Source organism: Microcoleus sp. Pol7_A1 (assembly GCF_036701085.1).
GTDB lineage: Bacteria > Cyanobacteriota > Cyanobacteriia > Cyanobacteriales > Microcoleaceae > Microcoleus > Microcoleus asticus.
In genome coordinates, this window is record NZ_JAUBQD010000060.1 from 1 (window position 1) to 42527 (window position 42527).

39 protein-coding genes and 2 tRNA genes are annotated in these 42527 nt (G+C 45.7%); 27 read left to right on the plus strand and 14 right to left on the minus strand.

Features of this window, described 5'->3' with window-relative positions; translation table 11 throughout:
• Positions 1 to 62: 62 nt before the first annotated feature.
• The 3 genes from QUA20_RS25390 to QUA20_RS25400 are packed head-to-tail and all read right to left on the minus strand — an operon-like array spanning position 63 to position 1854.
• Complete coding sequence (locus QUA20_RS25390) at positions 63 to 857, minus strand: BTAD domain-containing putative transcriptional regulator (protein WP_333192235.1); 795 nt, start codon at positions 855 to 857, stop codon at positions 63 to 65.
• A 40-nt stretch (positions 858 to 897) separates the two neighbouring features.
• Entirely contained in the window at positions 898 to 1434 is a 537-nt protein-coding gene (locus tag QUA20_RS25395; protein ID WP_333192237.1) for a transposase, read from the minus strand.
• 18 nt (positions 1435 to 1452) lie between these two features.
• Entirely contained in the window at positions 1453 to 1854 is a 402-nt protein-coding gene (locus QUA20_RS25400; protein ID WP_333192239.1) for a winged helix-turn-helix domain-containing protein, read from the minus strand.
• A 406-nt stretch (positions 1855 to 2260) separates the two neighbouring features.
• Between QUA20_RS25400 and QUA20_RS25405 the strand changes: the two genes are divergently transcribed.
• Both QUA20_RS25405 and QUA20_RS25410 read left to right on the plus strand, forming a co-directional pair.
• Positions 2261 to 3286, plus strand: a complete 1026-nt coding sequence (locus QUA20_RS25405) for an SMP-30/gluconolactonase/LRE family protein (RefSeq protein ID WP_333192241.1) — start codon at positions 2261 to 2263, stop codon at positions 3284 to 3286.
• A 252-nt stretch (positions 3287 to 3538) separates the two neighbouring features.
• Entirely contained in the window at positions 3539 to 5284 is a 1746-nt protein-coding gene (locus QUA20_RS25410) for a hypothetical protein (RefSeq protein WP_333192244.1), read from the plus strand.
• On the opposite strand, the gene QUA20_RS32155 is transcribed toward QUA20_RS25410, so the two are convergent.
• Both QUA20_RS32155 and QUA20_RS25415 read right to left on the minus strand, forming a co-directional pair.
• Positions 5237 to 5434 carry a hypothetical protein gene (locus QUA20_RS32155; protein ID WP_445304714.1) on the minus strand — a complete coding sequence of 66 codons (198 nt, stop codon included), beginning with the start codon at positions 5432 to 5434 and terminating at the stop codon, positions 5237 to 5239. The two genes, QUA20_RS25410 and QUA20_RS32155, sit on opposite strands and share 48 nt — an antisense overlap.
• A 6-nt stretch (positions 5435 to 5440) precedes the next feature.
• On the minus strand, positions 5441 to 5677 hold the full coding sequence (locus QUA20_RS25415; protein ID WP_333192246.1) for a hypothetical protein: 237 nt from the start codon (positions 5675 to 5677) through the stop codon (positions 5441 to 5443).
• A 39-nt stretch (positions 5678 to 5716) separates the two neighbouring features.
• Here QUA20_RS25415 and QUA20_RS25420 point away from each other — a divergent pair, with 39 nt between their 5' ends.
• From QUA20_RS25420 to QUA20_RS25450, 7 genes are all read left to right on the plus strand, one after another.
• Positions 5717 to 6775, plus strand: coding sequence for a hypothetical protein (locus QUA20_RS25420; protein WP_333192248.1), 1059 nt, complete (start codon positions 5717 to 5719; stop codon positions 6773 to 6775).
• Between the two features lie 294 nt (positions 6776 to 7069).
• Entirely contained in the window at positions 7070 to 7666 is a 597-nt protein-coding gene (locus tag QUA20_RS25425; protein ID WP_333192250.1) for a Uma2 family endonuclease, read from the plus strand.
• Between the two features lie 307 nt (positions 7667 to 7973).
• On the plus strand, positions 7974 to 9434 hold the full coding sequence (locus tag QUA20_RS25430) for a DUF1565 domain-containing protein (protein ID WP_333192252.1): 1461 nt from the start codon (positions 7974 to 7976) through the stop codon (positions 9432 to 9434).
• Between the two features lie 290 nt (positions 9435 to 9724).
• On the plus strand, positions 9725 to 10060 hold the full coding sequence (gene psb28, locus QUA20_RS25435) for a photosystem II reaction center protein Psb28 (RefSeq protein WP_333192253.1): 336 nt from the start codon (positions 9725 to 9727) through the stop codon (positions 10058 to 10060).
• A gap of 83 nt (positions 10061 to 10143) precedes the next feature.
• The gene (locus tag QUA20_RS25440) at positions 10144 to 10650 is read left to right on the plus strand and encodes a MogA/MoaB family molybdenum cofactor biosynthesis protein (protein ID WP_006632696.1); all 507 of its coding nucleotides are present in this window, start codon (positions 10144 to 10146) and stop codon (positions 10648 to 10650) included.
• 351 nt (positions 10651 to 11001) lie between these two features.
• The gene (locus QUA20_RS25445; RefSeq protein ID WP_333192256.1) at positions 11002 to 11871 is read left to right on the plus strand and encodes a methylated-DNA--[protein]-cysteine S-methyltransferase; all 870 of its coding nucleotides are present in this window, start codon (positions 11002 to 11004) and stop codon (positions 11869 to 11871) included.
• A gap of 123 nt (positions 11872 to 11994) precedes the next feature.
• On the plus strand, positions 11995 to 13347 hold the full coding sequence (locus QUA20_RS25450) for a cytochrome P450 (protein ID WP_333192259.1): 1353 nt from the start codon (positions 11995 to 11997) through the stop codon (positions 13345 to 13347).
• Between the two features lie 32 nt (positions 13348 to 13379).
• On the opposite strand, the gene QUA20_RS25455 is transcribed toward QUA20_RS25450, so the two are convergent.
• Entirely contained in the window at positions 13380 to 13703 is a 324-nt protein-coding gene (locus QUA20_RS25455) for a hypothetical protein (RefSeq protein ID WP_333192262.1), read from the minus strand.
• A 318-nt stretch (positions 13704 to 14021) separates the two neighbouring features.
• On the opposite strand from QUA20_RS25455, the gene QUA20_RS25460 reads away from it, so the two are divergent.
• Both QUA20_RS25460 and QUA20_RS25465 read left to right on the plus strand, forming a co-directional pair.
• Entirely contained in the window at positions 14022 to 14321 is a 300-nt protein-coding gene (locus QUA20_RS25460) for a type II toxin-antitoxin system RelE/ParE family toxin (protein WP_333192265.1), read from the plus strand.
• A 49-nt stretch (positions 14322 to 14370) separates the two neighbouring features.
• Positions 14371 to 14682 carry a HigA family addiction module antitoxin gene (locus QUA20_RS25465; protein WP_333026536.1) on the plus strand — a complete coding sequence of 104 codons (312 nt, stop codon included), beginning with the start codon at positions 14371 to 14373 and terminating at the stop codon, positions 14680 to 14682.
• Positions 14683 to 14869: 187 nt separating this feature from the next.
• Here QUA20_RS25465 and QUA20_RS25470 read toward each other — a convergent pair whose 3' ends face one another.
• Both QUA20_RS25470 and QUA20_RS25475 read right to left on the minus strand, forming a co-directional pair.
• Complete coding sequence (locus tag QUA20_RS25470) at positions 14870 to 15700, minus strand: abortive infection family protein (RefSeq protein WP_333192267.1); 831 nt, start codon at positions 15698 to 15700, stop codon at positions 14870 to 14872.
• A 215-nt stretch (positions 15701 to 15915) separates the two neighbouring features.
• A complete protein-coding gene (locus tag QUA20_RS25475) occupies positions 15916 to 16863 on the minus strand; it encodes a class I SAM-dependent methyltransferase (RefSeq protein ID WP_333192269.1) in 948 nt (315 codons plus the stop codon).
• Positions 16864 to 17194: 331 nt separating this feature from the next.
• Here QUA20_RS25475 and QUA20_RS25480 point away from each other — a divergent pair, with 331 nt between their 5' ends.
• The 4 genes from QUA20_RS25480 (at position 17195) to QUA20_RS25495 (ending at position 23187) form a co-directional block, all read left to right on the plus strand.
• Positions 17195 to 18097 carry a hypothetical protein gene (locus tag QUA20_RS25480; RefSeq protein ID WP_333192272.1) on the plus strand — a complete coding sequence of 301 codons (903 nt, stop codon included), beginning with the start codon at positions 17195 to 17197 and terminating at the stop codon, positions 18095 to 18097.
• Between the two features lie 208 nt (positions 18098 to 18305).
• Positions 18306 to 19247 (plus strand): glutathione S-transferase family protein, encoded by a 942-nt coding sequence (locus tag QUA20_RS25485; RefSeq protein ID WP_333192301.1) that lies wholly within the window; start codon positions 18306 to 18308, stop codon positions 19245 to 19247.
• 314 nt (positions 19248 to 19561) lie between these two features.
• The gene (locus QUA20_RS25490; protein ID WP_333192274.1) at positions 19562 to 22510 is read left to right on the plus strand and encodes a COR domain-containing protein; all 2949 of its coding nucleotides are present in this window, start codon (positions 19562 to 19564) and stop codon (positions 22508 to 22510) included.
• A gap of 137 nt (positions 22511 to 22647) precedes the next feature.
• Positions 22648 to 23187 (plus strand): REP-associated tyrosine transposase, encoded by a 540-nt coding sequence (locus QUA20_RS25495; protein WP_333130629.1) that lies wholly within the window; start codon positions 22648 to 22650, stop codon positions 23185 to 23187.
• A gap of 215 nt (positions 23188 to 23402) precedes the next feature.
• On the opposite strand, the gene QUA20_RS25500 is transcribed toward QUA20_RS25495, so the two are convergent.
• Positions 23403 to 23561 carry a hypothetical protein gene (locus QUA20_RS25500; RefSeq protein ID WP_333192276.1) on the minus strand — a complete coding sequence of 53 codons (159 nt, stop codon included), beginning with the start codon at positions 23559 to 23561 and terminating at the stop codon, positions 23403 to 23405.
• A 5-nt stretch (positions 23562 to 23566) separates the two neighbouring features.
• On the opposite strand from QUA20_RS25500, the gene QUA20_RS25505 reads away from it, so the two are divergent.
• Positions 23567 to 24751 carry an MFS transporter gene (locus QUA20_RS25505; RefSeq protein WP_333192278.1) on the plus strand — a complete coding sequence of 395 codons (1185 nt, stop codon included), beginning with the start codon at positions 23567 to 23569 and terminating at the stop codon, positions 24749 to 24751.
• 117 nt (positions 24752 to 24868) lie between these two features.
• Positions 24869 to 25507, plus strand: a complete 639-nt coding sequence (locus tag QUA20_RS25510; protein ID WP_333192279.1) for a PadR family transcriptional regulator — start codon at positions 24869 to 24871, stop codon at positions 25505 to 25507.
• 367 nt (positions 25508 to 25874) lie between these two features.
• Here the strand turns inward: QUA20_RS25510 and QUA20_RS25515 are convergent, their stop codons facing one another.
• Positions 25875 to 26417 carry a nucleotidyl transferase AbiEii/AbiGii toxin family protein gene (locus QUA20_RS25515; RefSeq protein WP_333192302.1) on the minus strand — a complete coding sequence of 181 codons (543 nt, stop codon included), beginning with the start codon at positions 26415 to 26417 and terminating at the stop codon, positions 25875 to 25877.
• Positions 26418 to 26708: 291 nt separating this feature from the next.
• A complete protein-coding gene (gene thyD / locus QUA20_RS25520; protein WP_333192280.1) occupies positions 26709 to 27635 on the minus strand; it encodes a thylakoid membrane protein ThyD in 927 nt (308 codons plus the stop codon).
• A 148-nt stretch (positions 27636 to 27783) separates the two neighbouring features.
• Here thyD and QUA20_RS25525 point away from each other — a divergent pair, with 148 nt between their 5' ends.
• The gene (locus QUA20_RS25525; RefSeq protein ID WP_333192283.1) at positions 27784 to 29415 is read left to right on the plus strand and encodes a DUF3352 domain-containing protein; all 1632 of its coding nucleotides are present in this window, start codon (positions 27784 to 27786) and stop codon (positions 29413 to 29415) included.
• A gap of 171 nt (positions 29416 to 29586) precedes the next feature.
• Here QUA20_RS25525 and QUA20_RS25530 read toward each other — a convergent pair whose 3' ends face one another.
• From QUA20_RS25530 to QUA20_RS25540, 3 genes are all read right to left on the minus strand, one after another.
• Positions 29587 to 29784: a hypothetical protein gene (locus QUA20_RS25530; RefSeq protein ID WP_172187588.1), complete on the minus strand. Its 198-nt coding sequence runs from the start codon at positions 29782 to 29784 to the stop codon at positions 29587 to 29589.
• A 196-nt stretch (positions 29785 to 29980) separates the two neighbouring features.
• Positions 29981 to 30397, minus strand: coding sequence for a hypothetical protein (locus QUA20_RS25535; protein WP_333192284.1), 417 nt, complete (start codon positions 30395 to 30397; stop codon positions 29981 to 29983).
• A 125-nt stretch (positions 30398 to 30522) separates the two neighbouring features.
• Positions 30523 to 30876, minus strand: coding sequence for a HesB/IscA family protein (locus QUA20_RS25540; RefSeq protein ID WP_172187584.1), 354 nt, complete (start codon positions 30874 to 30876; stop codon positions 30523 to 30525).
• A 245-nt stretch (positions 30877 to 31121) separates the two neighbouring features.
• Between QUA20_RS25540 and QUA20_RS25545 the strand changes: the two genes are divergently transcribed.
• The 9 genes from QUA20_RS25545 (at position 31122) to QUA20_RS25585 (ending at position 42284) form a co-directional block, all read left to right on the plus strand.
• Positions 31122 to 32765 (plus strand): DUF6930 domain-containing protein, encoded by a 1644-nt coding sequence (locus QUA20_RS25545; protein WP_333192286.1) that lies wholly within the window; start codon positions 31122 to 31124, stop codon positions 32763 to 32765.
• Positions 32766 to 32880: 115 nt separating this feature from the next.
• Complete coding sequence (locus QUA20_RS25550; RefSeq protein ID WP_333192288.1) at positions 32881 to 33135, plus strand: hypothetical protein; 255 nt, start codon at positions 32881 to 32883, stop codon at positions 33133 to 33135.
• Entirely contained in the window at positions 33125 to 33496 is a 372-nt protein-coding gene (locus QUA20_RS25555; RefSeq protein WP_333192305.1) for a type II toxin-antitoxin system PemK/MazF family toxin, read from the plus strand. Before QUA20_RS25550 ends, QUA20_RS25555 begins: the two co-directional genes overlap by 11 nt.
• Positions 33497 to 33556: 60 nt before the next feature.
• The gene (gene zds, locus QUA20_RS25560) at positions 33557 to 34993 is read left to right on the plus strand and encodes a 9,9'-di-cis-zeta-carotene desaturase (RefSeq protein ID WP_333192290.1); all 1437 of its coding nucleotides are present in this window, start codon (positions 33557 to 33559) and stop codon (positions 34991 to 34993) included.
• A 195-nt stretch (positions 34994 to 35188) separates the two neighbouring features.
• Positions 35189 to 35635 (plus strand): SRPBCC family protein, encoded by a 447-nt coding sequence (locus tag QUA20_RS25565; protein WP_172187574.1) that lies wholly within the window; start codon positions 35189 to 35191, stop codon positions 35633 to 35635.
• A 259-nt stretch (positions 35636 to 35894) separates the two neighbouring features.
• Positions 35895 to 37916 carry a serine/threonine-protein kinase gene (locus QUA20_RS25570; protein WP_333192294.1) on the plus strand — a complete coding sequence of 674 codons (2022 nt, stop codon included), beginning with the start codon at positions 35895 to 35897 and terminating at the stop codon, positions 37914 to 37916.
• Positions 37917 to 38002: 86 nt separating this feature from the next.
• Positions 38003 to 38076, plus strand: a tRNA-Val gene (locus QUA20_RS25575).
• A gap of 464 nt (positions 38077 to 38540) precedes the next feature.
• On the plus strand, positions 38541 to 42116 hold the full coding sequence (locus tag QUA20_RS25580) for a PAS domain S-box protein (protein ID WP_333192298.1): 3576 nt from the start codon (positions 38541 to 38543) through the stop codon (positions 42114 to 42116).
• Between the two features lie 94 nt (positions 42117 to 42210).
• Positions 42211 to 42284 (plus strand) — tRNA-Val (locus QUA20_RS25585).
• The last annotated feature ends 243 nt before the right edge of the window (positions 42285 to 42527 follow it).

Genomic DNA, 42527 nt, shown 5'->3' on the forward strand with positions numbered 1-42527 from the left:
GACATTTTTTCTCCCAATCTTTAACTACTAGCTTACAAAATTGGCCATTACTAAGTGTAGCACTATTTTAGGAAATTGGTATGAGAGGATGTTTGAATGTCGGGTGCTTCGTCTTCCAGCAACAGTTGGTCGTAGAGCTTGCGAGTGCTTGCACTCGGATCTACTCCTAGTTCCTCGCGCAGCAAAGTCATGCAACGATGGTAGACTTGCAGTGCATTGGCGCGATCGCCGTTCAAATGGTGCGATCGCATCAAAGCTGCGTAGCTGGTTTCGTGCAACGGATCGATCTCCAGTAAGCGCTGTGCAGAGCGGATTGCAGCCCGATAATCACCCTGAGCTTCCGACAGGCGAGTCAGAGATTCGAGTGCGTGGAGCAATTTCTGTCGCAGGTGTTCGCGCTCTAGAAAAATCCACTCATCCTCGCAACTCGGCAGCAAATCACCGCCGTAAAGTGCGATCGCTTGCTCCCAGGCTGTTCTGGCACCATTAACATCTGCGGCTCGTTCCGCTGCTTCTGCTGCGGCGAATGCCCGTTCAAACTCAGCCACATCCAGCACGAAAGGCGCATGGGGATTCCATTGCAGGGTTTTGGCATCCGCCAGCAGGTAGCGATCGGCATCCGGGAGTCCCTGACGCAGGTAATGCAATTCCCGGCGCAAGTTGGTGCGAGATTGAGCCTCGGTTGAATCGGCCCAGAATTGAAAGGCAAGCCGCTGACGGGTTTGCGGGATATCGCGGTGCAGTACCAGGTACGCCAACAAAGCTTGCGGGCGCTCTGCGGTGACACCGACAACGGGCTTGTCTGCACAGGAAAGGCAGAATCCGCCTAGTAGTTTGATATCTAAGGTAGAAAGCATATATAGCAATCCTAAATGATTTTCTATATCTAGAGCAATCCTAAATGATTTTCTGTGTGTAAGTATATTGACGTATTTTGGGGAAATCAAATTTATGTTCGTTAGTAAAAAACTCAAATAAAAATTTGACAATCTTAAAAGACCTACATAAATACCAATACTTTCTTAAAAAGTTTTTAGCTTGTAACCAAATATCTTCAACTGGATTCTGTTGGGGAGCATTGGGAGCAAATAAAATACAAGTAATTGACCAATTCTCAGGTTCTTTGTCACCATTTAGTTCTAATAAAAACTCTCTAAATTCTCCATATTTATGATAACTAGCTCCATCCCCAATCAAGATAATCTGGCGATTTTTATATTTATTTTGTAAGTATTTTATGAATTTAACTGTTGATTTTCCATCACCAGATGGATGGCTTTGAATATGGAATTCTTTGCTTTGATAATTGAGGGCGCCAAAATAAGTTTGTCTATCTTTTTCATTGGTAATGGGGACTTCAATTCTGATTTTTGATTGACCCCAAACATAACCAGTTAAATCACCATGAAGTAGATGACATTCATCTAAAAACAAGACTATTATTTCCCCAAATTATATACCTGACTTGTTTTTAAATAAAATATCGTTAATTTCTTCCGTCTTTTTTTTTACCAGTTCTTTATCAAATTTAGGATTGATTTTTTGAGTTTTTTTCCAACTAATTTTCGCCCGGTCGAAAAGTTCATAGTAACTCTGTTTTGATTTATATGTCACACCAAATTCTCGCTCTAAATAAGTAACCAACTCATCTAAATTCCAATATTCTTTATTCTTGAACCACTCGATTACTTCAGTATTTTGTCGAGCTGTTAAATACCCTTTTGACCCTTTATGTCCTAGTTTGATTCCGGCGATGCCTTTGGTTTTAAATTGTTTTTTCCAATAACCAATAAAAAAATTACTTACACGCCATATTTTGCTGATTTCATTGTAGATCTTACCTGAGAGCGCCATCCTTACAGCTATTGCTCGTTTTAGTTCTCACAGCATCGATATCGCTTTTAATGAAAGATTCTAATTGGGCTATTTCTTTTTCTCTATCTTTTTGTTGCATTTGTAAGTTATCCATTTTTAATTGTCACAATCAAGTATTGCATATAATTGTATCACAATCATGATAATGATTTAGGATTGCTATAGCTAGATATTATTTGTGATTTTAATCCATGCTCCGGCGTGTTAACTTCAGGAATGTCAGCAGGTGGCGATCGCTAATTGAAATGACATTGCTATACTATGTTATCCGTGCTGCGCTCTGTTTAAACGAGCCACACTTTTGTATTTTTAATATAAATGTAAGATAGATGCGGTACGATCGATTTTACCACCGCTCTCAATCAATGCAATTAACAAGGCAAACATGACCGCCAAAATTGCTACAATCATCCTCTCGTTTATACTTTTGAGTCTAGCATTCAGCAACACGCTTTCCAAAAATCCTTTCTTAAAACTTTTCCCTGACAGCAACTCGCCCAATAAATCAACATCAAAATTTACAATATTGACCGCCCAAACGGAAAACAAGGAGAAAAAAAACACCGTGCCAGATATTCTCGATGACAGCGCAAAATTAGAAAAACTAGCTGGCGACTTCCAATTTATAGAAGGCCCGATTTGGCATCCAGACGGCTTTTTGCTGTTCAGCGATATTCCCGCCAATATTATCTATAAATTCGCATCAAATCAGCAAGTTGAGGTATTTCGCCGCCCTTCGGGAAAAGCCAACGGGAATACTTTAGACAAAGAAAACCGCTTACTTACTGCCGAGCACGAAAATCGCCGCGTATCCCGCACAGAAAAGGACGGTAAAATTATCACATTGGCGGATAGATACGAGGGCAAGCGGCTCAACAGTCCGAACGATTTGGTTGTTAAATCCGACGGCAGCATTTATTTTACCGATCCGCGCTACGGTGTTAGTAAAGAACAGGAAGAATTAGGTTTTTACGGTGTTTACAGGCTGGCATCAGACGGAAAATTAACTCTGCTGGTTAAGGATTTGGTGCTGCCGAATGGCATCGCCTTTTCGCCAGACGAGCAAAAACTTTATGTCAACAATTCGGAAGCTGGATACATTGCCGTTTTCGATGTCAAGCCGGACGGAACTGTTACCAACCAGCAGCTTTTTGCGGAGTTAAAAGATGCCAGTCAAGGCGGAGTTCCCGACGGTCTAAAAGTTGATTTAGAGGGGAATGTTTACAGCACCGGGCCGGGAGGAGTGTGGATTTTTTCGCCGGATGGCAAGGTTTTGGGGAAGATTTCTGTGCCTGAGACGGCGACTAATTTGGCTTGGGGAGAAAGCGATCGCAAAACGCTTTACATTACGGCAAATACAAGTCTGTATCGGATTCGTCTTAAAATTGCGGGTGTGCGGGCTGGAAAATAATCTAAAATCGGGCGAAGTTGAAAGTAAAGTGGCCTTGGCAGGCGAATCTCATATAAAGTATTTGTTTGTAGTAGTTCTTAAGCGCTGCTGCAAACTTTTATTTAAGACATTTTTTGACCAAGAATTTTTTGATGGTACCCGCCACGTGATCGATCCGTGGAATCAATCCAAAATCTCAAATCTAAAATCCTCAAGCCCCCGAATTGATCCGTGGGGTCAATCCAAAATCTAAAATCTAAAATCTCAAATCGAATGACTGCGATGTTCATAGCCCGCTTGCATAAATTTCTGACTGCGACTGTGGATGAAAAATCCCGATCGCACACAATATTTTGGTTGACTCTGAGCTTGACATTTGCCGCAGTTTATGCTATTTTAGGACTCAAGCAAGTCTTCAGTGCCGAGTATATGGTGCAAGACGATGCGAGGCAGCACGTTTTCTGGATGATGCGGTTTGTCGATCCTGAATTATTCCCCAACGATTTCATTGCTAATTACTTTCAATCAGTCGCCCCCGCAGGATACAGCACGCTCTACACATTAGCCGCAACAGTTGGTATTCATCCGCTATTTCTTCACAAAATATTGCCGCTATTTCTCGGCTTAATTTCGACTTATTACTGTTTTGGTCTTTGCCTAGAAATGCTGCCAGTGCCGATGACTGGATTTATTGCATCTTTGCTGTTAAATCAGCATATGTGGATGACCGACGATCTGGCTTCCACAACGCCAAGAGCTTTTATATATCCGATATTTCTTGCTTTTTTATATTATTTGTCGCGCAGTTCCTTGCTGCCTTGTTTGGGAGCGATCGCGCTAATCGGACTATTCTATCCTCCTTACGCCTTGGTTGCTGCCGGAATTTTAGTTTTGCGGCTGCTATGCTGGAAAAACGGCGGTTTGCGCTTGTCGGGCGATCGTACTAATTACCTATTTTGCACTACAGGTTTGGGAGTAATCTTTTTAGTAATGCTGCCCTATGCCTTAGATAACTCTGAATTTGGCCCAACTTATACCGCAGCAGAAGCGAAGCAAATGGGCGAATTTGCACCTGACGGCAGAAATGCTTTTTTTCGTCCAAATCCGGTAGATTATTGGTTGACAGGGCGGGGCAGCGGGATGTTTCCCAAGTCGCTGTTTACGCCTGTAACTCACTGTGTCGGGCTGTTATTTCCGCTGCTGCTGTTTTGGCGATCGGCTTTTCCTTTAGCAAATCAGATTCAAAGCAAAATCTGGCTTTTACTTCACCTATTTTTAGCATCCTTGGCGATGTTTTTTGCGGCTCACGCCACAATTTTTAAACTTTATCAACCAGGTCGCTATACTGCCTACAGCTTGCGATTTATTATTGTTTTAATAACTGCGATTGTCCTAACTTTAATTATTGATGGAGTCGGTTCTTGGGCATCAAAAACCGCAACAATATTTCATTTAAAAAATCTAGTGGCACTAATTACGACAGCGACAATCGCTATCGCCGTTGTCCTTTATCCCTGCTTAGTCAAAAAATTTCCTACAGTCGGCTATGCCGAAGGTAAAATGCCGGGTTTGTACAAATTTTTTCAGCAACAGCCTAAAGATATATTGATTGCTTCCATCGCGGCAGAGACTGATACTTTGCCAACATTTAGTCAGCGTTCGGTTTGGGTGGCAAAGGAATATGCAGTGCCTTATCAGAAAGGCTACTACAGCAGATTTAGGCAGCGAGTTAGCGATTTAATTCGCGCTCAATACACGCCCGATCGAGCTGTATTGCAAAATTTTATTAATCAATATGGAGTTGATTTTTGGATGCTCGATCGCAATGCTTTGACTCTTGATTATGTAGAGGACTACGGCTGGATCGATGATTTTGATGCGACACCGCAGGCGATGCTTTCTCTCAAACAAGGGAAAATTCCCGCCTTAGCTTCAGCAATGACAAGTTGTGCTGTTTTTCAGAATGAAATTCTAGTGGTTTTGGATGCGTCTTGTATTGTGAAATTGACCGGGAATTAAGGCATCGCAGGCGATCGCATTATCATTGATAGCAAGATGGTCAAAGCTGTAAACTGTATGTCTATCTGAAACTGCCTCAGCTAATTTTGCTTCACCGCAACCAAAATCACCAATAGTGTAGTCGCTACGTGGTTGACACCAGCGAATCATCTCCTCCTAGGGAATAACTGCCCAATCTTTTCTGGATTCTTGATACAAAGTATGGTGATGCGCCCACTCTTGAGGGTTTTCCTGTAATAGAAGCTGGTCATTCGTGGTCCGGCCTATTAGAGCATTTCCACCAAGCTTTTTTTGCTGAGCCTGCTGCCACTTGTTCTGGAGTGAGCCACCATTCTTTGTGGGATGCCGCTGCGCGGCTAGTTGAGGGTCTATAATTGATAAAGGGTTTTTCATGGAAAATACCTGTTGTAAATTGTTAATTTTTGTAAACAAATGACAGGTCAACTAAAACAATTGTTAGAGCTTTCGGAATCGGAAATAGAAAATATAAGAAATACTACCATCAGAGATAGGTGTCACCCTGTCAAGAGACTATTAGATCCCAGAGATGGAGTCGAAAGAGACTTTCAAGTTATAGTAAATACTGAAAGAGCATTGAGGCATCTCAAGCAACATCATACTCAATGGTTTAGGAATTTAAAGCCAAGGCTTCTTAATATTAATGATTATTCAAATTCTTCTGGAGCTTTAGGAGAAATCAGAGCTTTTGGATACATACTAGAGGCTGGTATTTCAGTAGAACCAATAAGCCAAAACGGAGCGGATTTTTGGGTTGAAGATAACCAAGAAAAAGTTTTGATAGAAGTACACTCAAAGCAGTTGCATGATAAAGAATCTGAATCGTTAGAAAAATTCTACAATGATTTAAGGAATGAAATGACTAAGAGTGACAGAAAGCCAGGATTGGTTATTGGTGAGCATAAAACTGTTCCTTTTGGAAAACCCCAAGAACATGAAAATGTAACTGAAAATGCTATAAGCAAACTATGCGGTATAAAACGAACAGAGCATCAAATGAGTACAAACTATACGTCTATCCTATGGTTAGATTTTCAAGATGAGGTATGGGACTTATTAGATACAGTCGATAGAGTATTACCTGTAAGAACTTGGAATAAAGCTTTTTACTCGGGAGAATTATGGTATGCCTTTTATGGATGGAAAGATGCTCCTATCTTTCAATACTTTAGCTTGGATATGCCTCTTAACGATGAAAAAAAAATGCGTCATCCGGGACGATTTAGAAATTCTACTACACCTACTAAATTAGATGCTGTCATAATATCTTTTTCCAGAAATACGGTAATTTTAGAAAACCCTTTCAGTAAAAAAGCAATTAAACCATCTTTATGGAAAAAATTAACTTTTCTGCCTTGGTTTAATTTTGAGTATTCATATACAAACTGGCCTGCGATGAATTTAATACAAAGAATAGAGCTAGAGGAAGAAAAGTTAAAAAAATTAATAGAGTTATCATCTATAGATTTATAAGCAAGCGTAAGCTTCCATCCCTGCTGCTTTCCAATCTTCATTTGGTTATTTGATGTTAAAAAGGCGATATTACTGTATATAGTGTGCCTGGGTAAGTCCTGTCTCGTAAACCCACCCAAGCTTGCTGAAATATTGCGATAGATCGACCGGACATAATACAATTGTGATTCGTACTGGCTCTGATAAAACGAGAAAAACTGTTCGGATTCCTTAGCTACAATTGCTGCACGGAGATTCTGTAGGAGCGATCGCACAATGCGTTATAATCCCGATAGGAGATAATGGTGCGAGTCAATGACACAAGTTCTCGATCGCGAAATTCTCGATGGGCGAGTGGTGCTCAATGGCACTTGGGAGCAATTCAAGTTAATCCAGAAGGTTTCGGAAGATTCCCCTGGCATAAAGTTGTCCTTTTTTGCAGGTGCGATCGAGATTCTGATGCCGGGATTCCAACACGAAAATTTTTCTGAAATCATTGGTTACTTGGTGACCACTTTTCTGCTGCAACAAGGCATTAAGTTTTACCCTTCTGGTTCAATGACGCAGGAGAAGACGCCAGAAGCTTCTACTCAAGCAGACAAATCGTTTTGTTTGGGAGAACCTAAGTTGATTCCCGATTTGTCGATCGAGGTGGTTTATACTAGCGGTGGACTGAGCAAGTTGCCAAAATATCGAGCTTTGGGCGTGCCTGAAATCTGGTTTTGGGAAGATGGCACGCTGCGGCTGTATCATCTCCGGGAAGATGGCTACGAGCAAGTAATTCAGAGTCAACTGTCAGGATTGGAAACGCTGGATATCGATTTGCTAAGACGCTGCATTTTAATGGGTGAAACTGATTTGGCTGAAGCGGTTAAGGTTTTTGGCCAGGGAATCTCGATCGCTCGTACATGAGAGCAAGACGTTCGATTTTCATAATTGGCAATCGAAATTTTAGTGGTTTTGGGAACATCTGGAAAAAATATAATCCCCAGATCCCGGACTTCTTAAATAAGTCTGGTTCTGCTGTTGCTGGGAACGAGAAATACAGTCTTTTGTAGGGGCAATCCCCATGCGGTTGCCGATCCTGATGAGTAATGTTGCGGATATCGTGCAATTAAATAATCTCCGCAATCAAAGGTGAATATATATCCAAGGTCAAGTTCGCAGACAATGAAAATTGCACAAAAGCTCGATCGCCAATTATCTCTTGGGCAAAAACATGACAACACTTTACGTCAACCCAGCAACAGGCAGCGATGCCGCAGCCGGCAGCCAATCGTCTCCATTCAAAACGATCGCCCGCGCGATCGCCCGCGCTGCATCGGGAACTACGATTCAGTTATCACCGGCAACTTACAGCGCAGCTAGCGGCGAAAAATTCCCCTTGGAAATTCCCTCAGGAGTAAAAGTTATTGGCAAGGAAACTAACAAAGGTAGAGGCATTCTGATTCAAGGCAGCGGCAAATTTGTCAGTCCCACCGCTGCGGGTCAAAATATCACAATACTGCTAGCAACTAATTCGGAATTGCGCGGAGTAACTGTCAATAATCTTGATAGTCGCGGCACGGGAGTCTGGATTGAGTCAACTTCTCCGACTGTGGCTAACTGCACTTTCACTCAATGCAAGCGCGAAGGCATTTTTGCTACGGGAACTGCTAATCCTGCGATTCTCGACAACATATTTATGGAAAACTCAGCGGCTGGCGTAATTACGGCGGGAACTGCTAAGGGAGTTATACGGCGCAATATTTTTCAAAAGACGGGTATCGGCATTTCTCTGGAAGCTCAGTCGGCTCCTTTGATTGCTGACAACCAAATTTTGGAAAATCGCTCCGGTATAGTTGTAGCGGGGGAATCTCAGCCGATTTTACGCAATAATCGCATCGAAAAAAATACCGAAGACGGTTTGACTGCGGTGGGGAAGTCGCGACCAGATATTGGTACGGCTCAAGATTTGGGGGGCAATATTTTTCAGAATAACGGTGAATTAGACTTGCAAAACGCGACTGGGGTTAAGATTTCTGCGGTGGGAAATCAGCTCAATTCTTCGCGGGTGAAAGGTTTATTTGATTTGGGAAATGTGACGCCAACTGCGACTCCTGGCGGGCTAAAGTTCAGCGACATCAGCACGCATTGGGCTAAGGATTTTATCGATCGCTTGGCAAAGATAAATATTGTTAGCGGGTTTCCCAACGGCACTTTTCAACCTTACGAGATTGTAACTAGAGCTCAGTATGCGGCTGTGTTGGCGAAGGCGTTTGAATTGGTGCCGCGCCGTGAGGCGACGGTTTTTAATGATGTGGCGGCGGATTTTTGGGCGCAGGGAGCGATCGTCCAAGCTAATCGAGCTGGGTTTTTGGTGGGATACCCCGACAGCACGTTTCGCCCGGAGCAGAATTTGACTAGAGTTCAGGCGATCGTATCTTTGGTAAACGGCTTGCAGTTGACGGGCGGCAACCCCAACTCTTTGAGCGTTTATGTCGATCGAGTTCTGATTCCCAGTTTTGCCACCGACGAGATAGCAACCGCCACAGAGCGCAAAATCGTGGTCAACTATCCCGCGCGCGAAAAGCTTTCCCCCGCCCACGACATCACCCGCGGCGAGATATCCGCCCTCATCTATCAAACTCTCGTAGCCACAAACCGAGCCGAGCCAATTAACTCTCCCTACATCGTCTAAGTCCCGTAGCATCGGAATTAATATTACTCACAGTCAGGACACGGCAGTGCCGTTTCCCTACCCCGATTAATTGTAGGGACTTGGACTCTCGCGGTGTCCTCGGTATCATTCCGATGCAGCCGGAAACGATATCAGGTACACAGAACCAACCCATCTCCCCTCTCCCTTGTCTCCGATTTCCCCACTCTGCCCCGCTCCCACTCTCCCAAGTCTTGATTTGCGAGTACCCGAATCGTTTTATGATTAAACATTAAGAAATTAAGCAATCCTTAAGGTTCCACTATCAGATTATGGCTAAAATTCAATTCTCTCGGGGTATAGACGAAGAAGCTGTGCCCGAAGTGCGCCTAACCCGTTCTAAAAGCGGAGATCAAGGCACTGCCACGTTTATCTTTGAAAATCCCAAAGCTCTCAGCAGCACCAGTACCGAAGACATTACTGGAATGTACATGATCGACGAAGAAGGCGAAATCCTCACTCGCGAGGTTAAGGCTAAGTTCATCAACGGTCAGCCTGCGGGCTTGGAAGCTCTTTATCTAATGAGAAGTCCCGCAGAATGGGATCGGTTTATGCGGTTCATGGAACGCTACTCGGAAGCAAACGGCTTAGGATTTAGCAAGGCATAATGGGTAGTTGGTAATTGGTAATTGGTCATTGGTAGTTAGCCGATAGCCCGTTGCCAGTTGCCGATTACTTAGAACAAGAAACTATGACGCAAATTCCTCACCCCGACTTATCTAAAATAACCGTAAATTGCGCTATCATTACTGTTAGCGACACCCGCTCGGCTGAAACAGACAATAGCGGCTTGTTAACTAAGAAGCTGCTAAAAGATGCGGGTCACTCTGTGGTAGCTTACACTGTTGTTAAAGATGATGCGGCAAAAATTGTATTGCAGATGCAGGCTTTTTCCCAGCGTGAAGATGTGGATGCAATCATTTTTAACGGCGGCACGGGCATCGCTCCCCGAGATACGACTTATGATGTGATGGAGAGTTTGCTAGACAGGATTTTACCGGGATTTGGGGAGATATTTCGGTTTTTGAGCTATCAAGAAATTGGTTCGAGGGCGATCGCCTCTCGCGCAGTTGCAGGCGTGTATCAAGGCAAGTTAGTCTTTTCTCTTCCGGGCTCTAGCAATGGTGTGAAACTAGCTGTGGAAAAGCTAATTTTACCCGAATTAGTTCACTTGGTGACGCAGTTGCGCGGAGGGTGATATCAATTCCGGTAACACCGGAATGATGGGGAGTGGGGAGTGATCCGTGGGGGAATGTGGAATTATTGACCTTGACTCGATCATTCCCATCCAACCGGAAACGATATGAGGTCGCTTTCTTCAATCTCTTCAATCTCTTCAATCTAAAATCTAAAATCTAAAATCTAAAATCGCAAGCCCCCGGGTTTAGCAATGAGGTCGCTTTCTTCAATCTCTTCAATCTAAAATCTAAAATCTAAAATCTAAAATCGACTGGCTGCATTCACCGCAAGAAACGGGTGGCATTGAGCCTAGTCTATGGCTAAAGTGAGGAAACATCAAAATTCCCTTAACTTAGACTAGATGATTTCGATGCAGAATGCCAGTGTCTATGCTAGCGAAGATTACCACCGGATGGCTCGGGCGATCGCCTTTATGCGACAACACCACCTAAACCAGCCCAATCTGGCAACTGTGGCCCAACACATAGGACTGAGTGAATATCATTTTCAACGGCTATTTACTCAATGGGCCGGCATTAGCCCCAAGCGGTTTTTGCAATATCTGACAGTTGAATATGCCAAGTCAAAAATCACTCAGACTAAAAGCCTTCTCGACCTAACATTGGACGTGAGACTATCGAGTCCAGGACGATTGCACGATTTATTTGTGAACTTAGAAGCAATGTCACCAGGGGAGTTCAAAGCAGGCGGAGCAGGTTTGCAAATTCGCTATGGCATTCACGATACCCCTTTTGGCACATCTTTAATCGCGACAACGGCTCGCGGTATTTGTAATCTTTATTTCTTGGATATAACAGACGAACAAACCGCCGCACAAAGACTGCAATTGGCCTGGAAAAACGCTGAAATTATCCGCGATGAGCAAACCACTCAATCATTGTGTGACCTGATTTTCAATTCAGAAACTCTCAGCGAGCAAAAACCACTAACGCTCTTGGTAAAAGGCACTAACTTTCAGATTCAAGTTTGGCGAGCACTTTTGCAATTGCCCTTTGGGGCGATCGCAACTTATCAGAGTATAGCTCAAATGGTAGCTCGCCCAACTGCTGCTAGAGCTGTAGGAAATGCGATCGGTAAAAATCCGATCGGCTATCTAATTCCGTGTCACCGAGTCATTCGAGAATCTGGAGAACTCGGTGGCTATGGCTGGGGAGTAGAGCGTAAAACAGTCATGTTAGGTTGGGAAGCTAGCCGTACAATCTGCGATCGATCCCGATAGCATTACTATTCTTGCTACTTACCTTCGCAATCGATCGCAGATAAATTTCAGGGTGCAAGGTCGATTGAGGACTTCGCAGTATGTCAAAATACACTAGAAATATTGTGTATCGCCAGTTTTGCAATGACGCTGCCTACCGGATCTCGTTCTCCTGCTCTGTTCCAAACGCTTTCGCTGGTAGCTGACCCGATCGCATTTTTCGATCGCTACTCTGCCAAATACGGCGATACATTTACCGCCCGCGTGTTGGGGCCCTCTTCGCCCCCCGTGGTGTTTCTGGGCAGTCCAGAAGCGATTCAGGCGGTGTTTACGACGTTAGCTGATGCCTTTGAATTTGGCAAAGTGACCAACGTATTTCGCCCGCTGGTGGGAAATGAATCCCTAATTATGAATGAAGGGCCGCGACATCTGCGACAGCGACAGCTATTAATGCCCGCGCTGCATCGCGAACAGTTGCACAGTCAAGGGCATTTGATTGTTGATTTGACGAAAAAGCAGACGATCGACTGGAAAGCCCCAGATGCGATCGCAGTGCGCGAAGAAATGTCAGAAATTTCGCTGCAAGTAATCTTGCAAGTCGTGTTTGGATTAGTGCCGGGAGAGCGCTACGAACGCCTGAAACAATTGCTCAGCAAGCTTTTAGAGGCGATTACCTCTGAGCTGTACTCGATACAATTTTTCTTTGAACCGTTGCAGCAAAATTTGGGATCTTGGAGTCCGTGGGGTCAGTTTTTGCAGCAGATGGCGGAGATTGACTCGCTGATTTATGCGGAAATTGCCGAGAGGCGATCGCATTCTCTCGATTCGTCTCGCACGGATATTCTGTCAGTCTTGATGATGGCCCGCGACGACAGCGGCGAATCCATCGGCGATCGAGAATTGCGCGATCAGTTGATGACGCTGTTGTTGTTGGGACATGAAACCACTGGATCGGCGTTGACTTGGGCGTTTTACTGGCTGCATCAGTTTCCCGAATGCCTCGCTAGATTGCGGCAGGAATTGGATGAATTGGGCGAGAATCCCGATCCGATCGCGCTTTCGCAGTCGCCCTACTTAACAGCAGTATGCAAAGAAGCGCTGCGGGTTTATCCAATTGCCTTAATTTCGCAGCCGCGCAAGGTGAAACGGACGATCGAACTCGAAGGCTATACATATCAACCGGGAACGATTTTAATCCCCTGTGTCTATTTGGCCCACCGCCGGCCTGAAACCTACGAAAATCCCGCTCAGTTCAATCCCGATCGCTTTTTAGAGCGCAAGTTTTCCGCCTCTGAATTTTTACCGTTTGGAGGCGGAAGTCGAAGCTGCATCGGGATGGCGTTATCGATGTTTGAAATGAAGCTCGTTTTAGCCACGGTGCTTTCTTCACGCGAGTTTGTATCGAATTTCTATCGGCCAATTCGTCCAGCCCGCCGGGGAATCACCTTTGTTCCGCCCGATCGGTTTCGATTAACGGTTGTGGGCGATCGGCGTTAGATTCAGTGAAACGCCGTGTCAAGCAAGATATGTTATTCGATAAAAATCCCAGCAACTTTGTCTCCATTCATCGTCATGTGTACCACAAATTCATCTCCATCATCTTCAAAACTCAGCTTCCACAAATAAACCTGACAATTACCTTGTTTTAGCTCACCAAAATAAGTAATTGAATATCCCTTTTGCAGGCGTGAAGCGAGCTGCTCGCTAACATCGTCAAACATTTTTTGTGTAATGCTCGTTTTGTAGCCTGCATCGCCCACTGTGGTAAAAAGCTCGTAGTTTTTCGATGCGGTGGCATCCAAGATAACCTGCAAACAATCGAGGATGTTTTGAGAGGGGGCTGTCGGGTTCATGAAGATGTCCTTCTTTTAGGGTGCTATCAAAATCTTCTAGCTCAGACTGCTGTCTAACTGTTAATTCTACCGCTATTGCGATCGAATCCAGTTTTGGAGCGTCATTGACCGCCAACACCATCCGCTTAGCTCAGCCGCTACGATAGCTTTTTCGTTCTCCCAGATCCAGCCCTGTTAGTAGATTGGAGCGATTTTTGCTTTTGCAATTATTTTAGGCTTGACATCTGTAACCTCATAGGTTACATTAATAAAGTAATCTCAAAGGTTACAAAAAATTTTAATTAATATATATAAGTGCTATGAACTGGATATTCAGCCTTGACTGAAGGATTATTTCACATGATACAAAGTTTTAAAAATAAAGCATTAGAAAGATTATTGAGAGAAGGTAATGCAAAAGGAATTCCTACAGAACTTGGAAAAAGGACAAGAGCAAGACTTGAAGTAATAGATACAGCAATAATTATAGATGATATTAGAATACCAGGCTATGATTTACACGAACTTAAAGGTGATAGACAGGGAACTTGGTCAATAAAGGTATCAGGTAACTGGCGTATAACTTTTACATTTCAGGATAACAACGCATACGATATAGATCTCGAAGATTATCACTAGCCCATAAAACAAAATCTAAAAATTTAACTTCAAGCGTAAGGAGAATTGCATGAAAGACATACAAAACATTATTCAAGGGAGGAAAGTAAGACCAGTACATCCGGGCGAGGTCATTTCAGATGTGCTTGAAGATATTGAAATGACTCAAACCAGGTTTGCTGAGATACTTGGTGTATCCCGCCGCAGTGTCAACGAAATTGTTTTAGGTCAAAGACCAATTACAGTAGATATGGCAATTCGGATTGGGAAAGCGTTGGGGAATGGCCCTCAACTGTGGCTTAATCTTCAGCAAAAAGTTGATATTTGGGATGCAGTGCAAAAACACAGTGAAGAGTACGAAAAAGTATCTACGGTAGCATAGCGCGATATGTTAATCTCAGTAAAAAGAGCTTCGGGCGGTTGAAACCGCAACTAGACAAACGAAGTCCGCCTGCGCCGACTTAGAGATCGAGGAAGTATTTAACTAGGATGGGGTATCCTGTAAACAGGAACGATAACTTTTGCAACACGATTGTTAGGGTGCGGATTGACAAAAACAGCAAACCTCTTCAGAAGGAAATCTCACCCCACTCTGCTTGAACTTCGTCTTGTTCGTCAACTTCTAATTGTTCTGCTTCAATGGCTTCTATAAACTTAATCGCGCTTGAAACATTGTTAAATATCAGAACACTCTCATGATAATTCAAAATAGGATTGTCATGAGCCAGACTTTGGTGGTTTCTAACATGATTAAAATCATCCAGAATTTTAGTCGAATGTTTTAGAATCTTTTCGGTCATTTGTGACTCAATAAAGCGGTTCTGTCTTAGATAGTTTACATATTCTCCAAAAAGGCTATGCAATGGTTTGTTTTTGTCATAACTGATCCCATGTTTATCGCATAGCTTCTTTGTATACTTCACCATATAAGTATGCAGTCTATCTAATGCTACTTCTGGCTCATTATTTTGAATATTTTCCCTTATGGATTTTGCTAATACAGAAAACTCTTTGTCATTAGAATATGGTTGAATTGCATCAATATTTTCAACAATGCTATCTTGCTTAAGTCGTTCTGGTATTGTAGAGCAATCATCAAACAAGGCTTGCTCGGATTGGCTTATTTCTATGTGATTTATCAGTCTTTTTGTTTGCCAATATTCCAACAAAGCTGAAATTAGTTTTCCAACAATATAGTTAGCTTCTTGAGCCCAAAAGGCTTTTAATCGATTAGCTTTAGATCCGCTAGCGTAATCGTACTTGCCGTCAGATATGTCAATGTTTGTATTTTCAATTATGAATTCCTGGAAAGTTATGTTTGAGAAATCAAGAACATAACCACCTTCCATCTCAAAAATTTTTCCAAGTTTTACTTTTTCAATGCTCGACAAGTCAGACATTTGCAGTAACCTGTTAATTTATAATTAATTGTAACTCCTCAAGACCAATTAGATATGCGATCGCTTTACTGCTTCCTGATGAGCCTCGGAGACTGATACATAGCTTTACTGGAAGTTCCTCAGCCATAGGATGAAGCAGGCCAACTATTAATTGTACCGCTGTTGCGGTCTAATACACTTTTTAAGTTTATTAGACCGCCAACATTTTTAAAACATCAAACCGGACTATTTATTGCCTCAGCAACAATAGTCCGGTGTCGGACTGTATTGCAAGTGATTGTCGGCTGGGCAAAACCAGAATCAACTAAAGCTTGCTCGATATCCAACGCAAAATACTGATCCAAATAAGGCTCCGTACTCTTGAGCAAAGTCAAAATATAAGGAGGCATTTTGGCATAAACTTCCGACCGAGGATTCATATCCATAATTGTCAAATGTCCGCCAACACGCAGCAAACGCCTCGCTTCCCGGAACACTTCTCTAGTAGCTTTCTGCGGCAACTCGTGACAAACTAAACAAATAGAAACTAAATCAAAAGCAGCCGCCGGTAAACCAGTAGATTCAGCAGCAGCGTGAACCCAACTCGGAGATTTTTGATTTAAAGATTCAGATTTTCGCTGTTGAGAACGGTACTTAGCAACTGCTAAAAAATAAGGCGACAACTCCACCCCAGTCATCTTCGCTTCCGGGTAAACATCCCCAAGAGCAAACGTACTCATTCCCACACTGCATCCCAAATCAACAATATCTCGCGGCGAAGAAGCAATTTGAGATTTGATGACTTCGTGATAGCTGGCGCGGAGTTTTGCATCGCCTTCTGCACCCGCTTCCGGCCAAATTCCCGCGTGAACAGTACGGGCGGCAACTTCTACTTCTGTAGCAGCTTCCCAGCTCATATTACCTTGTTCGTAAGCGTGAAATGAAGTTAGATAATATTTCGGGTAAACAAGATCGGGATTTTGGACGCTGAGCAATTCTGCATCCCAATTTCGAGCTAAAAGTGCTTGGGCTTCTTGTCGCCAATGCACTCCGATTTTTTCTGCTCTTGTTATCATCATTTCCCGCGCTTGGTGCTTGGCTAGATTAGCCAAAGGTTTGATGGAAAGGACGCTATTTACTAAACGCGAAGCTAATCCCGGAGTTTTGTTAACTGCAACCGTCATATTTTATGTGTTTCTATTTTGCGCCATCTATTTTAACACAGTGCGAGGATTTTGAGTCAATCGATCTAATGAAACTTAACTTGGTGAGGGCGAGTGAAATGCAAATGTTTTGGGGAAAAGATTTTTTTTAATGAACCGCAGAGATCGCAGAGAACGCAGAGTTAGAGAAGAGAGAAAAGATCAGAGGATTGCAAAACTGGATCTGGTCGTGTAATATTTATTCGCGCTTACCTACTTAGTGCTGGGGAATTAACCGGGAATCTGGAATCGGATTTTCCGAAGCTGGAGTATTTGGAAGAACACTTTAAATCTGGCTATTCAGGAGTTTGTGATGAGCAAATCTATTGTGGAATTTGTTGACAATTTGCCGTCTGGTGGCGTCACTGTGATGATGCTCAAATCTCTCGATTTTGTGGTTCCGGGGGAGTGGAACAATCTCACGGGTTTTGATAATACTATTGAAGCGGTGACAGGGGAAACAAAGCGCAAATTAGTGGGGAAAATTCGCGATCGCGCGATCGAGCTTTACGCTAACCCCAACGAGCCATATCAAGGCGTAGTCAAGCTTTACCAGTTAGCAGACAGCGCCGACAGTGCGTTAGGTGCAACGGCTATGGCCAGTAAAATCGGCGAAAACATCGGCTTTCTTTCCTTTCTGAACCGCCTCACTCCCAAAGCTGACACAACTCAAACGATCGACTTGTGCGTCAAAGTGGCGATCGAGCTAATTGCCTTCTGCAAACTTAACAATATTTCCCTTGACAATGTGGGAAGCTTTGGTAATTATTTATCAAATTACAAAGGCGAATCTCTGATGCGGATGGCTGCATTAGTGTGTGCTGACGGTTTAATTCCCCTTGGCCCGGACTTCCTTCGAGTAGCACAAAATACCATAGGCGGATTGAATCCTTCAACCTTGCAGCAAAACTCAACATTCCAAAATATCAGCAACCTAATTCCCGGCGCAAATAATTCACAAAAGTTCGGATTTGTGACAGCAACTTTCGCCTCAGCGCAAGGTTGGATGAACAATTTAGTGCAGTCTCGGGGCTTAACTCCCGCCATAGTTTTAGGCCATCTCAAGCAATATATTGATGTTACCGATGACAAATTGGATTATGTCGCCGCGTTTTTAGACATGACTACCAATTATTACGAACATACGGGAATTCAGACGGTTGCTCGCCGATTGATCGATCGAGCTTATGCTGATATAGCCTCTGGCAGATACTAGAAAAGTCGTTCTCAGGTGAGGGAACAGAGCGAGGCAGAGCCTCGGGATATGCGTTCCCAGGCAGAGCCTGGGGACGAGGGAAGAAACTTCGCAAGGTGAGTTAAAATAAGCTGATTATGTTTAGCAAACCTCTTTTAATCGCATTGTGAAAAACAAATCGCTCCCTTCATCGGTAACAGTCAAGCTCGGCAAATTTGTCTGGACATCAATGTGGCAATTAATGATGTCAAAACTAGCGCCGCCCGATCGCACCGGAGCATACATTCGCCCCAGCAGCAGTTTCCGCAACTTTGTCAGCACAGCACCAGACAACCTTCACCAACCCGCTGCGGGACGGTATCGCCTCTTCGTGGGTACGGGATGCCCTTGGGCGCACCGCACTCTGGTGACGAGGGCGCTCAAAGGGCTTGAAGATGCGATATCGGTGTCTATTGTCTATCCCTCGGAAGGGGGAATGTGGGTGATGGAGTCGGAGACTTTTGGCTGCAACACGATGCCGGAACTTTACCAGTTGGCTTTACCGGGCTATCAGGGGCGGTGTACGGTGCCGGTGCTGTGGGATGACTCGAAAAAGACGATCGTCAATAACGAGAGTTCGGAAATTATTGTGATGCTAAACTCGGAGTTTAACGAGTTTGCTAGCAATCCTCAAATGGATCTTTATCCTCTGGATTTGCGATCGCAAATTGACGAGTGGAATGAGAAGATTTACCAATCGGTGAATAACGGTGTTTATCGCTGCGGTTTCGCGCAATCTCAAGCTGCTTATGACTCGGCTTGCAGTGAATTGTTTGCTGTTTTAGACGAGATAGATCGATCGCTCTTGAGGAGTCGTTACCTATGTGGCGATCGGGTGACATTAGCAGACGTGCGGCTTTTTACTACTCTATTCCGTTTTGATGCCGTTTACTACAGCTTATTCAAATGCAATGTGCGCCGCATTCAAGATTACGAGCATTTGGGAGCTTATCTGCGCGATTTGTACCAGTTACCGGGAGTTGCTGGCACTTGCGATTTGGAGGCTGTGAAGCGCGATTATTACGGCAATTTGTTCCCGCTGAATCCCGGCTGCATTATCCCCGCTGGGCCCGATCCGGCGAGTTTGCTCAAAGCTCACGATCGCGCAGGGCTCAGAAACCCGGTTTCTTAACAAAATCGGGCGTGAAGATGCCAGAATAATCGTAGAAACCCGGTTTTTAGGATGCTTGGGCGGGGAGTCAAAAACCAGGTTTAGCTCGTTCCCAGGCTCTGCCTGGTAACGCATTCCCAGAGGCTCTGCCTCGCCTTAACCCTCTAACAAACCCTCCTTTCTCTCCTTTACTCAAACCTCACGATCGACAAAATATTGATGTTATTTTGAAGTGAGATTAAGCAATATTCAAAATCAAATCATGTCTGGCGATCGCCCTTTCATCTCAAAAGGCGATCGTACTTATATACAAAAATCAAAACAAGGAATTGGCAATGTTAGAAACTGAGGCTTATCGGGAAGCACAGCAGCGCATTGAAGAGGCACGACGAGAGGGAGCAAGAACACTCGATCTTAGCTACATGGAACTGACAGAAGTGCCAGAGTCGATCGCATCCCTCACCGAGTTGCGATTGCTTAACCTCTTCAACAACCAACTGACGAAGCTGCCAGAAACGATCGCATCCCTCACCCAGTTGCAACAGCTTTACGTCCAAAACAACCAACTGACGAAACTGCCAGAAACGATCGCATTCCTCACCCAGTTGCGATTGCTTAACCTCCACAACAACCAACTGAGGGAACTGCCAGAGGCGATCGCCTCCCTCACACAGTTGCAAACGCTTTACCTCCACAACAACCAACTCACAGAACTACCGGAAGCGATGGCATCGCTCACCCAGTTGCAACTGCTTAACCTCAAAAACAACAAACTGAGGGAACTGCCAGAGGCGATCGCCTCTCTCAGACAGTTGCAGCAGCTTAACCTCAGCAATAACCAACTGAGGGAACTGCCCGAGGCGATCGCATCCCTCACCACGTTGCCACGGCTTTACCTCAGCAACAACCCTCTCAATCCAGACCTCGCTGCTGCCTATAAGCAAGGCACTAAAGCCGTCTTGCAATACCTGCGGGCAAAAGCACAAGCACAAATCACCCTGAATGAAGCCAAACTGATTTTGATCGGTGAAGGTGAGGTAGGCAAGAGTTGTCTGTTGCGGGCATTGCGGGAGGATGAATGGCTAGAAAGTCTTCCCACCACTCACGGCATTGAAATTAAGCCAGTTATCGTCACCCATCCCGACAGTGGCACAGAGATATCACTCAATGGTTGGGATTTTGGCGGTCAACCGGTTTATCGACCCACGCACCAGTTGTTTTTCAGTGCACCAGCCGTGTATCTGGTGGTGTGGAAGCCGCGAGAAGGCCCCCAGCAGGGCTTTGTCAAAGAGTGGATTACCTTGATTGAGCATCGCGCACCGGATGCCAAGGTGCTAGTAGTCGCCACCCACGGCGGCCCCGGACAGCGACAACCCGACATTGACAGACAGGAAATTCAGGATCGATTCGGCAGCGATATGGTGCTTGACTTCTTCCGTATAGACAGCAAACCTGACGCACAGAACTCCTGCACCGGGCTGGCAGAATTAAAAAAAGCTATTGCTAGTGTCGCCGCATCTCTTCCCGAAATGGGACGTTCCGTTCCCGCCAAGTGGCAGCGAGTGCGGGAAATCTTGCAGACAAACGACAAAGCCTATCTGCCCTACAATGATGTCCTTGCCATCTGCCATCGACACGGAATCGATAAGGAACAAGCAGAACTTTTCCTTCGCATTTCCCATAGGTTGGGGTATTTGATCCATTACGATTACGATCCAATACTGCGCGATATCGTCATCCTCAAACCCGACTGGCTAGCAAAGGCAATTAGCTTCGTACTCGATGATGAAACAACCCGCCGCCGCAACGGTTTAGTAGATTTTGAGCATCTGGGCGAATTATGGAGTAATCCCCCGTTTCCAGGTGAGGGTGGCTACCCGCAAGAACTACATCCCATCTTTCTCAAGCTGATGGAACGCTTCGATTTGTCCTACCGGGTGGTGCTCGACCCAGCTAAACCCAGCAATACCAGCTTGATTGCTCAACTTGTACGCGATACACGCCCCGAATTGCCCAATTGGGGAGAGCAACCGGAAGCCGGAGACAGACAACAAGTGCAAATCTGCCGGATTGTGGACGATCGAGGACAACTTGCAGTAGCAGAAGGATTGTTTTACAAGTTGATTGTGCGCTTGCACAAATACTCACTGGGGCGCTGCAATTACGAAAAAAGTATCCATTGGCAACGGGGTTTGATGCTTGACAACGACTACAACGGTCGGGCATTGCTGGAATATGTTAACACTGATGTAAAAATTACCGTGCGGGCAGCTTATCCAGAACGGTTTTTGTCTTATCTCACGGAAGAAATTAAATGGCTAGTCGAGAATTTCTGGGAAGGATTGCGATGTAATGTGATGGTTCCCTGCATTGCGCCTTGCGGTAAGAATGCGCCGGGAAACGGGCTATTTGAGGTTGAGAAACTAATTGAGAGCAAAAAAAAGAATCGTCATGAGTATCCATGTCCCATTTCAGGCTGTGGTGAATGGCAAAACATCGATTGTCTGCTGAATAACGCGCCGACTGCTCAACCCCCATCGCAAGAAATCGGCATTCAGCAGTTCCGAAATATTGTCAAAGACGAGCTAAAAATCGTCCACGAAGATTTAGTGATTTTCGATCGTCGAGGTCAAGAACGTTTTGAGTCATTGTCTCAGGATCAGCGGATCATTCTCAGCAAAGTCGATGAGGAATTTGCGTCGCTAATGCAAATGCTGACCGATGAAGCGAAAGATGGCCCGCGCCTGTTCAGTTTCAAGCCCGTAGATCCAAAGTTTTTCGATCGCCCAAAATGGATAAGTACAAAATTGCAAATTACCCTCTGGTGCGAACACTCTCGTCAACCGCTTCCAGCCTTAAATCCTAACGACAAGAAGAAGGGAGTTTATGAATTGGAAGTGTCGCGCGAGTGGTTTACCAAAGCAGCCCCCTATCTCAAAATCTTGACCGGAACTCTGAGTCTAGTCTTACCTGTCGCAGCCTCAGCAACCAAGCTAATGCTAGATGAAGCCACCTACAAAGGGATTGAAGAGGAACTCGATTTAGGACAAAAAAGCATCGAGTCTACCTTGAAAGGAAGCGATTTAGCGACTAATTTGTCTACCGAAAGTGATGCCCCTGATTGGCAACAGGGCGAAGCAGCCATCCGCGCCCAAGGCTCGATTTTGCGAGAATTACACGCCCTGCTAGAAGCAAAAGATCCTGGTTTTGGTGGCTTGGTGCGGGTGCAGAACAGACGCCGCGAATTTCTGTGGGTTCACGAGCAGTTTGTAGATGAGTATTAATATTTTTATATTGACACCATTATTACGATCGTGCGAGAATTTAAACAGGAAATCCCTCGTTCCCAGGCTCTGCCTGGTAACGCATATCCAGAGGCTCCGCCTCGCCCTAAACCACCAACAAACCCTCGATCGCCCCAATGGGAAGAAGTAGATACAAAGTAATATATTCCGACAACCAACCGCACTTTGTCACCTCTACAATTATCAACTGGATTCCTGTCTTCTGTCAAGCAGAAATAGCACAAATAGTCTTAGATTCCTTAAGTTTTATGCAACGGGAGAAGCGTTTAGCCTTACACGGTTACGTCCTGATGGAAAATCACTTGCACTTAATCGTAACTTCTTCTGAATTGTCAACACAAATGAGAAATTTTAAATCATTTACAGCTCGCTCCATAATTGACTTGCTTGAAAAAAATCAAGTTACCAACATCCTCGATCAACTCGCATTCTATAAAAAGCTACACAAAAAAGACCAAAAATATCAGCTATGGCAAGAAGGGTTCCACCCGCAAGCTATTTTGGATGAGGCAATGCTGTTGCAAAAATTGGAGTATATCCACAATAATCCTGTTAGGCGCGGCTATGTTGACGATCCGGCTTGTTGGAGATATTCTAGTTATCGAAATTATATGGGTCAGGATGGATTGTTGCCAGTTGATTTGATTGATTTTTGAGTCGGATGATTTGTTTGAAGGAGCGAGGCAGAGCCTCTGGATATGCGTTACCAGGCAGAGCCTGGGAACGAGCGGATTTTCATTTTTTTGACCCCGAGTCATCAGTCAACAGTCAACAGTCAACAGTCAACAATGATTCCGGAGAAGTCTATTGATACTGACGTTTATAAGTCTTAATACAAGGTATCATGAAAAATTTTGATGTTTATGCAAATTTAGCCTAAATTCGGCTGGCTACAGTACAGAGGGGCGATGAAGTTAACTGCACTGAGATTTTGAGATAGATTGAGATGAGAAATAGCGAGTAAAGCTGATGTCACATTCACCCCCAAATCCCCGATCGCACCCACAGCAAAATCCACAATCTTGGGCAACCAAAATGACCCTGTTGTTCGCCAGCAGCCTCACAGTGATGGCCGGTGCCACGGTTTCTCCCGCACTGCCGGCAATGAAACAACATTTTGAAAGCGCGATCGCCGATGTCGATACTCGCACCACTTTAGTTAAACTAATCATCACCCTGCCCGCCCTATTTATTGTGATTGGTTCGCCCATTGCCGGGTTAATTGTCGATCGCTTTGGCCGCAAACCCTTGTTACTGATCGCCACCCTGTTATACGGGTTAGCAGGCAGTTCGGGACTCTATTTGGATAGCTTGACGGCAATTCTGGCGGGCCGTGCTGTTCTGGGTTTGGCAGTAGCAGGCGTGATGGTGACAGCCACCACCTTAATTGCCGACTACTATAGGGGCCCCGCCCGTGCAGCATTTATGGGATTGCAAGCGGGATTTATGGGTTTGGGCGGCGTGCTGTTTCTGACTTTTGGGGGAATACTTGCACAGCAAAACTGGCGCTATCCTTTTGTGATTTACCTATTTGCCTGGTTGATTGTGCCACTTATCCTGGTGTTTATTTTAGAACCAAATCGGACTGATGCTAGTATCCCAGGAGTAGAAGCGCCTACTGCAGAGGCACCGCCGAAGTCCATGCCTGTAGGGGTTCTGGGGATTGTTTACGGGTTGACGACGCTGAGTCAAGTTGCCTTTTATATGATTCCCGTTCAATTGCCCTTTTTCTTGGAAACTTTGGTCCAGGCTTCCCCCTCACAAAGTGGGATGGCGATCGCAATTTGTACGCTATTCAGTGCGATCGCATCCCTCACCTATGGCAAATTCAAACAGCGCATGGAGTTTGTCACGTTTCTGCCCTTAATTTTTGGGTTGATGGGCATCGGCTATCTGTTAATCGGTCAATCCGCCAACTGGGCGCAGGTATTGACTGGGTTGGCTATTTCCGGGATGGGACTGGGAATTTTGATCCCTAACATGACGGTTTGGCTGAGTGCCGCTGTGCCGGAAGCGGTGAGGGGACGTGCGCTGGGAGGTTTGTCTACGGCGATGTTTCTGGGACAATTTTTATCTCCGATCGTGACTGGGCCGTTGACAAAGGCAGTAGGCTTGGGTGCAGTCTATGCGATCGTCGGAGGGTTTTTGACGATCGCCGCGATCGGATTTGCCGTATTTAAGGCCCAAATCCGTCGCCTGACTCGTAGCAGTGCGATCTAGTGCAGGGGGAGCACATTAAAACAGAAGCACAGCATATCTTTACAAATCTTAATTTTGAACAATACCGATATATCGCGATATGTCGTATATTAGAGAAAGTTGATTTTGGATTCACATATGTTTAGACGCTTTCGTTTCCACTTTCCGGCGCTTGTATCGGCAGGAGTCAGTGAAGAGGATCTATCGTTTATCAGTCATTGGTTTGAGCACGGCAAGGATCGTGGCACGCCTCATCGCGGGCATCACGGCAAGCACTTTGGCGATGAAGTATTTGGTCGCGGGTGGGGAGATGAACACCGGACTCGTCGGGGTGACATCAAGTTCATCCTGCTGGAATTGTTATCCGAACACCCCGCTCATGGTTACGATTTGATCAAAAAAATGGAAACCCACAATAGCGGTTTCCGTCGTCTCAGTCCCGGCTCAGTATATCCAACACTCCAGATGCTGGAGGACGGTGGTTATCTAAGCAGCACACAGGAAGGCGGTAAGAAGATTTACACGATTACTGATGAGGGCAGACAACTCTTGGCTGAGCGTGCCCAACAGGAAAATTCAGGCTCTCCTTGGGATGCCTTCAAAACCGTAATGATGGGTAAGCCCCAAGAGTTTATTGAGTTGCGGAATGTGACAACAGAATTAGCTGCTGCTGTGATGCAAGTTGCTCGCAGTGGCAATGTTGAGCGAATCAATCGGGTGCGCGAGCTTTTAGAACAAGTTAAACGGGAAATTTACGGGATTCTTGCTGAGAAATAAGTGAGATCAATTCCGGTTGCACCGGAATAACTGTTGACTGTTCACTCTTGACTGTCAGTCGAAAAACAGAATGATGGTTGACTGTTCACTGCCCTTCTCGATTCTACCAAGACGATGAAGCGCGGAATTGATATAACTGGTAAAATCAACCGGATTCGATGATGAAATTGCCCTCTGAGTGCGATCGGATATAACCATCGACAACACGGCAAGGTCGGACACGGCAATGCCGTTTCCCTACCCCAAAATAATCACGAACACTCCATCAGAGATGTAACCATCGCCCGATTAATTGTAGGGAAACGGCACTGCCGTGTCCTGACTGTGGGTAATAAGTGGTCAGTTTCGCCTAGAAACTGACCACTTATTAATCAACATTTTTTATAGTCTCGCTAAATGTCCTGGCTGTTATTTCCCTCCCTAAATCTTTAGCTAGTAAATCGATACCGTCAATAACTTTATTTGGCTGTGCGATACTCAAAACCTCATAGCATTTTTCCCGATAATCGGGACGATTTTGGAAATACTGAATCGCTCGATCGAGCGGTTCCATAACTTGATAAGCTGCTTCAGCTTTGTCGATCGCCTCTTGGGGAATCGGAGTCGCCAACCTGAGCATTGCCAAGTCGATTAAATCTCTCGAATTTACCCGATCGCTCGGCCATCGATCCGCATTTGCCAACAACTTTTCTGCTATACTATCAATTTGATTCAAGCAAGGAACAGGCGACCAACTTGGATAATTGGGTTCGCCAAACTCAATTCGCCCTTCACAAACCATCTCGAACTTAATAGTAGTGCCGTCAACAATAACAGGAAATCTTATCCCATACTGGTTTGCTTGAATATCGTTCGGGAGAACAATGCGTGAAGCGAAGCTATCCCCAAGGGAATCGCGACTAGCAAAAATCGCATCATAGTCTGCTTCAGCAACTTTTCGGCGCCGGAGACGGAAGCTGTGCGGGAATTTTAAAGGTGGCTGCCACTTCTTCTTTGTTCATAAATTTTTTCTTTTTTAATGAACCGCAGAGGGCGCAGAGAACGCAGAGGAAGAGAAAAAAGAAAAGATAAGATAACTGAGGCTGACTCTGGTAAACAGTCCTGGACGTAGAATTTATATCTGTAGGGTGCGCACTGCGCACCTTACCGCTATGAGTATCGAACTAATATTCGGCAGGTTCTGCCCCTAGGGACGAAGGATTTAATTACCTGCTAAAATCTCTGCCAGTGCTAATTTCAGCGTCGGATATTGATATTGAAAACCACTAGCTAAAGTTTGTTTCGGCAACACTTTCTGCCCTTCCAGAACAAGTTTTGCCCCGTCTCCCAAAAGCATTTCTAAAGCAAAACCTGGCACCGGCAACCAAGAAGGCCGCTTTAAAACTTCCCCTAAAGTTTGACACAATTCATTCATCCGCACCGGATTCGGTGCTGTCGCATTCAAAACGCCTTCAACTTGCGAATTTTGCAAAGCGTACAAAATTAAATCAACCACATCCTCGCGATGAACCCAAGAAAACCACTGTTTTCCTGTCCCAATCGGCCCGCCTGCAAATAGTTTAAAAGGTGGCAGCATTTTTGCCAACGCGCCTCCCATTCCCAAAACTATCCCCAACCGCAAAATTGCTAGCCGCGTTCCCGCATTTTTTGCAGGTTGGGCGGCTGCTTCCCAGTCTTTGCACACTGCTGCTAAAAAATCGTTTCCCGCAGGGCTAGTTTCGTCAAACTCAGCGGTTTCGCTGGTTCCGTAATAGCCGATCGCCGATGCGCTAACCAACACAGATGGTCTAGGATTAGCATTGACGATCGCCTCGACCAATTTTGCCGTCGTCAGTTTGCGACTGTCCAGAATTGCTTGCTGGCGCGCCTCCGTCCACCTTTCCTCCGCAATCGGAACTCCTGCTAAATTGACAACAGCGTCGCAGCCCGCGATCGACTTTTGCCAATCACCAGACTCGGCAGGAGTATAGGCGACAACTTGCAAATTCGGATAAGCTGAAGCCGGAAAAACTCGCCCAGCCTTCGCCGCATCCCTGCTCAAAACCACAACTTGATGTCCCGCAGCTTGCAGCTTTTCCACCAGTCGGCTACCTACAAATCCCGTTGCTCCCGCGATCGCTACTTTCATTTTTTACCCGCAATGCACATCAACAGTAGTTTAGACGATCGTCCAAACTTGTTTTGAATTATACAAAAATAAAGAGCAGCCTCGATCGCCTCCCCACAAGCTTTCTGTATTTTGATTAAACTGATATGGGACACGAGGAACACAAACCATGCCTGCAAAAAAATCAAAGCTTCTAATTGCTGCCTCCATCGCCGCAGCAGGTAGCGCTGGGGTCTACTTTTACTTCCAGGGTTTGGGCCAACAAGTATCCAACCCTCAAGACAGCGCCAAAGTTGTGCCCGACGAAGCAATGATGGCCGCGTTTATCTCCCCCAATCCCCAAGCGCTGTCAAAGTTGCAGCGATTTGGCACCCCTGGGGCTCAAAAGTTGGTCGGTCAGGGTTTGAAGGCCTTTCAAGAACAAAGCTTGGCAGGCACTCAAATCGACTTTGACAGGGACTTAAAGCCTTGGCTGGGGGGGGTGATGGTCGCTTTGCTGCCCCCTGATACTGCGGCAAATACAGAGCCTCCAAAACTGCTGGTAATAGTCAGTGTGAAAAATAAAATTAGCGCTTGGAATTTTGCTAATAAATTAAAATCTCAGCCCGGTGCAACTACTCAAGAAACCGAGTATAAGGGAGTTAAACTTTATGAGATTGCAGAGCCAACTGGCAAGCGCTACAGTGTGGCTTTGCTGAACGACCAATTAGTGATGGCTCCTTTGAAAAAGCCTGTGGAATTGGCGATCGATACTTTTAAAGGAGAACCCTCCCTCGCCACCCAGCAGAGCACAACTAAGTTTTTTGCAGAGAGTGCTGGTGTCAAGAATCCGATCGCAACTGTTTATATTGCTGACTATCCGGCGGCAATTGAGCAATTGAAAGCTAATTTGCCCGCAGATATCCAGTTGCCTTGGACAGTGTTTTCGCAGTTCAAACAAGTCAAGTCTTTGGTTGCGGGAATTGGGGCGGATAGTGAGGGATTGAGGGTAAAAACTATTGCTCAGTTAGACCCTAAACTCGTCCAGCAAAATCCACAATTTGCATCGAAATTGTTGCCCAGATTTCCGGATGAAACTATTGCTTTAGTCGGCGGCAAGGGAATCGATAAAATTTGGTCGCAAGCAACCGCTGAGGCAAAAGATAGCCCGGAAGTTGACAGGGGAGTTCAGCAGGTGAGGGATAGTTTTAAGCGGTTGGATTTGGATGCGGATCGGGATGTTTTTGGTTGGATGAATGGGGAATTTGCGATCGGGGCGATCGGTTCCAATCAAGGCATTTTGTCTCAGTTGGGGATGGGGGCGGCGATGATTTTTGAAACGAGCGATCGCCCGGCCGCGGAAGCAACTCTGAAAAAACTCGATGCGATCGCCAAAAGCAATCCTACAGTCAGTGTCGCCCCCAGACAAGTTCAAGGCAAAGAAGTTACGGAGTGGCAAATACCCCAGCAAGGCACTTTATTCGGACACGGTTGGCTGAATGAAAATTCTGTGTTTGTTGCTTTCGGCGGCCCTTTAGTCGATGTGATTACTTCGATGCCACCGCAACCGCTAAGCAGCAGTCCGAGTTTTCAGGCGATCGCTACTTCTTTACCGCAAGCCAACCAAGGTTACTTTTATATAGATATGGAAAAAACCATGTCTTGGGCTAACCAATATTTGCTCGCAGTACAGCCAAATTTAGTTTCGCCGCCGGTCGCTGAATTGCTGAATTCTCTCCGAGGAGTTAGCGTAGCCACAGCTTCGACACAACCGACAACTGCTGAGTTGGAGATGCTTTTTGCCTTCAAATCTAACAATTAGGGAATTTGTAATCGCTAATTTGTAATCGGCAATTCTTCCTTAATTCCTTCTATCCCTTAAATCCGTACACGGCTTTGTTACCGGACTTTTTCCTGACCAAAAAAAGATGCTGCCCTCAATGGAGGGCAGCTACTCAAATAAAGCATCTTAAAGTCTCTCAAAACTTCAGAATTAACCTTCAGACATTCCCGATTTATTCGGCAATTGCAAATCATCAGGATCTACATAGTGACAAACTGCTTTGTCCATACAAATCAACGCCCAGCCGGATTTATCGATGCTCATCAATTTGTAAGAAGCGGGCTGAATAAAGAAACCTTTGTGGTTGCGGGTTGCTGGTTTGATGTTAACGTGGCTGTCATTGCTCATGTTTTTACAACTCCTAGTATTATCGTAGTAAAATCTGAAAACCGCTGAGCGGATTTGTGAATCGTCTAAGTTTTCAAATACTAGCACTGACTTTCTGAGTTTTCCATAAAGTTATTTATTGATTTATTACGACATCGTAATAAACCGCAAAGCCACTTTCGTCGATCCCCGCCTCAAAATCGACTTGTTTGCGCGGTTACGGCTCCAGAAGCCACTGTTTAACGCGGGCGAGACTCTTCCAGTCGGGTTTTCTCTTTAATCCTTCTTCAAAATTTTTTTTAACTTCGTCGAGCAACTCTTCGGAAGCCATCAGGAGTTGCTGAGCCACTTCTACATGGGGGCGCACTCCTTTTTCTTTGAGTTCGAGGATTGCTACTGCTAGGTTGATGCGAGCTTGGGGGTCGTGAGGGTTCAATTTAACGGCTGTTTTCGCTGCCTTTTGAGCCGATGCAGCTTTATTTTCTAACAGGTAGAGCCACGCGAGGCTAGCCCAGGCATTGCCATTTTTGGGAGCTTTCTCGCACACTTCTTTAAACACGGGGATCAGATGAGCCGGGGCTTCGCCAGCTTGGTAGCGATCGAAACCGTCTTTAAACAATTCTTCAGGGGTCATTCGATTTTAGATTTGGGATTTGAGATTTTAGATGGAAAAGAGCATGGGGTGCGGGACGCAACAAGGCAGTCCGAGGCATTCTCAGCAATTAGCAATTACCAATCCCCAATGCTCTATTTTCCAATTTATGTAGAAAAAGAACTGCCACAGCCGCAAGTTTGAGTTGCGTTGGGGTTAGTAAACTGAAAGCCGCCCCCGATCATAGCATCGCTGAAGTCGAGAACCAAACCGTAGAGATAAAGAATGCTCTTGCGATCGCAAACTACCTGAAAACCGTCGTAGTCGAACACTTCATCGTCGGATTTCACAGTGCTGGGATCTGCGAAATCCATCACGTAAGACATACCAGAGCAGCCGCCCTGGCGCACCCCTACCCGCAAGCAGAGGTCTTTACCTTGCTTCTCTCTCAGAGCTAAAACTTGACGGACAGCAGAGTCCGTCATTTGAATTCCACGCTTTTGTGAAGTGGCTTGAGTCATAATTTGCCGAACTCCTGAGATTGTCTAATGCTAAGAGTTTAATCTTATGCCTCCATTGTACAGGCATTCGCCAGAAGGCCTTGGGTTAGATGCTGAAGGCAGAATTTTTAGCTTCTAATTTTTAATTCCCGTGGGGCCTCGTTCCCAAGCTCGATGTCCTCTCCCCCTATAGGGTTTATGATTGATAAGCAGCGGTTGACCGGCTACCGGCACCGCAACAATGCTTCACCCAACGGGCTTACTCTATGGCAGCGCTGAATCGCACTACTCTTCGTCGGCTACAAAACTTACCTCAAATTCCCAGCGTGTGGGAGGGCGATCGCCGACCCTTATCTAATGCTGACTCGCACCTGATGATAGATGACGATGACGTTCTCGAAGCTGGTGGCGAGTGCATTCTCTGGGTCGATGGCTCCGAAGGCGTCGTGAGGGCTATGGACATGGTAGGCCCAGATGCCGGCCCAGAGGCGATCGTCCGGGCCCTGCTACGGGCAATGGAACATCCCCAAAGTCCGGCCCCCGCAGGTCGGCCCCAAAAAATAGTAGTCAAAAACCGAGAAATTCAATTTTATCTGCGGGGCGTACTTCAAGATTTAAGCATTTCCATTGACTACGTGCCGGAATTGCCCTTAATTGACGAAATATTTCGCGGCATGGAAGAGGTCGCGATCAACAGACCTCCTGAGTTGCCCCCTCAGTATGCTGAAGTTTTAATGGAAAAAGCTGCTCAAATTTGGCAAGATGCTCCGTGGCGGACTTTGAGCGAACACCAAATTATATCTATTGAAATCAATCAGTGGGATGTCGCCAGCCTCTACGTGTCCGTATTGGGGCAAGGCAGAATGGATTACGGAGTTTTACTGTACCGCTCTCTAGAATCCTTGAAGCGGTTTCGAGAACGAGTCGTCAACGATGAATCTTTTGAAGATTTAGAACAGGCTTTTTTAGGGCAAGACTGTTTGTTTCTCACCTTTGAAAGTTCCACAGATATTGATGAGGACGACGAAGAAGAAATTGATTTAGCCGATTTGCCTCCATCGGAAATTGAACCAAATTTTGGCAACCTGCATCCTTTAGAAGGATTGCGATCGATTCTTTACGAAGAAGAAGCCCTCACGATGTTAGTTGCTCTCGAAGCATTTCACCGCTTTTTCCGCAACGGCCGCCGGAAATTGGGAGCAGAGACGTTTCCCAATCTCAACAGTCGCTACCGCATCCCGGTTCCGCAGTCTGACGGAGAAATTCAACAGGTATCCGTTAAAGTTTCGACAATGCCCGATGTGTCCGACGAATTATTACAGATGCTCGGTGATGACGACGACGATGACGATGATGATGAATTTGAAATGCCACTGCTGCGGGACGATTTGGTGCCGCAAAATTCATTTTTGAGTCTCGGCGCCGTACCTTGGGAAACCGTAGAGTTCCTGCGGGCAAGTGTCCAGTTTCACCAAGGTGCAGAAAGTGATATTAATACCGCCGGAGATGGTTTACCGGTGGTGATGATCCAAACTTCTCATCCGAAGGCGAAAACGATGATCCAGGATTTGAAAGAAGCTGGAGGGGTGAAGGCAATTGGTTTTAATCCGGGCGAAAATCCTTTTCAGGATGAGCAATACGACTTGGGTATTTTGCAAACTAAAAATGGGGATCTGTATTTGTTTGGGGAGTTTAATGAAAACGATCCGGTGCATCAGGAAGCTCGCCAAAAGTGGGATCGCCGCTGTAAATTAACGAACGGTTGGTGCGGTTTGATTATTGCTAAAGGGTTGATGGGTGCTTCTCGCGGTCAGCCTCAGTTTAAGGATATGGTTGCTTTGCTTGAGGTGCGCTGGGTTTCTGCTAAAGAGTTGGGAATTGGGCCGCTTCAGTTGATGCCGATGTTTTAAAGTTAGTTGACTGTTGACTGTTGACTGTTTACTGTTGTGAGAAGGAAGAGGTCAAAGTAATTTGTAAGGTGCGCCGCAGCGCACAGTAGTTTTTAAATTATTCAGGAGAATGATTATGTCAAATTCTACTCAAAAGCGAGAAGTGTTAGTCTCACTTGATGGTGAATTAGCTGATAAAATAGACCAGCTTACTGATAATTGGACGGAGGCGATCGAACAAGCTCTCCGTCTCTGGTACGCTAAGCAAATAGAAGATAAGTTGCGGAATTTTTATCAAAACCGCAGCCAAGAAGATATTGAGGATGAAAAAGAGTGGTTTAATTTTGTAGAGGAACAGATAGAAGAAGCATGGATCGGTGATGGACTCTAACTCAACAGCGAAAACTTATCCCCGCCAAGGTGAGATTTACCTTTCAAGAGCTTTGCGTCAGTTAGGAGATACCAAAAAAAGACCTGTAGTTGTGGTTTCTCCCGATATCCGCAATGAGTTGACCGATTCTGTAATTGTTGTTCCTTTCACAAGTAACCTTGCAGGAGTAGAAAATCCTACTCGTGTCTTGATTCCTGCGGGTGAGGGAGGATTGCAAGCTGATTCTCTAGCTGTATGTGAAAACGTTTCTGCTTTGCGGCAGACATTCCTAGAACAAGGCCCTTACGGTCACATTAGTGCCGATGTTCTAGCAAGAATTCAGAGGGCTATACAAGTGTCGATCGGCATTTATGAACTTTGAATGTTTCGGAAATTCTAAATTTTGTTACAATTTGTAAAAATACTGTAAAGGATAGGTAAAATGCGGGTTGCGATCGCAGGTGCGGGACTGGCTGGAATGACCACAGCAGTCGATTTAGTAGATGCTGGCCACGAAGTAGAAATTTTTGAATCCCGGCCCTTTGTCGGCGGCAAAGTTGGCAGTTGGGTAGATCCAGACGGCAATCACGTTGAAATGGGTTTGCACGTCTTCTTCGGCTGCTATTATAACTTATTTGCCCTCATGAAAAAAGTGGGGGCTTTTGACGATTTGCTCCTCAAAGAACACGTCCACACTTTTATCAATCGAGGCGGCGAAATCGGTTCTTTGGATTTTCGCTTTCCCGTGGGTGCTCCTTTGCACGGATTGAAGGCGTTTTTTACTACATCCCAGCTATCTGTACAAGACAAAATTCAAAATGCGATCGCCCTGGGAACTAGCCCCATCGTCCGGGGTTTGATAGACTTTGACGGGGCAATGAAAACTATTCGCGATTTGGATAAAATTAGCTTCGCTGACTGGTTCCGCAGCCAAGGTGGCAACCAAAACTCGCTCAAAAGAATGTGGAATCCGATCGCCTACGCACTGGGTTTTATCGACACTGAAAATATTTCTGCCCGGTGTATGTTGACAATATTTCAATTCTTTGCATCGAAAACCGAAGCCTCTGTCATGCGGATGCTGGCCGGTTCTCCCAACGAATATTTGCACAAACCAATTGTGGAATATTTGGAAAAGAAAGGAGCAAAAATTTACACGCGGCGCAGAGTCCGAGAAATTCAGTTTCAAGAAGGCGAAGAAACCCGCGTGACAGGCTTGGTAGTAGCTAACGGCGAAACAGAAGAAAAGATTACCGCAGACGCTTACGTTTTCGCCTGCGACGTGCCAGGAATTCAGAAAATATTGCCCCCAGCTTGGCGCAAATGGTCGGAATTTGACAACATTTATAAGTTAGATGCGGTGCCAGTTGCTACAGTACAATTGCGGTTCGACGGTTGGGTAACGGAACTGGAAGACGAAGCCAAGCGCAAACAGTTAAGCCACGCTGTAGGAATCGATAATTTGCTATATTCAGCAGATGCAGATTTTTCTTGTTTTGCAGATTTGGCACTGACAAGTCCCAAGGATTATTATCAAGAAGGACAAGGTTCGCTGCTGCAGTTGGTGCTGACACCGGGAGATCCGTTTATTAAACAAAGTAATGAGGCGATCGCCCAACACGTACTTAAGCAAGTTCAGGATTTATTTCCGTCAGCGCGGGAATTAAACATGACTTGGTACAGTGTAGTTAAGCTCGCTCAATCTTTGTATCGCGAAGCACCGGGAATGGATGTTTTCCGCCCTGCTCAAAAAACTCCGATCGCCAATTTCTTTCTAGCAGGAAGTTATACTCAGCAAGACTACATTGATAGTATGGAAGGAGCGACACTTTCAGGCCATCAAGCCGCTAAGGCAATTCTCGAAGCTTACAGTCATTAGTCCTTAGTCCTGTCTCGTTTTCTCTCATTCCCAGGCTCTGCCTGGGAATGCCTATCAGGAGGCTGTGCCTCCAGTATTTAGGAAAACGCGAGGCAGAGCCTCTGGATCTGCGTTACCAGGCAAAGCCTGGTAAAAAGAAAACAAGAAAGAAACAATTCTTCAATCTAAAATCTAAAATCTAAAATCTAAAATCGCATGACTGATTGGTTAGAACACAGCGTCCAAGTAGAAGTAGCAATTCCCATCGAATTAGCGTGGCAACTCTGGTCAGATTTAGAGCAAATGCCGCGCTGGATGAAGTGGATCGAATCAGTTCGCGTTCTCGAAGACAACCCGGAATTATCGCGCTGGAAACTCGCAACTGGCGGGTTAGAATTTAGCTGGCTTTCTCGGATTCTCAAATTAGTGCCGAATCAGATAATTCAGTGGGAATCGGTAGACGGTTTGCCAAATCGGGGTGCGGTAAGATTTTACGATCGCAAAAACAGCAGCATTGTCAAACTGACAGTAGCTTATGGAGTTCCCGGCTGGCTGGCAAAATTGATGGACAATTCATTTCTAGCGCGAGTAGTTGAATCGACTCTTATGGCTGACTTGGAAAGGTTTAAAGAGTATGCTCTGAAAGTTAAGGCGACATCTTAAGTTATGAGGACGGAAGTCATGACTACTAACCAGTTTGCAGTCATGACTTTAGTTGTTTTATTTCTAATTTAGGACTTATGCACCCGAACAAAGAAACCGGGTTTTTGAACCCAGATTGAAAGTTTGAAGCAAATATTTTGGTAAAAAACCCGGTTTATTGTTGCCCGTGCGTCCAGGACTATAATTGTAACGCGAGAGTCGATCGCCCTTTTGCCTCAGTATCATAGAAAGATGCTGCTGATTCCTTCTCGCTTCAGTTATGAGTTACTGCCTAAACCCCACCTGTCAAAACCCGCAAAATGCCGATCGTACCCAATTCTGCCTGAATTGCGGCTCCAAACTGTTGCTGAGAGAGCGTTACCGCGCCATTAAACCCCTCGGGCGCGGCGGTTTCGGCCGCACTTTTTTAGCAGTAGACGAAGACAAACCCTCAAAACCGCGCTGTGCAATTAAACAGTTTTTCCCCCTATCCCAAGGTACCAGCAGCAGCGAAAAAGCAGCAGAATTATTCAACCGAGAAGCGGTGCGGCTGGACGAGTTGGGGAAACACCCGCAAATTCCCGAACTGCTGGCGCACTTTCAGCAGGAACGCTATCAGTATTTGGTACAGGAATTTATAGAAGGTCAGAATTTACAGCAAGAGTTGGCGCGGGCTGGGCCTTTCAGCGAAAGCCAGATTCTCAGTCTGCTGAAGGATTTATTGCCAGTATTGCAGTTCGTGCACGATTGCAGTGTAATTCACCGAGATATTAAACCTCCCAATATTATCCGCCGCCGCATTTCTCAAACTCCCATAATTTATACTTACCCCACATTAACCGGGGAATTAGTTTTAGTTGATTTTGGCGCTGCAAAGGTTGTCGAGGGTTTGAGAGAAACCGGTACAGTCATCGGTTCACCCGAATTCGTCGCGCCGGAACAAATTAGAGGTCAAGCGGTTTATGCCAGTGATTTATATAGTTTGGGAGTAACTTGCCTTTATTTGCTGACTCAAATATCTCCTTTTGATTTGTTCGATATCAATCAAGATGTTTGGGTTTGGCGAGACTTTTTGAAGGTTCCAATTGATCCCAAATTAAGTCGCATCCTCGACAAAATGATCGAACCAAGTCTCAGTCGCCGCTACAAATCAGTAGCTGAGGTATTGAAAGATTTGCAGCCGCAGCAGTCGGCGGTGCAGGTTCCGACTCCGGCGGCCCCTGCTATTTCCGTGCAGCAGAGGATGCCTGTGGTGCAGAATGCAGTGCCGCCAACGCTTGCAGGCACAATTTTACCTGTGCCGCCGATGCAGCGGGTTGTGCCCGCACGCGCGCCTACTTGGAGGTGTGTTCATACTCTGGTAGGGCATTCTAATGCTGTTACGTCGGTAGCTTTCAGTCCAGATGGCGCGACTTTAGCTAGCGGCAGTGAGGACAAGACCATCGAGATGTGGAAGTTGGATGCGGGTAAGCGGTGGTACACTCTTACGGGTCATTCTGACTGGGTGACTTGTGTGGCGTTTAGTCCTGATGGGGCGACTTTGGCTAGTGGTAGCCGGGACAAAACAATTCAAATTTGGGATTTGAATAAGGGTAAGTGGTGGTACGCTTTGCGGGGTCACGAAGACAGGGTTTATGCTGTGGCTTTCAGTCGGGACGGTCAGGTTTTGGCTAGCGGCAGTCGGGACAAAACTGTGCAGTTGTGGAATTTGAATAAGGGAAGGCGGATGTCGGCTTTGATTGGTCACGCTGGCGGGGTGGAGGCGGTGGCTTTTAGTGCTGGCGGGGAGTTTTTGGCTAGTGGCAGTCGGGACAAGACTGTGCAGTTGTGGGATTGGCAAAATGGTCGATCGATTTGTACTCTGGCCGAGCACGGGGATTGGGTGCGGGCGATCGTTTTTGCTGCGAACTCCCCCAACTCCCCTGCCGGTCAGACCCCCCCCAGCCCCCCCTTGGTAAGGGGGGGAGTAGGAGAAGGATTGATTTTGGCAACGGGGAGTCGGGATGGTACGGCGAAGCTGTGGCGGGTGGATGCACAGGGGCGAGGGACGCTGTTGCGGAGTATGAGGGACAATTCTGGAGATGTTTTGTGTGTGGCGTTCAGTCCCGATGGTCGGGTTTTGGCGACGGGGAGTCGGGATGGCACGATTTATTTGTGGGATGCGGGTACGGGGGGTTTGCTGGAAATTCTGACCGGCCACGGGGGGGAGGTTTTGTCGGTGGCGTTTAGTGCTGATGGGGGGAGTTTGGCTAGCGGTGCGGGCGATCGAACTGTGAAGATTTGGCGGGGGATTGGGCATTAGGGGCGATGTCAAAAGTGCCCGCCGAACAAATCTCATATTTATGCTTGACAGGCGATCGAAGGTTGTGCTAATTTAGGAATTCGTGAGGACGCATAGCTCAGTTGGTTAGAGCACTACGTTGACATCGTAGGGGTCACTGGTTCGAGTCCAGTTGTGTCCATACCTAAAACCCGCCCAAAAAGCGGGTTTTGTTGTTTCTAAAACTTGTTTCTACAACCAAACTGCTAGATTTGGCATTCTCAATTAGGAATGACAGAATATGTCTAGGTCAGAGATTTAGTAGAGTTGCCACGTTTCGTCGAGGCTGTTGCTGAGCAGTTGCATAGTTTGCATGAGTTCGGTGTTAAAGAAACGCTAGCCCGATTCTCGTAGGCACCATCCCCATCCGTGAACAAAGCGCAAGCAAGCATAACAAGAAAAAGAATAACTTTTAGAACACGATCGCCTTGCACGAGCCGAAGCAGAAGCCGCTAACCGGATTAAAGACGAATTTTTAGCGGTGCTGTCCCATGATTTGCGATCGCCCCTTGGCTTAAACACTGAATGGCTGAGGTTTTGGGCATACTATATCTTGATTCCCTAACAATAACTGGCAGAATAGGTAAATAGGCAGGACTAACCGCAATGAATGTAGAACGTACAAACTCCTTGAATGATCGAGAAGAGCTTACTATAAATTTTTCTCAAGAGCTATGTACAGACTGCCAAGCAATTGAAGCACGATTTGCGGTGATAGTCGATCGTATGGCTGAGGCCTTTATTTCTATTAATTCAGAGTGGCACTGCACTTATGTCAACCATAAAGCAGAGGAGCTTTTAAACAGGAACCGACAACACCTGATAGGCAAAAATATATGGACTGTATTTTCGGTCGATCTTACCTCTGAGCTATATAAGTATTGTCATCAAGCGATCGCCACGCCAACTGCAATCGAGTTTGAAGAACACTACCCCTCACTCAACAAGTGGTTGAGAATTCGCCTCATCAAGAGTGAAGATGGCTTACTTATTTACTTCCAAGATACTACTGAAACATCTGAAGTCGATCGACAATTGAAAGCCGAAATCGCTAAATGCCAGCAGGTGGAAGCCACTCTTCAGAAAAAACAGGACTTTTTGAAAGCAATCCTAAACAACGTTCAAGCTGGCATTGTGGCTTGCGATGCCGATGGCATATTGACGGTATTTAACCAAGCAGCTAAAGATTTTCATGGATTACCTCAGCAGCCAGTTCCAGCGGCTCAATGGGCCCAATATTATGACTTGTATTTGTCCGACGGCAAAACACGCATGAATATAGAGGATATTCCCCTGTTTCAGGCATTCCAAGGACAGAACGTTCGTGATGTGGAAATGATGATTGTTCCGCAGCAAGGAACTGCGCGAATGCTGTTAGCAACTGGACAGGCGATTATTGCCGCAAACGGCGAAAAACAGGGTGCAGTTGTCGTGATGCACGACATTACACAGCGCAAGCAGGCAGAAACAGCTCTGCGTGAGGGTGAAGCGCAATTATCGAGCATCTTCCAAACTATTCCTGATGGGATCACCATTCTAGATTCTACCGGACAGATTATTGCGGCAAATAGGGCAGCAGAGAGGATTTTAAGATTGACTCTCAGCGACATTGTGGAGCGAGGCTATAACGATCCATCCTGGTTCATTACAACCGTGGAGGGTCATCCTTTCCCAGAAGATGAACTGCCGTTTGCGAAGGTGATGCAAACTGGTGAGCCTGTTTATAATATTGAACATGGCATTAGCCATGCCGATGGAACTCGCACGATTCTCTCGATTAATGCTTCCCCTTTGTTTGACCCAGAGGGACAAATTATCAACATCATTGCTGCTTTCAGCGACATTACTGAACGCAAGCAAACCGAAGACGAACGAGTACAACTTGTTCAAGAACAGGCAGCCCGTGCTTTAGCAGAGAATTCTCAACAACAATCAGCATTTTTAGCCCAAGTGAGTGCTGTTCTTTCCTCTTCACTAGATTATGAACAAACTCTCCAAAGCGTTGCAAAACTGGCAGTTCCTTATTTTGCAGATTGGTGTAGTGTCGATCTGCTGAATGACGATCGCACGATCGATCGGGTTGCGGTGGCTCATTCAGATCCCGAAAAAGTGAAGTTTGGCTGGGAGTTGGCTCAACGCTTTCCCAGACATCTCGATGATGGGTATGGCATTGCTAAAGTCATGCAAACAGGACAGGCTGAAATTGCAATTGAGATTACCGATGAACAGTTAGTTGCCGCAGTGCCGAATGCTGAATACCTGGAAATCTTACGTGGAGTTGGGTTAAAGTCCTGCATCATTGCACCGCTACAGGCACGCGGGCGCGTGTTGGGCAGCATTACGTTGGTGTTTACTGAATCCGATCGCCGCTATTGCCTGGAAGACATTGCTCTGGCTGAAGATTTGGCTCAGCGAGCAGCGATCGCCATTGATAACGCTCGTCTCTATAATGAAACACAACAAGCGAAATTAGCCGCCGAACTCGCTGCTAACCGGACGGCTCGACTGCTGGCGGTGATGACAGCTTTGTCTGAATCGCAAACCTCGGCTCAAGTGGCTCAGGTGATTATTGAACAGGGAATGTCCGCACTGGGAGCAAGTTGTGGTTTGGTTGCGGTATTAAACCAGAAGGCAAGCGAACTGGAGATTATTCAAGCGATCGGGTACGAGCACGTAGGAGAATTTCTGCGCAGTTTTTCAATTCATGCACCCTATCCTCTGGCAGAAGCCGTGCGAACTGGGCAACCTGTTTGGTTAGAAACTATCGAAAACCGAATTGCCCGTTATCCTGATTTAGCCGAAGCTTATGCCAAGGTTGGTTCAGAAGCCTGGATTTCAGTGCCGTTGTTGATTGAAGGACAAGCCGTTGGTGGGCTATCGCTCGGTTTTTCGACCGTTCCCCAGCTTTGTGAGAGCGATCGCAGTTTCGTTTTGGCACTGGCACAGCAGTCGGCGCAGTCGATCGACCGAGCACGGCTCTACGAGTCAGAATCGCAAGCACGGGAACAAGCAGAAGCAGCTAACCGAATTAAAGATGAGTTCTTAGCTGTCTTGTCACACGAATTGCGAACTCCGTTGAATCCGATTGTGGGTTGGACTCGACTGCTGCGAAGGGGAAACCTGGATTCTGGGAAAACGGCGGTAGCTCTCGAAACGATTGAACGCAACGCGCAGTTGCAAGTTCAACTGATTGAGGATTTGCTTGATATTTCTCGCATTCTGCAAGGCAAGCTGAGTTTTAACTCTACTCCAATTAATTTGAAAACAACTCTTAAAGCCGCGATCGAAACAGTTAGTTTAGCGGCCGAAGCGAAGAACATTCAAATTAACACCCAGCTAGAACTCAATGTGGGCGATGTGTTAGGAGATGCTACCCGATTGCAACAGGTTGTCTGGAATTTGCTCGCCAATGCAATTAAGTTCACCCCAACTGGAGGTAGAGTTGAAGTTGAGCTAAAAACGATTGATTCATCTGCTCAAATTCAAGTCAGGGATACAGGGAAAGGGATTCAGCCAGAATTTATTCCCTATGTCTTTGACACATTTCGACAAGCCGATAGCAGTATTACGAGAACATTTGGTGGGTTAGGGCTGGGATTAGCGATCGTGCGTCACGTCGTTGAGCTACATGGTGGAACTGTCAAAGCCGAAAGTTTTGTAGAAGGACAGGGAACAACATTTACTGTCACATTTCCCTTATTAGCCAGAAACAATGATGCACACAGCGATCGCAAGGACAATCTATCACTCAATGCTCACACTTCACCTTTGGCTAGATTATGTATCCTGGCCGTCGATGACGAACTAGACAATTTAGAGTTAGTTCAATGTATCTTGGAGCAAGCGGGAGCCACCGTGATCTCTGTATCTTCAGCAACAGATGCGCTACAACTACTTAATGAATCTAAGCCAGATGTTTTGATTGCTGATATTGGAATGCCACAAATTGATGGCTATAAGTTGATTAGTCAAATCAGACAACTATCCACAGAGCAGGGAGGACTGATTCCCGCGATCGCACTTACTGCCTGTGCCGGAGACATCAATCAGCAGCAAGCGCTAGATGCTGGCTTTCAAAGGCATCTTTCCAAGCCGGTTGAGCCGGAAATGTTAGTGCAGACTATTGAGCAATTGCTCGATCCAATTGGGATAAGTAGAGCATTAAACATCTCCCAAAATTAAGCTTCAGCTACCTCTGTACAAGGATTTCAAGTTGATTATTGGAGATGTCTTTTGAGTATAGTCTGGGAAAATGTCACGAATTGAAGCGATCGACAGACGCATAGCTCAGTTGGTTAGAGCACTACGTTGACATCGTAGGGGTCACTTGTTCGAGTCGAGTTGTGTCTATCAAAAGGAACCAGAGTTTACGAGTCCGGTTTCCTCGAAGCGGTTTATGGTATGGTGGGATTTTAAAGGGCGATCGAAGCGTTTACTATACTGCGGCGTAAGTTAGTAACTTGTAACAGACTTGTTTTGTAAATATGAGTTAAAAGTTAACTATTATTTATTAATCATATAGCAATCCTAAATCATTATCATGATTGTGATACAATTATATGCAATACTTGATTGTGACCATAAAAAAATGAA

What these genes read in the sequence shown, in the direction of transcription:
- QUA20_RS25545 (WP_333192286.1), top strand. Translation starts at nt 31,122, where the DNA reads ATGGCAGCGCTGAATCGCACTACTCTTCGTCGGCTACAAAACTTACCT.
- QUA20_RS25440 (WP_006632696.1), top strand. Translation starts at nt 10,144, where the DNA reads ATGACGCAAATTCCTCACCCCGACTTATCTAAAATAACCGTAAATTGC.
- QUA20_RS25475 (WP_333192269.1), bottom strand. Translation starts at nt 16,863, where the DNA reads ATGACGGTTGCAGTTAACAAAACTCCGGGATTAGCTTCGCGTTTAGTA.
- QUA20_RS25470 (WP_333192267.1), bottom strand. Translation starts at nt 15,700, where the DNA reads ATGTCTGACTTGTCGAGCATTGAAAAAGTAAAACTTGGAAAAATTTTT.
- QUA20_RS25445 (WP_333192256.1), top strand. Translation starts at nt 11,002, where the DNA reads ATGCAGAATGCCAGTGTCTATGCTAGCGAAGATTACCACCGGATGGCT.
- QUA20_RS25425 (WP_333192250.1), top strand. Translation starts at nt 7,070, where the DNA reads ATGACACAAGTTCTCGATCGCGAAATTCTCGATGGGCGAGTGGTGCTC.
- QUA20_RS25570 (WP_333192294.1), top strand. Translation starts at nt 35,895, where the DNA reads ATGAGTTACTGCCTAAACCCCACCTGTCAAAACCCGCAAAATGCCGAT.
- QUA20_RS25405 (WP_333192241.1), top strand. Translation starts at nt 2,261, where the DNA reads ATGACCGCCAAAATTGCTACAATCATCCTCTCGTTTATACTTTTGAGT.
- QUA20_RS25505 (WP_333192278.1), top strand. Translation starts at nt 23,567, where the DNA reads ATGACCCTGTTGTTCGCCAGCAGCCTCACAGTGATGGCCGGTGCCACG.
- QUA20_RS25525 (WP_333192283.1), top strand. Translation starts at nt 27,784, where the DNA reads ATGCCTGCAAAAAAATCAAAGCTTCTAATTGCTGCCTCCATCGCCGCA.
- QUA20_RS25510 (WP_333192279.1), top strand. Translation starts at nt 24,869, where the DNA reads ATGTTTAGACGCTTTCGTTTCCACTTTCCGGCGCTTGTATCGGCAGGA.
- QUA20_RS25400 (WP_333192239.1), bottom strand. Translation starts at nt 1,854, where the DNA reads ATGGCGCTCTCAGGTAAGATCTACAATGAAATCAGCAAAATATGGCGT.
- QUA20_RS25465 (WP_333026536.1), top strand. Translation starts at nt 14,371, where the DNA reads ATGAAAGACATACAAAACATTATTCAAGGGAGGAAAGTAAGACCAGTA.
- QUA20_RS25550 (WP_333192288.1), top strand. Translation starts at nt 32,881, where the DNA reads ATGTCAAATTCTACTCAAAAGCGAGAAGTGTTAGTCTCACTTGATGGT.
- QUA20_RS25415 (WP_333192246.1), bottom strand. Translation starts at nt 5,677, where the DNA reads ATGAAAAACCCTTTATCAATTATAGACCCTCAACTAGCCGCGCAGCGG.
- QUA20_RS25565 (WP_172187574.1), top strand. Translation starts at nt 35,189, where the DNA reads ATGACTGATTGGTTAGAACACAGCGTCCAAGTAGAAGTAGCAATTCCC.
- QUA20_RS25535 (WP_333192284.1), bottom strand. Translation starts at nt 30,397, where the DNA reads ATGACCCCTGAAGAATTGTTTAAAGACGGTTTCGATCGCTACCAAGCT.
- QUA20_RS25555 (WP_333192305.1), top strand. Translation starts at nt 33,125, where the DNA reads ATGGACTCTAACTCAACAGCGAAAACTTATCCCCGCCAAGGTGAGATT.
- QUA20_RS25480 (WP_333192272.1), top strand. Translation starts at nt 17,195, where the DNA reads ATGAGCAAATCTATTGTGGAATTTGTTGACAATTTGCCGTCTGGTGGC.
- QUA20_RS25420 (WP_333192248.1), top strand. Translation starts at nt 5,717, where the DNA reads ATGACAGGTCAACTAAAACAATTGTTAGAGCTTTCGGAATCGGAAATA.
- zds (WP_333192290.1), top strand. Translation starts at nt 33,557, where the DNA reads ATGCGGGTTGCGATCGCAGGTGCGGGACTGGCTGGAATGACCACAGCA.
- thyD (WP_333192280.1), bottom strand. Translation starts at nt 27,635, where the DNA reads ATGAAAGTAGCGATCGCGGGAGCAACGGGATTTGTAGGTAGCCGACTG.
- QUA20_RS25490 (WP_333192274.1), top strand. Translation starts at nt 19,562, where the DNA reads ATGTTAGAAACTGAGGCTTATCGGGAAGCACAGCAGCGCATTGAAGAG.
- QUA20_RS25430 (WP_333192252.1), top strand. Translation starts at nt 7,974, where the DNA reads ATGACAACACTTTACGTCAACCCAGCAACAGGCAGCGATGCCGCAGCC.
- QUA20_RS25410 (WP_333192244.1), top strand. Translation starts at nt 3,539, where the DNA reads ATGACTGCGATGTTCATAGCCCGCTTGCATAAATTTCTGACTGCGACT.
- QUA20_RS25455 (WP_333192262.1), bottom strand. Translation starts at nt 13,703, where the DNA reads ATGAACCCGACAGCCCCCTCTCAAAACATCCTCGATTGTTTGCAGGTT.
- QUA20_RS25450 (WP_333192259.1), top strand. Translation starts at nt 11,995, where the DNA reads ATGACGCTGCCTACCGGATCTCGTTCTCCTGCTCTGTTCCAAACGCTT.
- QUA20_RS25495 (WP_333130629.1), top strand. Translation starts at nt 22,648, where the DNA reads ATGGGAAGAAGTAGATACAAAGTAATATATTCCGACAACCAACCGCAC.
- psb28 (WP_333192253.1), top strand. Translation starts at nt 9,725, where the DNA reads ATGGCTAAAATTCAATTCTCTCGGGGTATAGACGAAGAAGCTGTGCCC.
- QUA20_RS25390 (WP_333192235.1), bottom strand. Translation starts at nt 857, where the DNA reads ATGCTTTCTACCTTAGATATCAAACTACTAGGCGGATTCTGCCTTTCC.
- QUA20_RS32155 (WP_445304714.1), bottom strand. Translation starts at nt 5,434, where the DNA reads ATGATTCGCTGGTGTCAACCACGTAGCGACTACACTATTGGTGATTTT.
- QUA20_RS25580 (WP_333192298.1), top strand. Translation starts at nt 38,541, where the DNA reads ATGAATGTAGAACGTACAAACTCCTTGAATGATCGAGAAGAGCTTACT.
- QUA20_RS25530 (WP_172187588.1), bottom strand. Translation starts at nt 29,784, where the DNA reads ATGAGCAATGACAGCCACGTTAACATCAAACCAGCAACCCGCAACCAC.
- QUA20_RS25485 (WP_333192301.1), top strand. Translation starts at nt 18,306, where the DNA reads ATGTGGCAATTAATGATGTCAAAACTAGCGCCGCCCGATCGCACCGGA.
- QUA20_RS25540 (WP_172187584.1), bottom strand. Translation starts at nt 30,876, where the DNA reads ATGACTCAAGCCACTTCACAAAAGCGTGGAATTCAAATGACGGACTCT.